This is a genomic window from Arthrobacter sp. MDT2-16, assembly GCF_054510925.1.
The window spans coordinates 1-56,476 of record NZ_JBTNDP010000008.1; the positions used below are offsets into that span (position 1 = coordinate 1).

Annotated in this window: 53 protein-coding genes and 2 tRNA genes (1 of these 55 cut by a window edge); 32 read left to right on the forward strand and 23 right to left on the reverse strand. The window is 70.3% G+C overall.

The annotated features are described in order from the left end of the window. Positions 1 to 70: 70 nt before the first annotated feature. From ACX80N_RS13780 to ACX80N_RS13795, 4 genes are all read right to left on the reverse strand, one after another. A complete protein-coding gene (locus ACX80N_RS13780; RefSeq protein ID WP_105032283.1) occupies positions 71 to 436 on the reverse strand; it encodes a hypothetical protein in 366 nt (121 codons plus the stop codon). A gap of 87 nt (positions 437 to 523) precedes the next feature. After that, on the reverse strand, positions 524 to 1,498 hold the full coding sequence (locus ACX80N_RS13785) for a DNA topoisomerase IB (RefSeq protein WP_105032282.1): 975 nt from the start codon (positions 1,496 to 1,498) through the stop codon (positions 524 to 526). A gap of 41 nt (positions 1,499 to 1,539) precedes the next feature. Next, positions 1,540 to 2,544 (reverse strand): prephenate dehydratase, encoded by a 1,005-nt coding sequence (gene pheA, locus ACX80N_RS13790; protein WP_459339864.1) that lies wholly within the window; start codon positions 2,542 to 2,544, stop codon positions 1,540 to 1,542. Next, complete coding sequence (locus ACX80N_RS13795) at positions 2,541 to 2,867, reverse strand: rhodanese-like domain-containing protein (protein WP_105032280.1); 327 nt, start codon at positions 2,865 to 2,867, stop codon at positions 2,541 to 2,543. The genes pheA and ACX80N_RS13795 overlap by 4 nt, the downstream gene beginning before the upstream one ends. A gap of 145 nt (positions 2,868 to 3,012) precedes the next feature. Between ACX80N_RS13795 and ACX80N_RS13800 the strand changes: the two genes are divergently transcribed. The 3 genes from ACX80N_RS13800 (at position 3,013) to ACX80N_RS13810 (ending at position 7,587) form a co-directional block, all read left to right on the forward strand. Next, positions 3,013 to 4,452: an amidase gene (locus tag ACX80N_RS13800; protein ID WP_459339865.1), complete on the forward strand. Its 1,440-nt coding sequence runs from the start codon at positions 3,013 to 3,015 to the stop codon at positions 4,450 to 4,452. Further along, positions 4,453 to 5,916: a peptide MFS transporter gene (locus ACX80N_RS13805; RefSeq protein WP_459339866.1), complete on the forward strand. Its 1,464-nt coding sequence runs from the start codon at positions 4,453 to 4,455 to the stop codon at positions 5,914 to 5,916. Between the two features lie 147 nt (positions 5,917 to 6,063). Next, on the forward strand, positions 6,064 to 7,587 hold the full coding sequence (locus ACX80N_RS13810; protein WP_105032278.1) for a long-chain-fatty-acid--CoA ligase: 1,524 nt from the start codon (positions 6,064 to 6,066) through the stop codon (positions 7,585 to 7,587). On the opposite strand, the gene ACX80N_RS13815 is transcribed toward ACX80N_RS13810, so the two are convergent. Beyond that, on the reverse strand, positions 7,584 to 8,780 hold the full coding sequence (locus tag ACX80N_RS13815; RefSeq protein ID WP_459339867.1) for a glycerate kinase: 1,197 nt from the start codon (positions 8,778 to 8,780) through the stop codon (positions 7,584 to 7,586). The genes ACX80N_RS13810 and ACX80N_RS13815 overlap by 4 nt on opposite strands. A gap of 54 nt (positions 8,781 to 8,834) precedes the next feature. Continuing rightward, positions 8,835 to 9,002, reverse strand: coding sequence for a hypothetical protein (locus tag ACX80N_RS13820; protein WP_459339868.1), 168 nt, complete (start codon positions 9,000 to 9,002; stop codon positions 8,835 to 8,837). A 168-nt stretch (positions 9,003 to 9,170) separates the two neighbouring features. On the opposite strand from ACX80N_RS13820, the gene pgm reads away from it, so the two are divergent. Next, positions 9,171 to 10,802, forward strand: a complete 1,632-nt coding sequence (gene pgm, locus ACX80N_RS13825) for a phosphoglucomutase (alpha-D-glucose-1,6-bisphosphate-dependent) (RefSeq protein WP_105032277.1) — start codon at positions 9,171 to 9,173, stop codon at positions 10,800 to 10,802. Between the two features lie 7 nt (positions 10,803 to 10,809). On the opposite strand, the gene ACX80N_RS13830 is transcribed toward pgm, so the two are convergent. Then, on the reverse strand, positions 10,810 to 12,177 hold the full coding sequence (locus ACX80N_RS13830) for an aldehyde dehydrogenase family protein (protein WP_459339869.1): 1,368 nt from the start codon (positions 12,175 to 12,177) through the stop codon (positions 10,810 to 10,812). Further along, entirely contained in the window at positions 12,177 to 13,037 is an 861-nt protein-coding gene (locus tag ACX80N_RS13835) for an SDR family NAD(P)-dependent oxidoreductase (RefSeq protein WP_105032275.1), read from the reverse strand. The genes ACX80N_RS13830 and ACX80N_RS13835 overlap by 1 nt, the downstream gene beginning before the upstream one ends. Positions 13,038 to 13,138: 101 nt before the next feature. Here ACX80N_RS13835 and ACX80N_RS13840 point away from each other — a divergent pair, with 101 nt between their 5' ends. From ACX80N_RS13840 to ACX80N_RS13850, 3 genes are all read left to right on the forward strand, one after another. After that, positions 13,139 to 14,467, forward strand: a complete 1,329-nt coding sequence (locus ACX80N_RS13840; RefSeq protein WP_459339870.1) for a uracil-xanthine permease family protein — start codon at positions 13,139 to 13,141, stop codon at positions 14,465 to 14,467. 22 nt (positions 14,468 to 14,489) lie between these two features. Further along, a complete protein-coding gene (locus ACX80N_RS13845) occupies positions 14,490 to 15,518 on the forward strand; it encodes a hypothetical protein (RefSeq protein WP_459339871.1) in 1,029 nt (342 codons plus the stop codon). 202 nt (positions 15,519 to 15,720) lie between these two features. Further along, positions 15,721 to 17,184 (forward strand): glycoside hydrolase family 43 protein, encoded by a 1,464-nt coding sequence (locus tag ACX80N_RS13850; RefSeq protein ID WP_459339872.1) that lies wholly within the window; start codon positions 15,721 to 15,723, stop codon positions 17,182 to 17,184. 232 nt (positions 17,185 to 17,416) lie between these two features. Here ACX80N_RS13850 and ACX80N_RS13855 read toward each other — a convergent pair whose 3' ends face one another. From ACX80N_RS13855 to ACX80N_RS13875, 5 genes are all read right to left on the reverse strand, one after another. Next, positions 17,417 to 18,253: a glycerophosphodiester phosphodiesterase family protein gene (locus tag ACX80N_RS13855; protein ID WP_459339873.1), complete on the reverse strand. Its 837-nt coding sequence runs from the start codon at positions 18,251 to 18,253 to the stop codon at positions 17,417 to 17,419. Further along, the gene (locus tag ACX80N_RS13860) at positions 18,231 to 19,040 is read right to left on the reverse strand and encodes an HAD family hydrolase (protein WP_105032271.1); all 810 of its coding nucleotides are present in this window, start codon (positions 19,038 to 19,040) and stop codon (positions 18,231 to 18,233) included. The genes ACX80N_RS13855 and ACX80N_RS13860 overlap by 23 nt, the downstream gene beginning before the upstream one ends. A gap of 62 nt (positions 19,041 to 19,102) precedes the next feature. Continuing rightward, the gene (locus tag ACX80N_RS13865; RefSeq protein ID WP_459339874.1) at positions 19,103 to 19,630 is read right to left on the reverse strand and encodes a YbhB/YbcL family Raf kinase inhibitor-like protein; all 528 of its coding nucleotides are present in this window, start codon (positions 19,628 to 19,630) and stop codon (positions 19,103 to 19,105) included. A 35-nt stretch (positions 19,631 to 19,665) separates the two neighbouring features. After that, positions 19,666 to 20,589, reverse strand: coding sequence for a carbohydrate kinase family protein (locus ACX80N_RS13870; protein ID WP_459339875.1), 924 nt, complete (start codon positions 20,587 to 20,589; stop codon positions 19,666 to 19,668). Between the two features lie 86 nt (positions 20,590 to 20,675). Next, positions 20,676 to 21,158: a PGPGW domain-containing protein gene (locus ACX80N_RS13875; protein ID WP_459339876.1), complete on the reverse strand. Its 483-nt coding sequence runs from the start codon at positions 21,156 to 21,158 to the stop codon at positions 20,676 to 20,678. A 156-nt stretch (positions 21,159 to 21,314) separates the two neighbouring features. Between ACX80N_RS13875 and ACX80N_RS13880 the strand changes: the two genes are divergently transcribed. The 3 genes from ACX80N_RS13880 to ACX80N_RS13890 are packed head-to-tail and all read left to right on the forward strand — an operon-like array spanning position 21,315 to position 23,719. Next, the gene (locus ACX80N_RS13880) at positions 21,315 to 22,295 is read left to right on the forward strand and encodes a ring-cleaving dioxygenase (RefSeq protein ID WP_459339877.1); all 981 of its coding nucleotides are present in this window, start codon (positions 21,315 to 21,317) and stop codon (positions 22,293 to 22,295) included. Position 22,296: 1 nt separating this feature from the next. Further along, complete coding sequence (locus tag ACX80N_RS13885; protein ID WP_459339878.1) at positions 22,297 to 22,938, forward strand: alpha/beta hydrolase; 642 nt, start codon at positions 22,297 to 22,299, stop codon at positions 22,936 to 22,938. Continuing rightward, a complete protein-coding gene (locus ACX80N_RS13890) occupies positions 22,931 to 23,719 on the forward strand; it encodes an isocitrate lyase/PEP mutase family protein (protein ID WP_459339879.1) in 789 nt (262 codons plus the stop codon). The genes ACX80N_RS13885 and ACX80N_RS13890 overlap by 8 nt, the downstream gene beginning before the upstream one ends. Positions 23,720 to 23,741: 22 nt before the next feature. Here the strand turns inward: ACX80N_RS13890 and ACX80N_RS13895 are convergent, their stop codons facing one another. Then, positions 23,742 to 24,590 (reverse strand): prolyl oligopeptidase family serine peptidase, encoded by an 849-nt coding sequence (locus ACX80N_RS13895; protein WP_459340006.1) that lies wholly within the window; start codon positions 24,588 to 24,590, stop codon positions 23,742 to 23,744. 130 nt (positions 24,591 to 24,720) lie between these two features. Between ACX80N_RS13895 and ACX80N_RS13900 the strand changes: the two genes are divergently transcribed. Continuing rightward, positions 24,721 to 25,827 (forward strand): GTP pyrophosphokinase, encoded by a 1,107-nt coding sequence (locus tag ACX80N_RS13900; protein WP_459339880.1) that lies wholly within the window; start codon positions 24,721 to 24,723, stop codon positions 25,825 to 25,827. 153 nt (positions 25,828 to 25,980) lie between these two features. Here ACX80N_RS13900 and ACX80N_RS13905 read toward each other — a convergent pair whose 3' ends face one another. From ACX80N_RS13905 to ACX80N_RS13920, 4 genes are all read right to left on the reverse strand, one after another. Then, entirely contained in the window at positions 25,981 to 26,445 is a 465-nt protein-coding gene (locus tag ACX80N_RS13905) for an SRPBCC family protein (RefSeq protein ID WP_459339881.1), read from the reverse strand. Between the two features lie 34 nt (positions 26,446 to 26,479). Beyond that, entirely contained in the window at positions 26,480 to 28,864 is a 2,385-nt protein-coding gene (locus ACX80N_RS13910; RefSeq protein ID WP_459339882.1) for a phosphoketolase family protein, read from the reverse strand. Positions 28,865 to 28,902: 38 nt separating this feature from the next. Beyond that, the gene (locus tag ACX80N_RS13915; protein ID WP_459339883.1) at positions 28,903 to 31,437 is read right to left on the reverse strand and encodes an ATP-dependent DNA ligase; all 2,535 of its coding nucleotides are present in this window, start codon (positions 31,435 to 31,437) and stop codon (positions 28,903 to 28,905) included. A gap of 69 nt (positions 31,438 to 31,506) precedes the next feature. Then, on the reverse strand, positions 31,507 to 32,001 hold the full coding sequence (locus ACX80N_RS13920) for an SRPBCC domain-containing protein (RefSeq protein ID WP_105032259.1): 495 nt from the start codon (positions 31,999 to 32,001) through the stop codon (positions 31,507 to 31,509). A gap of 69 nt (positions 32,002 to 32,070) precedes the next feature. Between ACX80N_RS13920 and ku the strand changes: the two genes are divergently transcribed. Both ku and ACX80N_RS13930 read left to right on the forward strand, forming a co-directional pair. Beyond that, the gene (ku, locus tag ACX80N_RS13925) at positions 32,071 to 32,907 is read left to right on the forward strand and encodes a non-homologous end joining protein Ku (RefSeq protein WP_105032258.1); all 837 of its coding nucleotides are present in this window, start codon (positions 32,071 to 32,073) and stop codon (positions 32,905 to 32,907) included. After that, complete coding sequence (locus ACX80N_RS13930; protein WP_157940246.1) at positions 32,904 to 33,158, forward strand: hypothetical protein; 255 nt, start codon at positions 32,904 to 32,906, stop codon at positions 33,156 to 33,158. The genes ku and ACX80N_RS13930 overlap by 4 nt, the downstream gene beginning before the upstream one ends. A gap of 76 nt (positions 33,159 to 33,234) precedes the next feature. On the opposite strand, the gene ACX80N_RS13935 is transcribed toward ACX80N_RS13930, so the two are convergent. Further along, positions 33,235 to 33,486: a DUF2630 family protein gene (locus ACX80N_RS13935; protein WP_105032256.1), complete on the reverse strand. Its 252-nt coding sequence runs from the start codon at positions 33,484 to 33,486 to the stop codon at positions 33,235 to 33,237. 179 nt (positions 33,487 to 33,665) lie between these two features. On the opposite strand from ACX80N_RS13935, the gene ACX80N_RS13940 reads away from it, so the two are divergent. From ACX80N_RS13940 to pstS, 5 genes are all read left to right on the forward strand, one after another. Next, positions 33,666 to 33,739: transfer RNA gene (locus ACX80N_RS13940), tRNA-Val, on the forward strand. A gap of 213 nt (positions 33,740 to 33,952) precedes the next feature. Next, a complete protein-coding gene (locus tag ACX80N_RS13945; protein ID WP_105032255.1) occupies positions 33,953 to 34,414 on the forward strand; it encodes an Hsp20/alpha crystallin family protein in 462 nt (153 codons plus the stop codon). 94 nt (positions 34,415 to 34,508) lie between these two features. Next, positions 34,509 to 35,306: an SDR family oxidoreductase gene (locus ACX80N_RS13950; RefSeq protein ID WP_105032254.1), complete on the forward strand. Its 798-nt coding sequence runs from the start codon at positions 34,509 to 34,511 to the stop codon at positions 35,304 to 35,306. 104 nt (positions 35,307 to 35,410) lie between these two features. Next, entirely contained in the window at positions 35,411 to 35,632 is a 222-nt protein-coding gene (locus ACX80N_RS13955) for a hypothetical protein (RefSeq protein ID WP_105032253.1), read from the forward strand. A gap of 80 nt (positions 35,633 to 35,712) precedes the next feature. Next, positions 35,713 to 36,825, forward strand: a complete 1,113-nt coding sequence (gene pstS, locus ACX80N_RS13960) for a phosphate ABC transporter substrate-binding protein PstS (protein ID WP_459339884.1) — start codon at positions 35,713 to 35,715, stop codon at positions 36,823 to 36,825. Positions 36,826 to 36,881: 56 nt separating this feature from the next. Here the strand turns inward: pstS and ACX80N_RS13965 are convergent, their stop codons facing one another. Continuing rightward, positions 36,882 to 37,418, reverse strand: a complete 537-nt coding sequence (locus ACX80N_RS13965; protein WP_459339885.1) for an SRPBCC family protein — start codon at positions 37,416 to 37,418, stop codon at positions 36,882 to 36,884. 209 nt (positions 37,419 to 37,627) lie between these two features. Between ACX80N_RS13965 and ACX80N_RS13970 the strand changes: the two genes are divergently transcribed. The 3 genes from ACX80N_RS13970 (at position 37,628) to budC (ending at position 39,309) form a co-directional block, all read left to right on the forward strand. Then, on the forward strand, positions 37,628 to 38,122 hold the full coding sequence (locus ACX80N_RS13970; protein WP_459339886.1) for a Dps family protein: 495 nt from the start codon (positions 37,628 to 37,630) through the stop codon (positions 38,120 to 38,122). A 216-nt stretch (positions 38,123 to 38,338) separates the two neighbouring features. Then, a complete protein-coding gene (locus tag ACX80N_RS13975) occupies positions 38,339 to 38,530 on the forward strand; it encodes a hypothetical protein (protein ID WP_105032249.1) in 192 nt (63 codons plus the stop codon). 11 nt (positions 38,531 to 38,541) lie between these two features. Next, complete coding sequence (gene budC / locus ACX80N_RS13980) at positions 38,542 to 39,309, forward strand: meso-2,3-butanediol dehydrogenase (RefSeq protein WP_459340007.1); 768 nt, start codon at positions 38,542 to 38,544, stop codon at positions 39,307 to 39,309. A gap of 49 nt (positions 39,310 to 39,358) precedes the next feature. Here budC and ACX80N_RS13985 read toward each other — a convergent pair whose 3' ends face one another. Together ACX80N_RS13985 and ACX80N_RS13990 are read right to left on the reverse strand one after the other, a co-directional pair. Beyond that, a complete protein-coding gene (locus ACX80N_RS13985; protein ID WP_105032248.1) occupies positions 39,359 to 41,035 on the reverse strand; it encodes an FAD-binding dehydrogenase in 1,677 nt (558 codons plus the stop codon). A 90-nt stretch (positions 41,036 to 41,125) separates the two neighbouring features. Next, complete coding sequence (locus tag ACX80N_RS13990) at positions 41,126 to 41,836, reverse strand: LysR family substrate-binding domain-containing protein (RefSeq protein ID WP_459339887.1); 711 nt, start codon at positions 41,834 to 41,836, stop codon at positions 41,126 to 41,128. A 55-nt stretch (positions 41,837 to 41,891) separates the two neighbouring features. Here ACX80N_RS13990 and ACX80N_RS13995 point away from each other — a divergent pair, with 55 nt between their 5' ends. The 4 genes from ACX80N_RS13995 (at position 41,892) to ACX80N_RS14010 (ending at position 48,368) form a co-directional block, all read left to right on the forward strand. Next, a complete protein-coding gene (locus tag ACX80N_RS13995; protein WP_105032246.1) occupies positions 41,892 to 42,284 on the forward strand; it encodes a DUF5997 family protein in 393 nt (130 codons plus the stop codon). A gap of 118 nt (positions 42,285 to 42,402) precedes the next feature. Continuing rightward, positions 42,403 to 43,233, forward strand: coding sequence for a hypothetical protein (locus ACX80N_RS14000; protein WP_459339888.1), 831 nt, complete (start codon positions 42,403 to 42,405; stop codon positions 43,231 to 43,233). After that, positions 43,230 to 44,882 carry a DNA polymerase Y family protein gene (locus ACX80N_RS14005; protein ID WP_459339889.1) on the forward strand — a complete coding sequence of 551 codons (1,653 nt, stop codon included), beginning with the start codon at positions 43,230 to 43,232 and terminating at the stop codon, positions 44,880 to 44,882. The genes ACX80N_RS14000 and ACX80N_RS14005 overlap by 4 nt, the downstream gene beginning before the upstream one ends. A gap of 66 nt (positions 44,883 to 44,948) precedes the next feature. Next, on the forward strand, positions 44,949 to 48,368 hold the full coding sequence (locus ACX80N_RS14010) for an error-prone DNA polymerase (RefSeq protein WP_459339890.1): 3,420 nt from the start codon (positions 44,949 to 44,951) through the stop codon (positions 48,366 to 48,368). A 63-nt stretch (positions 48,369 to 48,431) separates the two neighbouring features. On the opposite strand, the gene ACX80N_RS14015 is transcribed toward ACX80N_RS14010, so the two are convergent. Then, positions 48,432 to 48,514: transfer RNA gene (locus tag ACX80N_RS14015), tRNA-Leu, on the reverse strand. 319 nt (positions 48,515 to 48,833) lie between these two features. Here ACX80N_RS14015 and ACX80N_RS14020 point away from each other — a divergent pair. The 7 genes in view from ACX80N_RS14020 to pknB are tightly spaced (at most 44 nt apart) and all read left to right on the forward strand, a layout consistent with a single transcriptional unit that may run on beyond the window. Beyond that, a complete protein-coding gene (locus ACX80N_RS14020; RefSeq protein WP_105032242.1) occupies positions 48,834 to 49,574 on the forward strand; it encodes an FhaA domain-containing protein in 741 nt (246 codons plus the stop codon). Next, positions 49,571 to 50,059, forward strand: coding sequence for an FHA domain-containing protein FhaB/FipA (locus tag ACX80N_RS14025; protein WP_105032241.1), 489 nt, complete (start codon positions 49,571 to 49,573; stop codon positions 50,057 to 50,059). Before ACX80N_RS14020 ends, ACX80N_RS14025 begins: the two co-directional genes overlap by 4 nt. Positions 50,060 to 50,103: 44 nt before the next feature. Next, entirely contained in the window at positions 50,104 to 51,702 is a 1,599-nt protein-coding gene (locus ACX80N_RS14030; RefSeq protein ID WP_459340008.1) for a protein phosphatase 2C domain-containing protein, read from the forward strand. Then, positions 51,695 to 53,116 (forward strand): FtsW/RodA/SpoVE family cell cycle protein, encoded by a 1,422-nt coding sequence (locus ACX80N_RS14035; RefSeq protein WP_459339891.1) that lies wholly within the window; start codon positions 51,695 to 51,697, stop codon positions 53,114 to 53,116. The genes ACX80N_RS14030 and ACX80N_RS14035 overlap by 8 nt, the downstream gene beginning before the upstream one ends. Further along, entirely contained in the window at positions 53,113 to 54,561 is a 1,449-nt protein-coding gene (locus ACX80N_RS14040) for a peptidoglycan D,D-transpeptidase FtsI family protein (protein WP_459339892.1), read from the forward strand. Before ACX80N_RS14035 ends, ACX80N_RS14040 begins: the two co-directional genes overlap by 4 nt. Beyond that, positions 54,558 to 56,375, forward strand: coding sequence for a protein kinase domain-containing protein (locus ACX80N_RS14045; protein WP_459339893.1), 1,818 nt, complete (start codon positions 54,558 to 54,560; stop codon positions 56,373 to 56,375). The genes ACX80N_RS14040 and ACX80N_RS14045 overlap by 4 nt, the downstream gene beginning before the upstream one ends. A gap of 34 nt (positions 56,376 to 56,409) precedes the next feature. Further along, positions 56,410 to 56,476, forward strand: partial view of a Stk1 family PASTA domain-containing Ser/Thr kinase gene (gene pknB, locus ACX80N_RS14050; RefSeq protein WP_459339894.1) — the 5' portion only. The gene runs 1,865 nt beyond the window's last position; 67 of the gene's 1,932 nt are visible here — the first part of the coding sequence; the start codon lies at positions 56,410 to 56,412; its stop codon lies beyond the right edge, outside the window.

The window sequence follows — 56,476 nt, forward strand, 5'->3', positions numbered from 1 at the left end:
CCTCACCCACGCCCGCGCGAACCGGGCATCAGGCCCTCCCTCCCCTCCCTCACCCCCCCCTCCGCCGCTCCTAGCGGTCGGTGTCGGTGTACCCGCCCTGGCCCTCCGGCTCGTCCACGACGGGCTTGTCCATGTCGGTGTACTCGCCCTCCTCCGCAGGATCCTGCGCGGAGGTGTAGCCGCCGGAGCCGCCGACGGGCTCGGCGCTCGTGTAGGTGCCGTCCTCCTCGGCCGCGTCGATGTCGTCCTGCGTGCGGTCGGCGCGGCCGGCCTGCTGGTTGATGAGGGCCTGCTCCTCGGCGAAGCGCACGTCGTTGCCCTGGTCGCCGAGGTCGCCCCGCCAGTTCGGGTCCGACGTCGAGCCGTCGCCCTCGTTGCGGTTGACGTCGCCCTCGTCGGGGTTGACGATGTGTCCTCCATGAGCCTTCTCGGTCATGATTCTGCCTTTCGTCGAAGGATGCGCTCCTTGATGGGCGCCCGCTGCCAGCGTACTGACGAACGGGGTGGTTGGAAATGTGCGGGTTCAGTCGCGCAGGAGCTCCTGCACGGCCTTCTCGGAGGCCGAGTAGGTGGTGATCGGGATGACCTCACCGCTCATGAACCTGTCGACGAGCCGGGGGTCCACGTAGGAGCTCCGGGCCACGGTGGGGGTGTTGCCGAGGTGGTCGGCGACGGCCTTCATGGTGGCGCTGACGGCTTTCTGGCGGGCCGTCCGGCTCGTCGCCTTGATGTCCTCCTTGGCGAGGGCCATCGCGGCGACGACGGTGGCCTGCCAGGTCCTAAAGTCCTTGGCCGTGAACGGCCCGCCGGTGACCTGCCGGAGGAACTCGTTGAGGAGCGAGCCGTCCACGTGGTGCCACTTGCCGTCGTCGCTCTGGTAGGCGAGCACGGTGTCGGCGTCCTCGCGTTCCAGCATGGGACGCAGCGCATCAGCGAGGTCCTCGTCCTCCAGCACGGTGTCCCAGTGCTGCCCGCTCTTGCCGGGGAAGTCGAACGCGACCGTGTGCCCGTCGATGCTGCAGTGCTCCACGAGGAGCGTCGTGACGCCGAAGGACCCGTTGGCCTCCGCGTACTGGGCGGAGCCGATCCTCAATGCGCCGGAGTCCACGATCCGCAGTGCCGCGGCGAAGGCGCGCTCCCTCGAGAGGCCGTCGCTGCGCAGGTGCTGGGTGATGGCACGGCGGGCGCTCGGGAGCTTGGCACCGAAGTCCAGCGCGCGGTCGAACTTCTCGCGGTCCTTCTGCTCGCGCCAGGCCGGGTGGTACATGTACTGGCGCCGCCCGGCGTCGTCCGTCCCGATGGCCTGCACGTGCCCGTTGGGATACGGCGCGATCCACACGTCCTTCCACGCCGGCGGGATCACGAGGTCGCGGATGCGCCCGATCTCGTCGCGGTCCTGCAGCAGTTCGCCGTTCGGCGCCCGGTAGCTGAAACCCTTGCCGTGGCGGCGTCGGGTGATGCCGGGCCTGCGCGTGTTGCTGCGGCGCAATCGAGCCATCGTGGAACCAGCCTTCAGTAGGAGGACCTTCGATAGTAAGCCTACTGTGCTTTACGTCCTGCCGGTGGGGCATCCGCCGCAGGACCGAGGATGCTTGCGAGCCACGCGTCGGCAGCCCCGAAGGCGTCGTCGGAGGTGTGGCGTTCGACGGCCGGTGAGCGGCGGTCGGCCCGGGCATAGGACCCGAGGAACCGCAGCCCGGGACTGATGCGGTGCAGTCCCTTCAGTGCGTCGGCGACACGGGCGTCCTCGACATGGCCGTCGGCATCGACGCTGAAGAAGTAGTCGCCGAGGAACTGGCCCGTGGGGCGTGACTCGATGCGGCTGAGGTTCACCCCCCGCGCGGCGAACTGGTCCAGGATCTGCATCAGGGCTCCGGGGTGGTCCTCGGGCAGCGGGATCACGAGCGTGGTCTTGTCCGCCCCCGTGCGCGGCGGCACGGCATCAGGCCTGCCCACGAGGATGAACCGCGTAACGGCGTCCGTGACGTCCCCAATGTCCAGGGCCAGGACGGCCAGCCCGAGGCGCTCGGCCACGAGCGGGGAACAGATCGCGGCGTCGTACCCGGCAGCCCGAAGGGCGTCATGGCCATCGTCGTGGGCCTGCCCGTCGGCCAGCCCGTAGGCGGCGGCCGCGGTGGAGGACGCGGGGAGGTATTCCGCGTCCGGCACATGGGCATCGACCCAGGTCCGGCACTGCGCCCAGGCGTGGCCGTGCGTGGCGATGCGTCGGACGCCGTCGAGCGACGCCCCCGGCCGCGCCGCGAGCACGAAGGTGATGGGCACGAGTTCCTCGCGCAGGATGCGCAGCGGCTCTCCGACGGCGATGGCGTCGAGCGTGGCGCTCACACCGCCCTCCACGGAGTTCTCGATGGGCACCATCGCGGCGTCCACCTCTCCGGCACGGACGGCCTCGAGCGCTGCGCCGACGGTCGACGACGGGACGCGGCGGGCAGCTGCGGCGCCGGGCACCTGCAGGAGGGCGGCCTCGGTGAAGGTGCCCTCCGGTCCCAGGTAGGCGAAGGAGGAACGGGACGGACCGGTCACAGGACGGTGGGCTCGGCGCCCGTCTCGGACACCATCGGCTTGCCGGCCTCGAGCCAGGCTCCCATGCCCCCGCTCACGTTGATGGCCGTGTAGCCGTTGCCCTCGAGCCACTCGGCAGCACGCTGGGACCGTCCGCCGGACCGGCAGATGACGTGCAGGTCCTCGTCCGGGTCCAGCTCCTCGAGCCGTGCGGGGAGTTGGTCGAGCGGGATGTGCACGGCGCCGTCGGCGTGGCCGGCCTCCCACTCGTAGTCCTCGCGGACATCGAGGATCCGCGCATCGCTGGGCACGGCCGTCACCGGGACGTTCTGGGGTTCACTCATGCGCCTACCTTTTCACGGTCCGGCGTGGCACCGCCATCACCACCTCGTCGGGCAGCGCGCACTGGGCTCCTATAGTTGTCCTTGTCGTCCCGTCAGGGCCTGAGGCGCGATGAGCCGGCGACAGCCCGCTGCCGACTGGAGCCCCATGAGCGAACTGCACGAACTCTCAGCACTCACCCTCCGGGACGCGCTGGCGCGCGGGGCCGTCGGTGCGCGCGAGGTCACGGAGCACTTCCTCCGGCGGATCGACGCGATGAACCCGGAACTCGGCTCGTTCATCACCGTCACGCACGACGACGCCCTGCGGGCCGCCGACCATGCCGACCGCCTGCGCGCCTCCGGGGTGGCCCTCGGTCCGCTGCACGGCGTGCCGCTGGCGCACAAGGACCTCACCGACGTGGCGGGCGTGAGGACCACGCTCGGCACGGCCGCGCTGGATCACGCCGTCGCCGCGAAGGATGCACCCCTGGCCGCGGTGCTGCGGCGCTCCGGTGCCATCAGCCTCGGCAAGACCCAGGTCCCGGAGTTCGGGCTGAGCTGCTACAGCGAGAACCGCATAGCGCCCCCGGCCCGCAACCCCCTCGACCCGCGCCTCAGCCCTGCCGGCTCCTCGGGCGGCAGCGCGGCCGCGGTGGCCGCCCGGATGATCCCGTTCGCGCCCGGGACCGACGGCGGCGGATCCATCCGCATCCCCGCCGCCGCCACCGGGCTGGTGGGGCTGAAGCCGAACCGGGGACGCGTGCCCTCCGGCTCCGGGCAGGCTGACCTCGGGCAGTTCGTGGTCGCCGGCCCCCTGGCCCACTCGGCCGTGGACGCCGGGCTGCTCCTCGACGCCCTGGTGCGCGAGCCCAACTACCGGCCCACGAGCGCCGCCTCCCGATATCCCGGGTCCTTCACCGAGGCGGCCCTGCGCGGCGAGGGCCGCTTCCGCATCGGTGTCAGCACGGCCTCCCCGTTCGCCGCCGCGATGGACATCAGCCTGGACAGTGCCGCGACCGACGCGTTCTCGGCCGGGATCGAGGTGCTGCAGCGGGCCGGCCACGACGTCGTGGACGCGGACCTGCGCTACGACGCCCGCTACCACGACGCCTTCCAGCTCGTCTGGACCGCAGGACTCGCCGCGGCGCCCATCCCCGAGGACCGCGAGGACCGGCTGACGGACATCACGCGCGTGCTGCGTCGCCGCGCCATGGGCCGGACCGCCGCACAGCTCGCCGGTGCCGTCGAGGTGCTGCGGCAGTTCGAGCAGGACACGATCGAGCAGTACTCCCGCTACGACATGGTCCTGACCCCCGCGGTGGCCATGACGCCCCGCCCGATCGGCTGGTACACCGACGCCGACGGCGACACCGACTACCTCCGGCAGTGCCTGTACTCGCCGTACACCTCCATGGTGAACGTGTGCGGCCTGCCCGCCGTGACCGTGCCCACACTGCTCCTCCCGGACGGCCTGTCCATGAGCGTGCAGCTCATCGGCCGTCCCGGCGAGGAGGACCAGCTACTCGCGGCGACCGCGCAGATCGAGGCCCTCCTGCAGCGGCCCGATGTTTTGCGCTTCTCCCACCCGAGCGGCACCATGGAGTAAGTGAGCACCACGAAGCAGACCCCCGCCGCCGGCGGGAAGACGTTCCTCGGTCACCCGCGAATGCTGGCGAACCTCTTCAGCGTGGAACTGTGGGAGCGGTTCTCGTTCTACGGCATGCAGGCGCTGCTGCTGTACTACATGACCTACTCCGTGGCCGAGGGCGGCCTCGCGTTCGACGAGACCACGGCGGCCGGGCTCGTCGGAGCCTACGGCGGGGGCGTGTACCTCTCGACCATCCTCGGCGCCTGGCTCGCCGACCGCGTCCTCGGGTCCGAGCGCGTGCTGTTCTACTCCGCGATCATCATCATGTGCGGCCACATCGCCCTGGCACTGCTGCCGGGCGTGGTGGGCCTCACGATCGGCCTCGTGCTGGTCGGGATCGGTTCGGGCGGCCTGAAGGCCAACGCCTCGTCCCTCGTCGGCACGCTCTACGCTCCCGGCGACGAGCGCCGCGATGCGGGCTTCTCCATCTTCTACATGGGCATCAACATCGGCGCCCTCGTGGGTCCGCTGCTCACCAACCTCGCGTGGGACACCTACGGCTTCCACGTGGGCTTCGGCCTGGCCGCCATCGGGATGGCCGCGGGACTCGTGCAGTACGGCCTCACCCGCAAGAACCTCCCCGACGCCGCCCACGAGGTCGAGAACCCCCTGCCCCGCACCGCCTATCCGCGCTGGATCGGCATCGCAGCGGCCTTCGTGGTGATCGTCGGCGTGGTCCTCGCCACGGGCCTGCTCGACGCCGGGAACCTGGCCAACGTCATGGCCTACACCGCGATCGTGGCGACCATCGCCTACTTCGCCGTCATCCTGACCAGCAGCAAGGTCACGCCCGTGGAACGGCGCCGCGTCTACTCCTTCATGCCGCTGTTCATCGCCAGCGCCGCCTTCTGGTCGCTGTTCCAGCAGCAGTTCACGGTCGTCGCGCTGTACTCGGAGAGCCGGCTCGACCGGAACCTCTTCGGCTGGGAGATGCCCCCGGGCATGGTGCAGTCGATCAACCCGATCTTCATCATCGTCTTCGCGGGCGTCTTCGCCACCGTCTGGACGCGCCTGGGCAGCCGCCAGCCGTCGTCGCCCCTGAAGTTCTCCTTCGGCCTGATCGTGATGGGCCTCGCCTTCCTCGCGTTCATCCCCTTCGCCGGGGGCGGGCCGAACAGCACGCCGCTGATCGGCCTGGCCGCGATCCTGCTGCTGTTCACCTGGGCCGAGCTGTTCATCTCCCCCATCGGCCTGTCCGTGACCACCAAGCTGGCACCGGAGGCCTTCCGCACCCAGATGCTGGCCCTGTTCTTCCTCTCCATCTCGCTCGGCACCACCGTCTCCGGGCTCCTCGCCGGCTTCTACTCCGAGGCGAACGAGGTGCCGTACTTCGCGTTCAGCGGTATCACCGCGATCGTCCTCGGCGGTGCCCTCATCGCGGGCGCCCCGGCCATCCGGAAGGCCATGAGCGGGGTCCGGTAGCAACACCCCCGTACCGCACACGGCAGGGCCCGCCCGGCACCCCGGGGCGGGCCCTGTTGCGTGCGCGCCGCCGATCCCACAGACTTCTACCCACCGGTAACTTCCGTGCCGGCAGCAGCAGATGCACCCCGGATCGAAGGAGATCGCGTGCCGAACCTCGCCAACAATCTCGTGGCCACCGCGACGAGGAGCCCCTCGGCCGTGGCCATCAAGCTCGACGACGTCGAGGTCACCTTCGGCGCCCTCGAGGCGCTCAGCCAGAAGGTGGCGACGATCCTCGCGGAGCAGGGCGTGGGGCGGGGTGACCGGGTCGCACTCGTGATGCCCAATATCCCGCAGATGGCATTCGTCTACTACGGTGTGCTGCGGGCCGGCGCCGTCGTGGTCCCCCTGAACCCGCTCCTCAAGGGACGCGAGGTGGCCTACCACCTGACCGACTCCGGGGCCCGCCTCGTCTTCGCCTGGGAAGGCGTCCTCGCGGAGGCACAGGCAGGTGCCGAGGAGTCGGGCGCCGGAACCGGCAAGGACGTCGTCGTCATCCCGGTGGACAGCGGCGCCTTCATGCAGCGCGTCGCCGGCGCCGAGCCCACACCCGGGGTGGTGGAGCTCGACGGCGAGGACACCGCCGTCGTCCTGTACACCTCCGGTACCACCGGGCGCCCCAAGGGGGCCACCCTCTCCCACACGAACCTCTCGCGGAACACGGAGATCTCACGCGACCTCATGGGCACCAGCGAGGGCGAGGTGCTCTTCGGCGGCCTGCCGTTCTTCCACATCTTCGGGCAGACCTGCGCGCTCAACGCCGCCGTCCTCACCGGTGCCACGGTGACGCTCCTGCCGCGGTTCGAGCCGGGTAAGGCGCTCGAGATCATCGCCCGGGACCGCGTCACGATCTTCGAGGGCGTCCCCACGATGTACATCGCGATGCTGCGCCACCCGGGCGTCACGGACACCGACCTCTCCTCCGTCCGGGTGGCCGTCTCGGGCGGGTCGGCGCTGCCGGTCGAGGTGCTGCACGAGTTCGAGCGCGTTTTCGGGGCGGACCTGCTGGAAGGGTACGGCCTGTCCGAGACCTCGCCGATCGTGAGCTTCAACCGGGTGGGCCACCTCCGCAAGCCCGGCTCCATCGGCACGCCCGTGGACGGCGTCGAGGTGCGCATGCTCGACCCCGAGGGCAACGAGGTGCCGCAGGGCGAGGTCGGCGAACTGGCCGTGCGCGGGCACTGCGTCATGAAGGGCTACTGGGAGAACCCGGACGCCACGGAGGCGGCCATCCCCGACGGCTGGTTCCGCACCGGGGACCTCGCGCGGGTGGACGAGGACGGGCTGCTGTTCATCGTGGACCGCAAGAAGGACGTGATCCTGCGCGGCGGCTACAACGTGTACCCGCGCGAGGTCGAGGAGGTGCTGTACGAGCACCCCGCCGTCGCGGAGGCCGCCGTGATCGGCGTGCCGGACGACCTGCACGGTGAGGAGATCGTGGCCGTCATCGGCATCAAGGCCGAGCACGTACCGGCCGACGACGACGCCCGCGAGGCGCTCGGTGCCGAGATCGTGGGGTTCGCCAGGGAGCGCGTGGCCGCCTACAAGTACCCTCGGCGCGTGGTGCTCGTGGACGCCCTGCCCAAGGGCCCCACCGGCAAGATCCTCAAGCGCGAGATCAAGGTCTAGCCCGGGCGGTTCGCACCGAAGACGCCGTACACCTGCGCGGCGGCCTCCTCCATCAGCGCCCCGGCCCCCTGGATCAGCTCGTCGAGCGCCATGGGGCCGGTGGCGATGGAGAACGCCGCCGCCAGACCGGCGTCCTGCACCTCCGCCGCCGTGAGCTGCACGCGTCCGGCGATGGCCACCACCGCGCATCCCGCTGGGGCGTTCCCGACCACGGCCTGCACCACCTTCCCGCCGAGGGACTGCGCGTCCAGGGACCCCTCCCCCGTGAGGACGAGGTCCGCGTCGGCGAGCGCCGCGGACAGCCCGACGGCATCCGCCACCAGGGCCGAGCCGGGCACGATCTCCGCGCCGAGGAACGGCACGAGCACGGCCGGCAGCCCGCCGGCGGCGCCCGCACCGGGCACCTCGAGCACCGCCACGCCGGTTACCTCCTCCACGATGCGCGCGAGGTGCGCCAGGCCCGCGTCGAGCACGACGACGTCGTCGGGCGTCGCGCCCTTCTGCGGGCCGAAGACGGCGGCGGCGCCGCGCGGTCCGCACAGGGGGTTGTCGACGTCCACGGCGATGCGCCAGCGGACGGACCGCGCACGGGGGTGGAGGTCGGTGGTGTCGATCGAGGCCAGCGCCGCCAGTGCCCCTCCGCCGGGCGGCAGCGGGTCGCCGTCGCGGTCGAGGAACCGTGCACCGAGGGCGGACAGGAGCCCGGCGCCGCCGTCGGTGGTCGCGGATCCGCCGATGCACAGGAGGATCTCCTCCGCGCCGTCGTCGAGCAGCCGGGCGGCGATCTCGCCGACGCCGTAGCTCGTGGCGGTGAGGGCGTCGAGGGGGAGATCGGCCACGAGGGGCAGGCCGTTGGCCTCCGCCGCCTCGAGGACGCCCATCGTCCGGGGGATGCCGGAGGTCCCGGACGACGAGATGCCGTAGCGGGCGCTGCGCGCCCGGCCCGCGGCATCATGGCAGGCCGTGGTCCGCGGTTCGACGGACCAGGCGGTCAGGAGCGCGTCCAGCGTCCCCTCGCCGCCGTCGGCCAGCGGGGCCAGCACGACGCGCGGCGCCGGGTGGCCCAGGCGTGCAGCCGCGGCCCTGACACCTCCGGACATGGCGAGGGCAGCCTCCGCTGCGGGGAGGCTGCCCTTGAGGGAGTCCGGCGCGAGGACGATCCGGAGCGGACGCTGGGGTGCTGGTGCGATCACCCCTTCACCCTAGCCGCGGTGGCCGGGGTCGCGGTCGATCCCCGTCATGGGCCGTCAGGCGCCCGACCCGCCGCCGTTGTCGGCTTCGAAGCCCGGGGCTATCTCGTCCTCGGTGCCGGGGCCGCCGTAGCCGCCGGCGTCCTGCTCCTCGAGCTTGCCGGCCTTCTCCGCGCCCTGCTCCTCGGGGTCTCCGGTGGGGGTGTCGCTGGGATTCTCGCTCATGGTGGTACCTTCCGTCATCCGTCCGCCCCCGGCTGGGTGCTGATACTCAGCTTACTGATGATCCAGGGGCGGGCAACGGCCGGCCCGATAGCCGTCGTCACCACCCGATCACTACCGGTTCCGGCCGTGGCGGGTGTAATCGCGCGCGTTCTTTGGCATGCTGGGCCCATGGCTAACCGAGCGGGCACCGTAGCCCTTCCCAGCGACCTCGTAGACGTGACCCAGCTGCTCGACGCGTATTTCGACGTCGAACCCGACCTCGGGGACCCCGCGCAGCGCGTGGCCTTCGGGACCTCCGGGCACCGCGGCTCGTCCCTCAAGTCCTCCTTCAACGAGGGGCACATCGCAGCGATCACGCAGGCGATCGTCGAGTACCGCGCCGGGCAGGGCATCACCGGGCCGCTCTTCATGGGCAAGGACACGCACGCCCTGTCCGAACCCGCGCAGGACACCGCCCTCGAGGTGCTGGCCGCCAACCGGGTGAACGTGCTGATCGACGCGCGCGGCGCCTACACCCCCACCCCCGCGGTCTCGCACGCCATCCTCACCTACAACGCGACGCGCACGGAGCAGGCCGACGGCATCGTCATCACGCCCTCGCACAACCCTCCGGGGGACGGCGGCTTCAAGTACAACCCGCCGCACGGCGGCCCCGCCGACTCGGACGCCACGAACTGGATCGCGAACCGCGCCAACGACCTCCTCGAGGGCGGCCTGCGCGACGTGAAGCGCCTGCCGATCGCCCAGGCCCGTACCGCCGACGGCATCAGCAGCTACGATTTCCTGCAGCACTACGTCGACGACCTCCCGTCCGTGCTGAACCTGGACGCCATCCGGGCGGCCGGCGTGCACATCGGCGCCGACCCCATGGGCGGTGCCTCCGTGGACTACTGGGGTGCGATCGGCGAGCGCCACGACCTGAACCTGACGGTGGTCAATCCTCGGGTCGACCCGCAGTGGGCGTTCATGACCCTGGACTGGGACGAGAAGATCCGCATGGACTGCTCGTCGCCGTCGGCCATGGCCTCGCTGATCGGGCGGGCCACGGAGTTCGACATCGCCACCGGGAACGACGCCGACGCCGACCGCCACGGCATCGTCACCCCCGACGCCGGGCTGATGAACCCGAACCACTACCTCGCCGTCGCCATCCAGTACCTCTACGCGAACCGCCCGAACTGGCGCGCGGATGCGGTGATCGGGAAGACCCTCGTCTCGTCGTCGATCATCGACCGCGTGGCCGCGGACCTCGGCCGGGTGCTGCAGGAGGTCCCGGTGGGCTTCAAGTGGTTCGTGCCGGGCCTGCTCAGCGGCGAACTCGCCTTCGGGGGCGAGGAGTCCGCCGGTGCGTCCTTCCTGCGCCTGGACGGCACGCCGTGGAGCACCGACAAGGACGGCCTCCTCCTGGCCCTGCTGGCCTCGGAGATCACCGCGGTGACGGGCAGGACGCCGTCGCAGCACTACGCCGGGCTGACGGACCGCTTCGGCGCGCCCGTGTACGCGCGGATCGACGCCGCGGCCACGCGCGAGCAGAAGGCCGCCCTGGGCAAGCTCGCGCCGTCGGACGTCACCGCCACGACCCTCGCCGGCGAGGAGATCACGGCCCGGCTGACGGAAGCCCCCGGCAACGGCGCCCCCGTGGGCGGCCTGAAGGTCACCACCGAGAACGCCTGGTTCGCCGCCCGCCCCTCGGGCACCGAGGACGTCTACAAGATCTACGCGGAATCGTTCCGCGGCGAGGAGCACCTGAAGCAGGTGCAGGCCGAGGCGAAGGCCCTCGTCGACGCCGTCATCAGCTGACCCGGGCCTAGAGGAGCCTGCGCAGCAGCTTCCTCTTGAGCGGACCGAAGGGCGGATAGGCGAGGCGCAGCGTGTCCAGCTGGGTCGGCTTGGAGAACACGGGTTGCTGATGGCTGAACGTCTCGAAGGAACGCCGCCCGTGGTAGCTGCCCGTGCCGCTCGCGCCCACTCCGCCGAACGGCAGTCCCGGGACCGCGAGCTGGATGGTGCAGACGTTGTGCGCCAGCCCGCCGGCCTGCACCCGCCCGGCGAACTCCCGCAGGTGTTCCTCGTGATCGCTGAACAGGTATGCGGCCAGCGGGTGGGGCCGCGCGCCGATGAAGCCGATCGCCTCGTCGAGGTCCTCCACCTCGACGATGGGCAGCAGCGGACCGAAGATCTCCTCCTGCATGAGCGCGGACCCGGGGTCCACATCGCGCAGGACGGTGGGTTCGAGGTACCGCTCGGCGCGCTCGTACCGTCCGCCGGAGGCCACCGTCCCGTCGGTCAGGAGCCCCACGAGGCGGTCGAAGTGCTGCTCGTTGATGATGCGCCCGTAGTCGTGCGAGGCCCTCGGGTCGCTCCCGTAGAAGTGCCGGACGGCGTCCGCCAGCGCGTCCGCGAGGACGGGGGCGGCATCCGGCGTGGTCAGGACGTAGTCCGGAGCCACGCACGTCTGGCCGGCGTTCATGAACTTGCCGTAGGCGATCCGCCGCGCCGCCGCACGGACGTCACCACCCACCACGACCGCGGGCGACTTGCCGCCCAACTCCAGCGTCACGGGGGTGAGGTGCTCCGCCGCGGCCTTCATCACGATCTTTCCCACGCGTTCACCGCCGGTGTAGAAGACGTGGTCGAACGGCTGGGCCAGGAGATCCGTGCTCGCCTCCACGCCTCCCTCGACGACGGCCACGGCCTGCGGATCGAGGTACAGCGGGACGAGCCGGGCGAGCAGGCGCGACGTCGAGCCGGCCAGCTCGCTGGGCTTCAGCACGGCCGTGTTGCCTGCGGCGAGAGCTCCGACGAGCGGTGCCAGCACGAGCTGCAGCGGGTAGTTCCAGGGTCCGATGATCAGCACGGTGCCGAGGGGCCGGGCCTGCGTCCAGGCACGGGCCGGGCGCAGCCCGAGGGGCACGGCGATCCTCTCCGGGGCCATCCACCGGTCGAGGTGCCGCAGCGCGTGGTCGGCCTCCGCCCGGACGACGGCGATCTCGGAGAGGAACGCCTCCGTGCCGCTCTTGCCGAGATCCTGCTCCAGGGCGCCGGTCACCTCCTCCTCCCGCTCGCCGAGCAGCCGCAGGAGCGCGTGCAGCTGGTCCCGGCGCCAGGCGGCGCTCCTGGTGGCTCCGGAGGCGAAGTACCGGCGCTGTCCGGCGAGGAGCCGTGCAGCACCCATCAGGCGTTCCCCTTCCGTGCCGCGCCGGCCGTGGAGCCGGTCGGGCGGCCGGTGAAGTGCTCCATGGAGCTGTACACCTTGAAGACCCGCCCCGCGACGACGTCCCAGACGGGTTGGGGCAGGAGGTTCCGGAGTGTCCCCCCGAGCTGCACGGTCCAGGGCAGCTGGACGCGCGCCCGGCCGGCGAGCATGCCGCGCCACGCCCTCTCCACCACGTGCCCCGGTTCCATGAGTGGCGTCAGGAGGGGCCCGCGGGCGCCCTCAAACATCCCGGTCCTGATGTAGCTCGGGATGAGGGTCGTGACGGCGATCGGGTGACCGGCCGCCACGAGCTCGAGGCGGAGGGAGTCGCTCCAGCCGATCACGGCCCACTTCGACGCCGCGTACACGCTCATCCTGGGCACGGCCAGCGTCCCGGACGCGGAGGCCACGTTGAGGATCCTGGCCGGTGTGCCGCGCTCCATCATGGCCGGGAGGAACGCGCGCGTGACGTGCATCGGGCCGGCGGTGTTGACGGCGAGCGTGAGGTCGATGTCCGCGCGGTGGTCGTGCTCCCAGAAGTACTTGCCGCGCACGATGCCCGCGTTGTTCACCAGCACGTCCGGCACGCCGACGTCGCCGAGGACGGCGCCGGCCGCCGCCTGGATGGATTCCACCGAGGCGACGTCCACCACGTAGCTGTGCAGCGTGGTCGCTTCGGCCGCAAGGCTCGCGACCACCTCCTCGAGGGCGCGCCCGTCGACGTCCCAGAGCACGACGGCGGCCGCTCCCTCGCGGACGGCGCGCTCGGCGTACAGCCTGCCCATGCCCATACCCGCACCGGTGACCAGGACGGTGCGTCCTCGGACCGTGAATACCATTGCCTGCCCTCTCCCTCGATCACCTGCAACGTAGCATCGAAGATCGCGCGCGGCCGATAGGCTTTCGGGAAACCCCTCGAACCCCTTCGGAAGGCAGACCCATGAGCGCACGAGGCATCGGCTGGACCCTCCACGGGGATGGCAGGAACGTGCTTCCGGGCCGTTTCGTCGCCCCCGAGGAACGCCTGAGCTGGCCGCGGACCATCGGCATCGGCGCCCAGCACGTCGTGGCGATGTTCGGCGCGACCTTCCTGGTCCCGCTCATCACGGGCTTCCCGCCCTCGACCACCCTGCTCTTCTCCGGTGTCGGGACCATCCTGTTCCTCGTCATCACGGCGGGGAAGGTCCCGAGCTACCTCGGTTCGAGCTTCGCCTTCATCGCGCCCATCGCCGCGGCGCAGTCGCAGTACGGGGCTGCGGGCGCACTCGGCGGCATCATCATGGCCGGTGCGGCCCTCGCGATCATCGGCGGAATCGTGCACACCGGCGGAGCCCGCTGGATCCAGCTGGCCATGCCGCCGATCGTCACCGGGTCGATCGTCGCGCTGATCGGCCTGAACCTGGCTCCCACGGCGAAGGCGAGCTTCGAACAGGCGCCCCTCACCGCGCTGGTGACCGTCATCGCGATCCTGCTCGTCACGGTGCTGTTCAAGGGGATCCTGGGGCGGCTGTCCATCCTCGTCGGCGTCCTCGCCGGCTACGTCGTCGCGATGATCCGCGGGGAGGTGGATTTCGCCGCCATCGGCAACGCCGCGTGGATCGGCCTGCCGGACTTCTCCGCCCCGGAGTTCCACCTCTCCGTCGTCGGGCTCTTCGTCCCCGTGGTCCTCGTGCTCGTCGCGGAGAACATCGGTCACGTGAAATCCGTGGCGGCGATGACCGACCGCGACCTGGATCCCCTGACCGGGCGCGCACTCATGGCGGACGGCCTCGCCACCATGATCGCCGGTGCGGGAGGCGGATCCGGCACCACCACGTACGCCGAGAACATCGGTGTCATGGCGGCCTCCCGCGTCTACTCGACGGCCGCCTACTGGGTGGCCGGGATCGTCGCCATCCTGCTGAGCCTCTTCCCGAAGTTCGGGGCGCTCATCGCCACCGTCCCCGCCGGCGTGCTCGGTGGTGCAGGCGTGGTGCTCTACGGCATGATCGGCATCCTCGGTGTCCGCATCTGGGTGCAGAACCAGGTGAACTTCTCGAACCCCATCAACCTGTCGACGGCGGGGGTCGCGCTGGTCATCGGGATCGCGGACTTCACCTGGGTCATCGGCGACCTCACCTTCGCGGGGATCGCCCTCGGCACCGCCGCGGCCCTGATCATCTTCCACGGCATGACGGCGATCGCCCGGGCGCGTGGCAGCGAACACGTTCCCGGCCCCGAGGAGCTCGAGTCCAGCGACCACGGCAGCAGGCCCTCGAAGCTGGGCTGACCCGGTGTGACAATGGGCGCATGTGTCACTTCCACTGCCCTGCCGGCGCCCGATGAACTCCCGCGAGGTCTGGTCGACGTCCGAGTGGCGGCAGCAGGCGGAACAGTGGATCGACGCCGTGCTGGAGGCCCTCGGCGTCGTGCGGCTGGGGCCGGCCGAGCAGCCGCGCATCCGCTTCTGGTCGACGCAGCTGACCGTCCCCACCGACCACGGCACGCTGTGGTTCAAGGAGAACAACCTGGGGCAGTTCGCGGAGGCCTCGATCATGTCCCTGCTCGGGGAACTGGCACCGGATCACGTCGCGGCCCCCCTGGCCATCGAGCCGTCCCGCGGCTGGATGCTCACGGCGGACCACGGGGCCACCCTGGACAGCCTAGGCTCGGACGACCCCTCCGTCTGGGCGCGCATCACGAGCGACTTCGCGGACCTGCAGCAGCGCGTCGCGCCGCACGGGGAGCGGCTGTCGGAGGCGGGCCTGGTGCTCATGAACCCGGAGGTGGCCGCCAATTTCGTGGAGAACCAGCTGCTGCTCCACACCGGGCTGCCGTCCGAGCATCCGCTGTATCTGTCCGCGGACGAGGCCGACGACGTCGTCCGCCGCCTGCCGGCCATCGGCGACGCCGTCGAGGTGCTGCGCGGCGTCGCGGTGCCGCTCTCCCTCGACCACAACGACCTGCACGCCCGGAACTGCTTCCTGCCCGGCGCGAGCGCGGATCCCCTGCGGTTCTTCGACTTCGCGGACGCCTACTGGGCGCATCCGTTCAGCACCCTGCTCGTGCCCATCACGCGGATGCGCGAACAGTGGAACACGACGGCGGACGACCCGCGGATCCAGCGGGTCATCGCCGCCTACCTCGAGCGGTGGACGGATTTCGCCCCGTTGCCGGAGCTGCGCGCCGCCGTCGAACCCGCCCTGGCGCTGGCCGGCGTGCACCGGTACGGTTCCTGGCTCCGCCTGCTGGTGTACGCCGACGACGCGTCGATGCGCGCCTATGCTCCTACGGCCCTGCACTACCTGAGGACCCTGACCGACCCGGTTCTCCGACCGTAGGCCCGGCCGGGAGACCCCCGGCACGAGCAGCCCGGACGCCCCGGTGGGGGCGGGGCGGACGTGACGGTATGCCGACTTCTTCTTCCCTGCTTGACCACCGCAGCCGTCCCGTGGCACTCTTCTACAACGATGTAGACAACGATGTAAACGGGTTCCCGCGCACCGCGGCCCTCCTCTCCGCCGTCGAAAGGACCACGTGATAATGACGTCACGTAAGAGATACTGGACGCGTCCCGCGAGCCTCGTCGCCGCGCTCACCCTCGCACTCACCGCTGTGGCCCTGCCCGCGAGCGCCGGGCCCAAGGATCCGGCCCGGCCCATCACCCTCACGCAGCAGTCGGCCGCCGCCGGCCTCGATGATCTCGTGGGCGGCAAGTCGGTGGTCGGCGACACCAGCCCCATCCATGATCCGGCCCTCATCATCGACGACGACGGCACATGGTACGTCTACTCCACCGGGCTGCTGGCCCGCGAGAACGGCGGCACCATCCAGATCTGGTCCTCCCACGACGAGGGCACCACCTGGGAGTACACCGGCACCGTATGGGACGAGATCCCCGCGTGGATCGACGAGCACTTCTCGGGCGGTCCTCTCCCCGAGAATCTCTGGGCTCCCGAGATCTACGAGAACGACGGCACCTACTACCTCTACTACTCGGCGTCGCAGTTCGGCGGCAACAATTCCCTGACCGCGCTGGCCACCAACACGACACTCGATCCGGAGGACCCCGACTACGAGTGGGTGGACCAGGGCGTCGTCGTCGAGTCCCCCGTCACCGGGCTGGATCCCGCCAACCCGAACAAGACCTTCAACGCGATCGATGCGGGGATCGTCGAGGACGCGGACGGCAAGCCCTACATGTCCATCGGTTCGTTCTGGTACGGCATCTTCCTGATTCCGCTCGAATGGCCGAGCGGCAAGCCGGTGGAGGACTGGCAGTCCCGGACCGTCAACCTCGCGGACCGCTTCATCCCGGGCAACCCCATCGAGGCGCCCTACATCATGCAGCGTGACGGCTACTACTATCTCTTCACCTCCTTCGACTTCTGCTGCCGCGGCGCGGACTCCACGTACAAGATCGCGGTGGGACGCTCCACGTCGGTCACCGGTCCGTACCTGGACAAGGAGGGCCGGGACATGTTCGGCGGCGGTGGCTCGATCCTCCTCGAGTCGCACGGCGCGATGAACGGGGTGGGTGGCCAGTCCGTCTTCGGCGACTACCTCGCGTTCCACTACTACGACGCCTCCAACGAGACCACGCCCTACATCCCGACCCTCGGCCTGCAGAAGATGGGCTGGGAGGACGGGTGGCCCACCGTGGACCAGGGCGTCGGTGTCCCCGAACTCGGAGTCGCCCCCGAGTCGACAAGGGTCCGGGAGGGCCACAAGGCGCACTTCACGGCGCGTGCCACCGGGACGCCCGAGCCCGTCGCGGTCTGGGAGAGCTCGGACGACAGCGGCGCCACCTGGCAGGTCGCGCAGGTGACCCAGCGGGCCGAGCGGGCCGACGACGGGACGTATACCTCCGTCGCGGAGGTGAAGAAGGCAGCGGCCGCCGACGACGGACGACTGTTCCGTGTCACGTTCTCGAATGCGCACGGTGCGGTGACCACGGATCCCGTGGAGCTGGGCGTCGAGGCGAAGCCCGGCAAGAGCCGCCCATAGATTCCTGCGGTGCCCTCAGCGCGGCCACCGCAGGCACCAGGCTCGGTGGGTCAGCGGCGGGCGCGATACCGACGCTGACGCACCGAAACCGAGGGAGCCCGGTCGCGGGAGTGGCCGCGACCGGGCTCCTGCACGTCCGGGAGCAACACTGCACCCGGCCTCCTCGTCCACGAACGGCCGGTATGCGCGACAGCCGCCGGAGTTGCGCATCGGCGGCTTCGGGACTGCGCGGTCACCCCTCCGGCCGGTCGCCGTTCTGCGGCCACGCCGCGCGGTCGACCAGGCAGGAGGCGAGCACGTCCGCGGCGTCGGACACGAGGCCGTCGACGCCGAGATCGAGCAGCCTGTCCATGTCCTCGCGCGCGTTGACGGTCCAGACATGGACGTGGAGGCCGGCCGCGTGGCACGAGGCGACGAAGCGGCGCGTCACCACGCGGACGCCACGATACGTCTCGGGTACCTGCAGCGCCTGGACCTCGGCTATCCGTGCGAGGGGACCTGCCAGCCCGAGGGGTGCGGCCAGCTTCAGGAGTGCGTTGACCGCCATGCCGGCGGACGACGCCGTCGGCCTGTCGAGCAGGCGCAGCACCCTCCGGCGGCGACGGTCGGAGAACGAGGCGACGAGCACGCGGTCATGGGCGCCGAGCCGGTTGACGAGCTCGGCGAACGGCCTGGCGCAGTCGTCGCTCTTGACGTCGATGTTCAGGCGCAGTTCCGGCCAGCGCAGCAGCACCTCCTCGAGCGTGGGGATGCCGCCGCCGCCGCCCACCGGCAGAGCGCCCAGCTCCGCCGCCGTCCGCCCCGCGATCGGCCCCCGGGCGTCGGTCACGCGATCGAGCAACTCGTCGTGGAAGACCATCACCACGCCGTCGCCCGATGCGCGGACATCGATCTCGAGGTACCGGAAGCCGAGCTCGACGGATCGCTCGAAGGCCGCCATGGTGTTCTCGCCGCCGGCGGGGGCGAACCCCCGGTGCGACAGTGCGAGGGGGGACGCGTCGGACCGCGTGCCGGAGCGGTTGTCGAGGTAGGGGTAGCGGCCCGGGTCAGGCCGTGCGGAGCGCCGCAAGCCGTTCCTCCAGCACCTGGGCCACGCCGTCCTCCTCGAACGGCGGCGCCACGAGGTTCGCGGCCGCGAGCGCGTCCGGGTGGCCGGAGGCCATGGCGTACCCGTGGCCGGCCCAGCCGAGCATCTGGACGTCGTTCGGCATGTCACCGAAGGCGACGACGTCCGCGGCGTCGATCCCGCGGTCCGCCGCGTACCGGGCGAGCGTGACGGACTTGTCGATATCGGGGACAGCCATCTCGAGCAGGGCGATGGTCGGCGCGGAGTGCGTCGTCGAGACGAGGTGGGCGACGGCCGGCCGCACGGCCGCGAGGAACTCGTCGGGTGAGACGGTCTTCTCGCGTGCGAGGAACTTGACGACGTGCTCGCCGGGCAGGGACTCCTCGAACGGCTGCGCCGTGATCCCGCCGAGCAGCTCGGAGGTCGCTCCGTCGGCGAAGCCGGACTCGATCTGGAAGCCCGACACCGTCTCGGCAGCGAAGGTGGCCGCAGGGTAGAGCCCGCGGATGATATCGCGCGCAGCGTAGACGTCCTCGGGTTCGAGGAGCCTCGCGTCGAGGACGCGCTCCTCCTGGAGGTCGTACGTCAGCGCGCCGTTCGAACAGATGACCGTCCCGGTATGACCGAGCTGGTCGCGCAGGGGCTGCAGCCAGCGGGGAGGACGACCCGTGACGAAGACGACGTCGACCCCCGCCTCCACGCATGCCCGGAACGCGCGGATGGTGCGCTCGCTCATCGTGCCGTCGTGGCCCACGACGGTCCCGTCCATGTCGCTCGCCACGAGGCGCATCGCTGACTCCTTCAGGTTCCGGACTTCCACCCTACCGGCGGATGGGCCTCGAGGCCGTCCCGCTACCGCTCGAACGTGCCGATGAGCCGGGCACGGCCGATGGTGCTGGAGAAGAGGTTGAAGCCGAGGTAGGCGGGCGAGGCCTCGGCCGGGAGGTCGAGGGACTCGACGTCCAGCGCGTGGACGACCACGTGGTAGTGGTGGGGGCCGTGGCCCTCGGGAGGTGCGGCACCCACGAACCCGGCGAAGCCGCCGTCGTTGCGCAGTTGCAGGGCGCCCTGGGGCAGCAGGCCGGAGCCGTCGGTGCCCGCACCTGCGGGCAGGGACGTGGTGGTGGCGGGCAGGTTGGCGACCGACCAGTGCCAGAACCCGCTCGCGGTGGGTGCGTCGGGGTCATAGACGGTCACGGCGAAACTCCTCGTGGCTTCGGGGAAGCCGCTCCAGCTGAGCTGCGGTGATTCGTCCCTGCCTCCCGCGCCCATCACCCCGGAGGCCTGTGCGGGATCGAGCGGCTCGTGGTGGGTGATCGTCTCGCTGGTCAGCTCGAACTGGGGTACCTGCGGCAGGTCTGCATAGGGATCGCGGGTCATGGGTGTGCTCCTGGTGTCGTGGTCGATCGCGGCGGTCAGGCCTGGCGTGCCATCTCGTCGCGCGAGGGCGGGTTCGCTCCCGCGCGCGAGACGGTGATGGCTGCCGCCCGGGCTGCGTACTGCAGCATCCCGGTCAGCTGCCCGAGGCTGATTCGGCGCAGCTCCTCGCGCCGATGGGCGCCGTCGAGTTCGTTGTCCACGAGCGCCCCCACCAGGGCCGCCATGAAGGAGTCCCCGGCGCCCACGGTGTCCACCACGCTCGCGGAGGGTGCGGGAACCGACACCTCGCCCGTCCGGCAGATCGCCCACGGCCCCTGGGACCCGCGGGTCACCACGACGACGGCGGCGCCGGCGTCCAGCCAGGCGCGCGCCGACTCCTCCGGGGTGCGATCGGGGTAGAGCCATTGGAGGTCCTCGTCGGAGGCCTTGATCACGTCGGCGAGCGCGACGAACTTCCCGGCCTGGGCACGGGCGTGCTCCACGTCGTCGATGATGGTGGGCCGGCAGTTGGGATCGTAGGTGACCGTGACGAGGGGGTGCGCCGCCGTGACCAGGGCGAGCACGTCGGCTGCCCCGGGGGTGAGCATCGTGGCGATGGAGCCGGTGTGCAGAAGGGTGGCGCCGTCGAGGAGCGTGTCCTTCCGGGCGACCAGCCCCGGCAGGTCCCAGACGAGCTGGAAGTCGTAGGACGCCCCACCCGCGGGGTCGAGGCGCGCGGTCGCGACGCTCGTGGGGGCGCCGTCGGGTTCCACGGGGAAGGGCACGGAGTTGTCGCGGAGGTGCTCCCGGATCATGCGGCCGTACTCGTCGTCGCCGTACCGGCCCACGAACTGGGCCGGATGCCCCAGGCGGGCGAGTCCCACGGCCACGTTCATGGGGCTTCCACCCACGTGCGCGCTCATGGGTGCGGTGTCGCTGACGACTTCGTCGATGAGGGTTTCCCCGATCACGGTGAGCACTCCCTCAACGTACCAGCCGCCGTGTCCCCGCCACCGGGGAAGTTCCGCGTCGCGGGCGGATCCCGCGTACGCGATGGCGGTCCGGCCTACTCCGTCTCCGGCCGCAATCCGCGGGGGCGCGCGGGGAGAGGGCGGCCGCGGAACCGGCGCACGCTGTAGACGATCAGCACGAGGGCGATGATCGAGGACGCGATGAGGCTGATACCCGTGCCCGTCCCCCCGAACAGCCACCACTTGTCCGCGAGGAACCACCAGGACGGCACGGCGGGCTGGAGGATCCAGATCACGCCGAGGGTCATGATCACGAGGGCACTCGCACAGCTCACGGCGATGCGGGGGATGGTCGCCACTCCGAGCGCTGCTGCGTGATAGGCGTTGGACTTCAGCGGCTTCAGGTAGCGGCGCGCCCAGTGGTACTGCTGCGACAGGACCGCGAGGCCGGCGGCGAGCATCAGGAGTCCCGGTCCGGGCAGCACCAGGGCGGCGATCCCGAGTACCACGAGGGTCCACCCGACCACCTCGATACCGGTGCGGCGGACCCACCCGGAGACCCGCCCTCTCGCTGCCATGCGAACAGGATGACACAGGAAGCTGGGGGCCCACGACGGTCAGCAGGCTGCCTATCGCTCGGAGGGCACCGGCAGGCCGGGGAACAAATGCCGGTTTGCATGCGTTTGCATGGACATGCCGGCGCTCGCCCGGCCGGCCCCATCAAGGAGGACAGCGTGACTGCACAAACCGAAGGTCTCCACCACGTCACCGCGATCGCCGGTGATCCCCAGAAGAACATCGACTTCTACATCAGGGGGCTGGGGCTGCGGCTCGTCAAGAAGACCGTGAACTTCGACGACCCGGGTACCTACCACCTGTACTACGGCGACGAGTCCGGGCGTCCCGGATCCCTCCTGACCTTCTTCCCGTGGCAGGGCATCCGCAGCGGACGCATCGGCAGCGGACAATCGACCACCACCGCCTTCTCCGTGCCGCAGGGCACGCTGGGCTGGTGGCAGGAGCACTTCAAGGCACTCGGCGTCGAGTCCACCATCTCCCGCGCCTCGTCCGAGGAGGAGCGCCTCTCGCTGCGCGACCCCGACGGACTGCAGATCGACCTCGTGGCCTCCTCCATCTCCGATCCGCGCAATCCGTGGGACTCCGCCTCGGTGCCCGCCGAGTACGCCGTGCGCGGCCAGCACTCGTCCGTCCTGACGGTCCAGGATCCCACCCGCACCCTCGAGACGTTCACGCGCGACCTCGGTATGACGGTCCTCGGCGAGAAGGACGGCCGATACCGTCTGAGCACGCACGCCGGCGAGCCCGGCACGGTCGTCGACGTCGTCACCGACGCCCGCGGTGAGCGCGGCCTCGTGGCCGGCGGCACGGTGCACCACATCGCGTTCCGTGTCCCCGACCAGCAGACCCAGGAGCTCTGGCGCCAGGAGCTCGCCGAGCGCGGCTACGGCGTGACGGCGATCCTCGACCGCCAGTACTTCACCTCCATCTACTTCCGCGAGCCGGGAGGCACGCTCCTCGAGATCGCCACCGACACCCCGGGCTTCGACATCGACGAGCCCCTGCTGGAACTCGGCCGTTCACTGAAGCTGCCGCCGTGGCTCGAGCCGAACCGCGAGGCGATCGCCCATTCTGTGGCGAAGATCGAGCTGCCCGCGGAGAACAACCCGGCCGTCCAGGCCTTCTTCAGGAGCTGACATGAGCGCAATCCACCAGTGGCCGCACCTGTTCGAGGAAGGAGCACCCGGCACCCCCGTGCTGCTGCTCCTGCACGGCACGGGCGGCACCGAGCACGACCTCCTGCCGCTCGCCGGGCGTCTCGCCCCCGGCGCGGGTCATCTCGCTCCCCGTGGACCCGTGCAGGAGCACGGCATGAACCGCTGGTTCCGCCGCTTCGGCGAGGGCGTGTTCGACGTCGACGACGTCGTACGCCGCGCCGGTGAACTCGCGGCGTTCGTCGGCTGGGCACGGGACCACTACGGGATCGGCGGTCGGCCGCTCGTGGCCGTCGGTTTCTCCAACGGGGCGAACATCGGCCTCGCGACCACGCTGCTCCACCCCGATGCCGTCAGGAACACCGTCGCGTTCTCCGGCATGTACCCGCTGGAGGGGCGGACGATCGAGGCGGACCTGTCCGGATCGTCGGTCGCCCTGTTCAACGGGGAGTCCGACGCCATGGCCCCGATCGAGAGCGTGGTCCGCCTGGGATCGATCCTCGAGAGCCGTGGCGCCGAAGTAAGCCGGAACGTCCGCCAGGGCGGTCACGGGATCCACCCCACGGAGGTGGACGGTGCAGCCGCCTGGATCACCTCGCACACCCGGAAGGTACTCAATGACTGACACACGCAACGACCTCGCCGCGAAGGCCGCCAACCTCGCCCAGCTGCACGCCGCCCCCGAGATCCTGCAGGTGGTGAACGTCTGGGACGCCATCAGCGCGAAGACCATCGCCGCCGTCCCCGGCACGACGGCCCTTGCCACGGCAAGCCACTCGATCGCGGCGTCGCTGGGCTACGACGACGGTGAGAACATCCCCGTGGAGGAGATGATCAACGCCGTAGGACGGATCGCCGCGGCGACGGACCTGCCGGTGTCCGCGGACCTGGAGTCGGGCTACGGCGACCCGGAGGACACCGTCCGCCGGGCGATCGGCGTCGGGATCGTCGGCGCGAACATCGAGGACCAGATGCGTCCGCTGGCCGACGCCGTGGAGCAGATGGAGGCGGTCCTGCGGGCAGGCACGTCGGAGGGGATCGATTTCGTCCTCAACGCCCGTACGGACGCCTTCGTGAGAGCCGGGGACCGCGATCCCGCGGACGTCCTGGCCGACGCCGTGGAGCGCGGCAGGGCGTACCTGGCCGTGGGTGCCACGAACGTGTTCGTGCCCGGGCTGCTGGACGAGCACGCGGTGACCACCCTCGTGGAGGCCTTCGGTCCCCGGCGCCTGAGCGTCATCAACGTGCCGGGCAGCCTCGCGCCGGCGCGCCTGCAGGAACTGGGCGTGGCCCGCATCTCCTACGGCCCCTGGACGCAGCGCGTCGCGCTCACCGCGCTCGCGACCACGGCACGCGACCTGCTCGCCGGCGGTGCCCTGCCCGAGGGCACGCTTCCCCTCAACTAGGGATGCCCCCACCGGACCCCGGTCAGCCCCCGACGGGCGGGCCGGGGTCCCCTACGGCGGCGTCGGCGGCGTCGTCGAGCAGTCCGACGATCCGTTCCCAGGCCTCGGAGCCGGGGGTGATGACGGCGAAATGGTCCCCCGGGACGAGGACCAGCTCCGCCGTCGCACCTGCCGCCGTGGCCTCCCTCACGTAGCCCTCCGACTGGCTGAGCGGCACGGTGGCATCGTGCATGCCGTGCACTGCATACACGGGGACGTCCAAGGGTATGGCGGTCATCGGGTCCGCGAACCGGTACCGCTCCGGGTCCCCGGGGTCGCCGAGCAGGTTCTCCACGGCGCCGTCGCTCAGTCCGAGCCTGCGGGCCTCCCCGAGGTCCAGCACCCCGGCCTGGCTGACGACGGCGGTGAGCGGCACGGTGGGGACCCCTGCACCGGGCGCGCCGGACGGCAGTCCTGCCCTCCCCGCAGCCCATACGGCCAGGTGTCCGCCGGCGGAGTGGCCCAGCGCCGTCGTCGAGCGGAGGTCGAGGCCGTGCTCCCCCGCGGCGGCGGCGAGCGCATCGATGCCGGCGGCGACGTCGTCGAACGTGGCGGGCCAGCCGCCCCCGTTGCCCGCCCTCCGGTACTCGAGGTTCCAGCAGGCGTAGCCCCGGCCCGCGAGATCCTGCGCGAGCGGCTCCCCCAGCTCGGCTCCGTAGGTGGACCGCCAGTAGCCGCCGTGGATGATGACCACGACGCCGCGGACCGCGAGGCCCGCGGCGGGCAGGTGGAGATCGGCGAACTGGCTCGGATCCTCGCCGTAGCCGTACCGCTGCGGTGCGGCAGTCGACGCGGTGCCGCTGCCGGTCCGGAGGCGGCAGGCCGTGAGCACGGCGGCCCCGGCCGCGACGAGGAGGGCCAGGAGGGAGCGTCGACCCACGGGGTGTACCGGATTCACAGGGGAAGCTTAACGGTCACCCGCGTTGGCTACGATGAAGGTTCTCCTTCGAAAGGCACGGTGCATGGGCGCATGGGATGATCTCGACGAGCGGCTGAGGCCTACCGTCGAGGCGCATACGCGTGAGTACGAGCGCGTTCGGCCGGCCCTGGACCGCGTCACCGCCGCCATGCGGGACAGCATCGAGGGCATCTTCGACGGCACGGGCCTCCAGCCGCTGTTCGTCACGGCGCGCACCAAGACCGTGGAATCCTTCCGCGACAAGGCGTCCCGCACCCTGTCGTCCCCTGATACCGGTGCGACGCCCGTCCTCGTGTTCCCCGACCCGCTGCGCAACCTGACGGACCTGGTGGGCGTCCGCATCATCACCACGCTGCCGCACGAGGTGGACCTCGCGGCGAACCTGCTCAAGCGCCAGCGCCACGAGTTCGACTGCCGCGGTGACCGGGAGAAGGACATCGGGTCCATCGAGTCCGGCACGTACGGCTATTCGAGCCGGCACCTCATCATGCGTACCATCCACAACGAGGTGGTCCGGGCCTTCCAGCAGACCGTGGATCCCGAGACGAAGGCCGCCGGCAGCTACCTCTTCGAGGTTCAGGTGCGGACGGTGCTGGCGCACGCGTGGTCCGAGATAGAGCACGACATCCGCTTCAAGGCCTCAAATCCGAAGGCCTGGAGCCCCTACTTCGACCGACAGTTCACCGGTACGGCGGCCATGCTGGAGACGGTGGAAGCCGCCTTCGCCGAACTGCACGAGCGGTACGAGACGGTCACGGGATTCTGGGACGAGGAGGGCGAGGGCAGCGCCCCGCTCACGCCCAACCGCGTCCGTGACGTCTGGCAGACGCTGCTGCCGCACGTGGACCGGAAGTCGGACGACAACTGGGGCTGGGCGGCCGAACTGCTCGCCGCCCATGGACTGAGGACCACGCTGCAGCTCGTGTCCCTGCTGCAGGCCGACACCATCACGACGGTCCGCAAGGCGCTCGACCACCGCTACTCGCCCGGACCGGACCGGCTCCTCGACGACATGCTGCTCTGGCACTACGGCGAACGGCACATCGACCTCACGGCCGAGCCCACGGACGCGGACGCGACACCGCGACGGGACAGCCTCCAGCGCCGGTACCGGCAGATGCAGGCCTACCGGGCGCTGCATCCCGCCTGATCGGTCGGGTGCGGCGGGGCTCAGCCGCGGTCCTTCCGCGCGCCGGTCGAGGCGTCAGGCGGCCGGCAGGGTCCTGAGCCGCACCGTCCGGCGACGGCCGACCCCGAGGGAGCGGCCGTCGCCGTACGATCGATGCCGCGGGGCACCCGGGAATCAGGCCTCCGAGACCTGCGCCGCGAGATTGGCGAGCGTGGAGTCCAGGGCGTCCTGCGACACCTCGGGGAAGCTCAGCTTCTTCAGGATCGCCTTGTCCGTGACGGCGGACCAGTCGTAGCTCACGGAGACCTCGGTGGAGGCGGGGCCCGAGGGCTGCAGTTCCCACACCCATTCCCAGCCCGGCGGCACCTCGCCGGCCGGCGCCGTCTTCCAGGCGAGCAGCTTGTTCGGGTCGTAGCCCACCACGTGGTTGTCCGTCTGGTAGTCACCACCCATCTTGTCCCACTGCTGGTTCATGGTGAACACCTGGCCCACGGCGGTGATGCGGTCCGACTTGCTGTCCGACTGCACCATGCCCGAGCCGTCGAGTGCGGCATGGCGGGCGGGATCGGACAGGATGTCGAAGATGGCACCGGCGGGTGCATCGATGGTGCGGGTCGAGGAAATGCGGGACTCGGTCATAGGGTGTTCTCCTTCTGGTCGGGGACCACGGGTTTTACTTCGCCTCGTCCGGCGAAGATTCGTCGAGCATCCAGCCGGTGATGGACTCGAGGTCCTTCCCGGCGTCGCGCGTGTACTGCCAGGCGCGCTGCCGCTGGTCCTGCAGGTCCTGCCGGAAACGGGCCTGGGTGGCGCCGAGGGCCGGTACGCGGTCGATCACGTCCATGGCCAGCTGGAACCGGTCGATCTGGTTCAGCATCGCCATGTCGAACGGCGTCGTGGTGGTGCCTTTCTCTTTATACCCGCGCACGTGGAGGTTCGCGTGGTTGGTGCGCCGGTAGGTCAGCCGGTGGATGAGCCACGGGTAGCCGTGGTAGGCGAAGACCACGGGCTTCGACGTCGTGAACAGGGTGTCGAAATCGCGGGCCGAGAGCCCGTGCGGGTGCTCCGAGCTGTCCTGCAGGCGCATGAGGTCGACGACGTTGACCACCCGGATCTTCAGCCCGGGGACGCCCGCGGCCAGCAGGCGCGCGGCGGCCACGGTCTCGAGCGTCGGGACGTCACCGGCACATCCGAGGACGACGTCGGGCTCCACCCCGGGCTCCTCCGACCCCGCGAAGCCGAAGATGCCGATGCCGCGCCTGACGTGCAGGAGCGCCTCCTCGGGGCCCAGCCAGGTGGGCGTGGGCTGCTTGCCGGTCACGATCACGTTGATGGTGTCGCGGGTCTTCATGCAGTGCTCGGTGACCGCGAGCATCGTGTTGGCGTCCGGCGGGAGATAGACCCGGATGACGTCCGCCTTCTTGTTCATCACATGGTCGATGAAGCCGGGGTCCTGGTGGGAGAAGCCGTTGTGGTCCTGCTGCCAGACGTGGCTGGAGAGCATGTAGTTGAACGAGGCGATGGGCTGCCGCCAGGGCAGCGTCCGGTGGACCTTGAGCCACTTGGCGAACTGGTTGAACATCGAGTCGACGATGTGCACGAAGGCCTCGTAGCAGTTGAAGACCCCGTGGCGTCCCGTCAGCAGGTAGCCCTCGAGCCAGCCCTGGCACAGGTGCTCACTGAGGACCTCCATGACCCGCCCGGACCGTGCGAGGTGCTCGTCGACGTCCTCCAGGCGCGGTTGCCAGACCTTGTCCGTCACCTCGAACACGGCGGACAGGCGGTTCGACGCCGTCTCGTCCGGACCGAACAGGCGGAAGGTGTGGGGATTGCGCTCGATGATGTCGCGGAGGTAGCCGCCGACGGTGATCATCGGGCTCGCCTTCTCCGTGCCCGGATGCGGCACCTCCACGGCGTGCTCCAGGTACGAGGGCAGCACGAGGTCGCGGAGGAGCCACCCGCCGTTGGCGTAGGGCGTGGCGCTCATCCGGAGGTCGCCGTCGGGGGCCAGCGCGGCGATCTCCGGCCGGAGTTCCCCCGTCCCGGTGAAGAGCGACGCCGGATCGTAGGACCGCATCCAGTCCTCGAGCTGGCGCAGGTGGTCCTCGTTGCTGTGGATCTCCGAGAGCGGCACCTGGTGGGAACGCCACGTGCCCTCCACGGCCTTGCCGTCCACCACCGCCGGTCCCGTCCAGCCCTTCGGGGAACGCAGCACGATCATGGGCCACCGGGCCTCCGCGACGTCCGCACCCGCCAGGGGCGTCCGCGCCGCCTCCTGGAGGGTGTGGATACTGTCCATGCAGGCGTCCAGCACGTCCGCGAAGTCGCGGTGGGCGGCCTCCGTGGCCGTGGGGTCGGACACCGTGACGAAATGCGGCTCGTACCCGTAGCCGTACATCAGCTGCCGCAGCTGCTCCTCGGGCATGCGGGCGAGCACGGTGGGATTGGCGATCTTGTAGCCGTTGAGGTGCAGGATCGGTAGCACCGCGCCGTCGACCGTCGGATCCAGGAAGCTGTTCGAGTGCCAGCTCGTGGCCAGCGGCCCGGTCTCCGCCTCGCCGTCGCCCACCACCGCGACGGCGACGAGCCCGGGGTTGTCGAAGACGGCCCCGTAGGCGTGCATGAGCGTGTAGCCCAGCTCGCCGCCCTCGTGGATGGATCCGGGTGACTCGGGCGCGGCGTGGGAGGGGATGCCGCCGGGGTAGCTGAACTGCTTGAACAACGCGTCGAGCCCCGCACCGTCCTTGCCGATGCTGCTGTAGATCTCGGAGTACGTCCCCTCGAGCCAGGCGTTGGCCACCACCGCCGGTCCGCCGTGGCCGGGCCCTGTCACGAACAGCATCTCCTGCCCGCGCTCGGCGATCACGCGGTTCAGGTGCGTGTAGATGAAGTTGAGCCCGGGCGTGGTGCCCCAGTGACCCAGCAGCCGCGCCTTCACGTCCTCCCCCGTGAGCGGCCGTGTCAGCAGGGCGTTGTCGCGGAGGTAGATCTGGCCCACCGAGACGTAGTTGGCAGCCCGCCACCAGGCGTCCAGTGCCTGGATATCGAGAGTGCTCATGTATGCCTCCTGGGTGATATTCGGTGGATGGGCGTGGATCAGAGTTCGACGACGACGTCGGACGGCGTCTTGTCGGGCCTCCAGCCGCGCCAGACGGGATGACGGAGACGACCGCTGCCGGTGTGCTCGCTGTACTGGACCTCCCCCACGAGGGCGGGCCGGACCCAGTGCGCGTCGGACGCGTCGATGCCCGGCACGTCGTCGAGCGGTGCGGTCTTCCGCCCCAGCTTCTTCAGGCGGGCACCGGCCTCCGCGAGGTCCCGCTCGGTCAGCCCGGATCCCACACGCCCCACATAGCGCAGGTCGACACCGTCGGGCACCGCGACGAGCAGTGACCCGATCTTCGAGGCGCGGGTGCCCTTGCCGGGCCGCCAGCCCACCACCACGACCTCCTGCGTGCGCAGGTGCTTGATCTTCACCCACGACGATGACCGCGCCCCGGGCTGGTAGTCGCCGGTGAGGCGCTTGGCCATGATCCCCTCGAGGCCGAGCTGCCTGCTCGCCTCGACAGCTTCCGCGAGCGTCGCATCGAGGATCGGAGGGACCTGCACATGACCGTCGTCCGCCTCGTCGACGGCCTTCTCGAGCAGTTCGCGCCGCTGCCGGTACTCGAGGCGGGTGAGGTCGTTGCCCTCGAGGTCGAGCAGGTCGAAGAGCATCAGGCGGACGGGCGTCACCTGGCGGGCCGCCTCGATCTCGGCGCGGCGGGTCAGCTTCATGCGTGTCTGGAGCAGACCGAAATCGGGCCGGCCCCGTGCGTCGAGGGCCACGATCTCACCGTCGAGGACGGCGCTGTCGGCGCTGAGGTAGTGCCCCAGGTCCCCGAGCTCCGGGTAGACGAGCGTGGTGTCGATCCCGTTGCGGCTGACCAGGGTCACCGCCCCGTCCCGGACCTGCACGATGCAGCGCACCCCGTCCCACTTCATCTCATAGGCCCAGGCCTCGGGATCGGGGATGGTCTGCTCGGAGCCGAGCGTGGCCAGCATGGGCCGGACGGCCTCCCTCCGGGGGCCGGCGAGCACCGGCTCCTCCAGCGCATCCGGTGCGGAGGACGCCGAAGGAGCGGAGGACGGGGAGGGTGCGGACAGGGACACCGAAGGGTCGGAGGTGGCGCCCTCAGGATCGTCCTGCGCCTGCGCGGGCTGGTCCTTCATGAGGTGGATCAGCCAGTTGCTCCTGCCGCCCGCTCCACCCCCGGTGTTGATGAGGGCGTAGCGGCGGATGGCCGTACCGGCCTGCGCGAGGCCGCCGTGCGGCCTGCCGTGCAGCGTGCAGATGACTTCCTTGCCGTCCCTCCACTTCTCCAGCTCGTAGGTGCCCGCGTCCCAGATGGACACCTCCCCCGCGCCGTATTCCCCTTTCGGGATACTTCCCGCGAACGAGCCGTACTCGAGGGGGTGGTCCTCGGTCTGCACGGCCAGGTGGTTCCTGCTCGGAGTCAGCGGTGGACCCTTCGGGATGGCCCATGACACCAGGACGCCCTCGTGTTCGAGCCGGAAGTCGTAGTGGAGACGGCGGGCATGGTGCTCCTGGATCACGAAGCTGTTGCCCCCCGAGGGCCCCACCGCCTCCGGGACCGGCTCGGGCGTCTTCGCTGCGTCGCGCATCGCCCGATAGGTGGACAGGCGGTCCGTCGGCGCAGCACCGCTCCCGGCGTCGTTCCCGGCCGTGCGCGTCGTCGCCGGGGCGAGGAGGTCCCCGAGGTCCAGGACGCGCTGCATGACGTCCCGGTAGTCCAGGTGCCGGAGGTCCTCACCGCCGTCGAGCTCCTCCCAGGTGCGCGGGGCGGCGACGGTCGGCTCGGTACGCCCGCGGAGCGAATACGGGCTCACGGTCGTCTTGTTCGCGTTGTTCTGGCTCCAGTCGACGAGCACCCTGCCCGAGCGCAGCGCCTTCTTCATATCGCTGACCGCGAGGTCGGGGTGGTCGGCCTCGAGGGCCCGGGCGAGTTCGCGGGCGACGGCGGACACCTGCTCGGAGGTCTGGCGGCCGTCGAGGGCGCAGTAGAGGTGGATCCCCTCGGAGCCGCTGGTCACGGGGAGCGGCTCGAGTCCCATGCCCTGCAGGATGGGCCGTGCGAGCAGTGCCACTGCGGCGCAGTCGGCCACCCCGGCACCGGGACCGGGGTCGAGGTCCAGCACGAGGCGGTCAGGATTGCCCCGGGCGCCGTCCGCCGTGAAACGCCACTGCGGCACATGGATCTCGAGTGCCGCGATCTGCCCGAGCCACGTGAGGGTCGCGAGGTCGTTCACCATCGGGTACACGTTCGTGTGGTCCTTGTGCTGGATCGCGTTGCGCGGCACCCACGCCGGAGCGTTCTCGTCGATGTTCTTCTGGAAGAACATCTCGCCCGGTTCCCCGGGCGTCCCCACGCCGTGGACCCAGCGTTTCCGGGTGGCCGGGCGCCCGCCGGCATGATGGATGAGATGCGGGGCGACGGCCGCGTAGTAGGCGAGGACGTCCGCCTTGGTGGTCCCGCTCGCCGGGTAGAGCACCTTGTCCAGGTTGGAGAGACGCAGTGTGCGCCCGTCCACGGTGACGGTCTGCTGCCGCGCCGTGCGGGGAGGAACCATGCCCCCAGTCTCGACCGGATGCCGGTGGCGGTCCAGCGAAGATTCCGCGGGCGGGTCCGCCCGGCCCCGTCAGTCCCCGAACTGCTCGCGGTACCGGTTCACGTAGACGTCCCAGAGCGAGGGGTCCTGGCCGAGGTTGCGCTTGTTGAGGAAGTCGTCGAGCCCGGCGATGGTCAGGTGCCAGCCGGCGGCCATGGTGGCCGAGTGCCGGGGGCTGCCCGGGGTCAGGAGCAGCACGAGCTGCGTGCCGTTGTCGCCCGTGCGCGTGAGGTCCCAGCGCAGGCTGTCCCGCTCCCAGGTGTAGGCGAGCACGCCCGGCCGCTCGGCCTCGAGGACGGTCCCGCGCAGGGGCTTCTGGTCCGCGTACCGGAACAGGATCTCCGTGTCCTTGCGCGGCTCGAACTCCATCTCGCAGGGGAACCAGTACTTCAGCTTGTCGGCGTCCGTCAGGTGCTTCCACAGCACGGTCGGAGGGAACGCGAACTGGAATTCCAGGCGCAGCACGGTGCCGCCGTCGTCGCTCGTGGTCTTGCTGACGATGGGCTCTACGGTCTCGGAAGTCACCCCTCAAGTCTAGGGGCGGGCGGCCCGGACCCTCTGGCATGCTAAGCCTGCTTGGTGTTCACTTGACCCATGAGAGCCATCTGGAAGGGTGCGGTCGCGTTCGGGCTGGTCAACGTACCGGTCAAGGTCTACAGCGCCACCGAGGACCACGACATCCCCCTCCACCAGGTGCACGACGAGGACGGCGGCCGGATCCGCTACCAGCGGCGGTGCGAGATCTGCGGCGAGGTGGTCGACTTCAAACACATCGACAAGGCGTACGACGACGGCGAGCACACCGTGGTCCTGACCGAGGAGGACCTCTCGTCCCTGCCGGTGGAGAGGAGCAGGGAGATCGAGGTGGTGGAGTTCGTGCCGAGCGACCAGATCGATCCGGTCATGTTCGACCGCTCGTACTACCTCGAACCGGACAGCACCTCGACCAAGGCGTACGTGCTGCTGCGGCGCACGCTCGAGGAGACGGACCGCACCGCGATCGTGCAGTTCTCCCTGCGGCAGAAGAGCCGGCTGGCCGCGCTGCGTGTCCGCGGGGACGTCCTCATGCTCCAGACGCTGCTGTGGGACGACGAGGTGCGCGAGGCCTCCTTCCCCGCCCTCGAGGAGAAGGTGCGCATCTCCGCGAAGGAGAAGCAGATGTCCGCGGCCCTCGTCGACTCCTTCTCCACCGATTTCGACCCGGAGAGCTTCAGTGACGACTACCAGGTGCAGCTGCGCACCCTGATCGACGCGAAGATCGAGAAGGGGGACACGATCGACACCGAGGAGACCTTCGGTGTGAGCAAGGACGACGACGACGACAACGTGCTCGACCTCATGGAGGCCCTGCGCCGCAGCGTCGAGAAGAACCGCGAGAAGAAGGCCGGCGGCACGAAGGCCGCCGGCACCTCCAAGAAGAAGGGCGCATGATGGGATTCCTCACCGACAGCCTCGGCCGCCAGACCGTCGTGCTGAAACCGAACGCGCCGATCCTCGGGTGGGCGCTGCTCGGCGCCGCCTCCTTCATGGCGCTCGAGGAACGCAACCGCGAGCGGCTCCGCCTCGCGAGTTCCGCCTGCCTCGCGGTCTGGGCGGCGCTGGAGGTGATCTCCGGGCAGAGCGGCTTCCGGCGCAGCGCCGGGTCCCTGACGCTCTCCTGGCTGCTGCGGAAGGCCCGCTGACGCGGGTGCGGGCCCTGACGCGGGCGACCTGCCGGGGCTGACCGGAGGGCACCGCGGTAGCGCCGCCCTGACGTCGCTACTGGCGGTATCCCTCGACCTGGCTGACGGGGCGTACGTCCGCGTCGGCGGGGTTCTCCCCGGCGTCGGCCTTCGCACGGCGCTGGCGGAGCAGGTCCCAGCACTGGTCGAGGTCCTCCTCCACCTTCCTCAGGCGCGCCGTATGCTCCTGGTGCGCCTCGCCGGCGCCGGCGTCCTGCGGCTGCTCGCGGAGCTCGTGCTCCTCCTGAACGAGTGCCTGGATGCGCTGCAGCAGGTCCTGGTTGTCCATGGTGCGGTCCCTTCGTCGTCGCCGTACCGGCGGTAGCGGATGATCAGCAGGCTTTCCTTCAGGCTACTGAGGTGACGGAGCCATGACCAGCGCGTACCCGGACATCCCGGGATCGGCCAGGAGCATCCCGGGGAATTTGGCGCGGCGCCCCGATGCCCTAAGCTGTTGGAGAACCAGTTGCCTGTGTAGCTCAGTCTGGTAGAGCATCCGCTTCACACGCGGAAGGCCCGGGGATCGAGGCCCCGCGCAGGCACGAGGATCAGCTGGAGACAGCGCTACAGGAAGGCCCGTACCGATGCATCGGTACGGGCCTTCCTGCATGAGGGTGTGTTCGTTGGAAGCGAACAGGAGAATTCTTAGCACTCTCCAAGGGTGAGTGCTAACATTTTTCGTAGTTGAGCGAAGGATGCTCAACCTTCAGGAATCCTCCACCTCCCCGGTGGCATATGCGAAGGAGTTGTTTCCCGTGGCCAAATTCGATCCGTTCCGTGAGCTGGACCGCGTTGCCGGCGCCCTCCTGGAGAGCCGTCCCGGGCTCCGCCTCATGCCGATGGACCTCTACCGCGAGAAGGACCACTACATCCTCTCCGCGGACCTTCCGGGCATCGACCCCGGATCGGTCGACATCGACGTGGACGGCCAGCTCCTGACCATCCGCGCCGAGCGCACGCTGCGCAGCGCCGAGGGCGTCAAGTGGCTGACCCGCGAGCGCGAGAGCGGCTCGTTCCTCCGCCAGCTCAGTCTGGGCCAGGGCGTCGACACCGAGGGCATCTCCGCCCGCTACGAGAACGGCGTCCTGAGCGTCGCGATCCCGGTCAGCGAGCGCGCGAAGCCGCGCAAGATCGAGATCGTCAGCGGCGACGCCTCCACGCCGGTCCAGTCCAGCGCCGTCAAGGGCTCCGGCACGCAGGGCGCCGTCGAGTCCTGATCCCCCTACCAGCACCCCCGGGCTCCTGGCCCGGGGGTGCTCCGGGTCCACGGCCCCCTTGCGGCGGCGCACATCGGGCACGAAGGATGGGGGCATGGACTTCACCCCCACCAAAGCAATCGTCACCGGCTCCGATTCCGGCATCGGCCGGGCCACCGCCATCGCCCTCGCAGCGGCGGGCTGCGATGTCGGCGTCACCTGGCACTCCGACCAGGAGGGCGCCGAGGAGACCGCGCGCCTCGTCCGCGAGAAGGGCGTCCGGGCCGCCGTCGCGCAGCTCGACACCACCGACGCGCCCGCCTGCGGCGACGTCGTCGACCAGCTCGCGAAGGAGCTGGGTGGCCTCGACGTCTTCGTCAACAACGCGGGCGTCAACGGCGGCACCATGTTCATGGAGACCGACTGGGACACCTGGCGCGGCACCATGGGTGCGAACCTCGACGGCGCCTTCGTCTGCATCCAGCGCGCCGCCCGGCACATGATCGACGGCGGCAGGGGCGGGCGCATCATCGCGGTCACCAGCGTCCACCAGGAGCAGCCGCGCGTGGGTTCAGCGGCCTACGACGCCTCCAAGCACGGGCTCGGCGGGCTGATCCGCACCATCGCGCTCGAGCTCGCGGACCGGGGCATCACCGCGAACGCCGTCCTTCCCGGGGAGATCAACACCCCGATGAACGCCTCCGCCGACGAGGACCCCCGCACCATGGACCGCCCCGGGATCCCCGTGGGTCGGCCGGGCGCACCGGAGGAGATCGCCGACGTCGTCGCCTTCCTGGCCTCCGGGGCCTCCAGCTATGTCAACGGCGCCTCGTTCGTGGTGGACGGCGGGATGCTGCTCATGGGACCGCAGGCGGGGTCGCACCTCACCAGCGGGGACTGGCGCACGCTCTGATCGGGAGGGTGTGAGGGACACCACAACCTTCAGCGCGCGTTCATGCGACGTTCAGGAGCGCCCGTTAGCGTGGGAGGTCCCGGACTGCTTCCGAAAGGCCCGCCATGAATGCCCCCCTCACCCCGGTCAGCACTGACGACGTCCAGGACTGGTCGGGCTTCAAGCGCGGCGAGCAGATCACCTTCCAGCACCCGGCAGGGACGCAACTGTGCGGCGTGCTGGACATGAGGACCGATGACGCCTCCGTGGTGTGGATCCAGCTCGACGACGGTGGTGGCCGCCGGCTCGTGCACCGGGGCGACGGCTACCGCCTGCGGCGCGGGTGAGCTGACCCCGGGACCGGATCAGCGGGTTCACCTGCTGTCCACCTGAGGTTCACCCCTCCGCCACCTGTAACGTGGCTGGGGTGAGAAGCCGTGCCGTACCGTCCCTGTCCCTCGCCGTCGTCCTCGGTCTCACGGCCTGTGGCTCGGACTACCCTCTGGGTGCCGAGCAGGAAGCAGCGGCGCAGCGCGGGGACACGAGCCTGCAGGGAGCGGTGACCGCCTCCGGGTCCTCCGCGCAGGGACCGGCCATGGACGCATGGCGCTCGGGATTCGCCACCCTCTACCCGCGGGCGCAGGTGCAGTACTCGCCTGACGGCTCGGGAGCCGGCCGCGGTGCGCTGCTGGCCGGCGCCGTGGGCTTCGCCGGATCGGACGCCTACCTCGACGACGAGGAGCGTGCCGAGTCCACGGAGGTGTGCGGTCCGGGTGGCGCCTTCAACATCCCGGCCTACGTCTCCCCCATCAGCGTGGCGTTCAACCTGCCCGGTATCGAAGCCCTGGACCTCGATGCCGCGACCGTGGCCCGGATGTTCCGCGGGGAGATCGCGATGTGGAACGATCCCGCGATCGCGGCCCAGAACCCCGGCGTGGAACTCCCCGCCCGGCCCATCTCGGCCGTGAGCCGGTCCGACGACTCCGGCACCACCGAGAATTTCACGGACTACCTGCACGCGGTGGCACCCGAGGCCTGGCCGGAGGAGCCCGACGGGATGTGGCCGGCGGACCTGGAGAACGAGAACGCCAAGGGCAACGCCGGCGTAGTCACCACGGTCGCCGGCACGGTGGGGGCCGTCACCTATGCCGACGATTCCGCCGTGGGGGACCCGCTCGGGCGCGTGGCCCTCCGGGTCGGGGACACGTACGTCCCGGTGAGCTCCGAGGCGGCCGCCGCCGCCGTCGATCTCGCGGCCCGCGTCCCCGGCCGCCAGGAGTACGATCTCGCGCTCGACCTCGACCGCACCACCACCGCGCCGGGCGTCTACCCTCTGGTCCTGGTGTCCTACCACGTCTACTGTGCGCGGTACGAGAACGAGGCGACCGCCGTCGTCGTCCGGGCCTTCGGCACGTACGCCGTCAGTGCCGAGGGGCAGGCCGAGGCTGCCGCGGCGGCGAAGAGTTCACCCATCTCGGCGGGCCTGTCCCGACAGGCCACCGAGGCGATCGCCTCGATCGAGGTGGGCCGCATCCCCTAGGACGACCCGAGGCGGACCCCCTGGGGGATCCGCCTCGAGTGCCGTTCGGGTGCGCGTCAGCCGACGCGCGGTCCGCCCGAGTCGGGGTCGTTGGTGGACGTGTCCGGCAGCGCATCGTTCGCCGGCATGGCGTCCCCGCCACCCGTCGGCGGGGCGTCGACGTTCCCGCGCCAGGCGCCGGTCTCCCCGCCGCTCTTCTCGATGAACTGCTTGAACCTCTTGAGGTCGCCCTTCACCTGGGCGGAGTCGGCGTTCACCACGGCGCCGATCTTCTCCGTGAAGGTCTCGGGGTGCCAGTCGATCTGCACCATGAGCCGCGTGGTGGTCGCGTCGAGGCGGTGGAAGGTCACCACGCCGGCATGGGACTCGCCGTCGGTGCTCTTCCAGGCCACACGCTCGTCCGGGTGCTGCTCGGTGATCTCGGCGTCGAACTCACGCCGGACGCCGCCGATGCTCGTCACCCAGTGCGTCCGGGTGTCCGAGGTCTGCGTAATGGACTCCACGCCCCCCATGAACTGCGGGAAGCTCTCGAACTGGGTCCACTGGTTGTAGGCCGTGCTCACCGGTACTGCTACGTCGATAGATTCCTGCACTGAAGCCAAAAGGTTCCTCCTCGTAGAGACTCCGGCGCCGTTGCCACCCCCTGATCGGGAATGCGGCACGGCTAACCATAAGTCCCCTTAGCGTATGCAGATCCGGTGGAATTGACCAACGCGCGGGTCTAGGGTGAAAGGAGTCCATCCGGCGGGAATCGGTGTGTCCGAACCCCGCCCGGAGCAGGAAATCGAGCACTGGAGGATTCATGAAGGCTTCACCCACCCTGACGGACAACATGCAGGCCGTGCTGGTCGACCTCATCGAACTGCACCTGCAGGGCAAGCAGGCCCACTGGAACGTGGTCGGCAAGAACTTCCGTGACCTCCACCTGCAGCTGGACGAGATCATCGACGACGCCCGCACCTTCGCCGACGAGATGGCGGAGCGCATGCGCGCCCTGCACGCCGTCCCCGACGGCCGCAGTGTCGCCGTCGCCGACGGCACCAAGATCCAGCCGTTCCCCGCCGGGCTCGTCTCGACCAAGGACACCGTGGGTCTCGTGGTCAATATGCTGAACGCCGCCGTGAACACCATGCGCGAGGTCCACGACCAGATCGACGAGGAGGATCCCACCACCGCCGACCTGCTGCACGGCTTCATCGCCCGGCTCGAGCAGTACGCGTGGATGGTCGACGCCGAGAACATGGAGCCGACAGCCGAGGTCGTCACGCCCGTCGGCACGGATCACGCCACGGTCTGACGCCCTGTACCCCCGCCCGACCGGGGATCTGACGGGGGTCTGACGGGAAGGGAGGCACCGGCCGGTGCCTCCCTTGCCGTGTCCGGTTCGTGCTCCTGCGCGGCGGCCGGCCCTGCACACCCGCTAGCAGGTACTGCCTCCTCCGTGGAGCGCATGCACCTGTTGCGGCATGGACGGGCACGATGCCACGGTGGAGGAAACGAGAGGAGCGAGGCAATGGACCCCGTAGAGCAGTGGTGGACACGCGTGGACATCGACGCGAAGCAGTGGCTCCGGGAGCACAACGGTGCCGAGGACCTGCCCGAGTCCGTGAGGACGGCGGTCACCGAGGCGGGCGGACCGGGCAACGGCGGGCTCGACGACGACGCCTGGCAGTTCATCGACCTCCAGTCGGAAGCAACGGACTAGGGGGCGTGGACATGCAGCAGCGGTTCGAGGACAAGGTCGTCATCGTGACGGGCGCCGGTTCGGGTATCGGGGAGGCGACGGCGCGGCGCTTCGTCGCCGAGGGGGCGCGGGTGGTCCTGACGGATTCCGTCGCGGACAAGATCGACGCCGTCGTCGCGTCCCTGCCCGAGGACCGGGCGACGGCGGTGACCACGGACTCCTCGGACTACGGTCAGGTGGCCGTCATGGTGCAGGAGACCGTGCAGCGGTACGGGCGGCTCGACGTCCTCGTGAACAACGCGGGCACCATCACGCAGGGCACCGTGCAGGACACGAGCGTCGAGGAGTGGCATCGCGTCATCGAGACCGACCTCTCCGGCGTGTTCTACGGGACGAAGGCCGCCCTGGAGTACCTGCTGGAGAGCAGGGGGTGCATCGTCAACGTCTCCTCGGTGTCCGGCGTGGCCGCCGACTGGCGCATGAGCGCGTACAACGCCGCCAAGGGCGGGGTCAGCAACTTCACGCGCGCCGTCGCCCTGGACCACGGCAAGGACGGGGTGCGCGTCAACGCCGTGGCCCCGGGCTTCATCTGGACGGACCTCACGACCGAGGACGGCGACCCGCACGAGCTGTCCGACGAGTTCGCCGGCCGCATAGCGCTCGGCCGCGGCGGCCTGCCGGAGGAGGTCGCCGCCGCCATCACCTTCCTCGCGAGCGACGATGCCCGCTTCATCACCGGCGTCGTGCTCCCGGTGGACGGGGGCACGATGGCCAGCAACGGCCAGCCGGCGCAGGCCTAGGCGCGCCCCCCTGCGCCTGGGGTGCGCAGCTGCTGCAGGGCCGCGGCGCCTACAGCAGCGCCGCGAGGGAACGCCCCACGGTGCGGCCGGAGAAGATGCACCCGCCCAGGAACGTCCCCTCGAGGGCGTTGTACCCGTGCGCGCCGCCGCCGCCGAACCCGGCGGCCTCCCCCGCGGCGTACAGCCCGTGGATCGGGTTGCCGGCGGCGTCGAAGGCCCTGCCGGTCAGGTCTGTCTGGATGCCACCCAGGGTCTTCCGCGTGATGACGTGCAGCTTCACGGCAATCAGCGGGCCGGCAGCGGGATCGAGGATCTTGTGGGGAGGCGCGGTCCGGGTCAGCCGGTCCCCGAGGAAACGGCGCGAATTGTGGATGCTCATGACCTGCGCGTCCTTGGAGTAGGCGTTGTCCATCTCCGCGTCACGCTGCCGGATCTGCCGTTCGATGAGCCCGGCGTCCAGCAGCGGGGTGTCGGTCAGTGCGTTCATCGCGTCCACGAGGTCCGGCAGGGTGCCGGCGACCACGAAGTCCTCGCCGTTCTCCTTGAACGCCTCCACCGGTGGCGGCGCCCCCTTGCCCAGCCGGCTCCGGAGCAGCAGCTTCCAGTCCCGGTCCGTGAGATCGGGGTTCTGCTCCGAGCCCGACAGGGCGAACTCCTTCTCGATCATCTTCTGCGTCAGGATGAACCACGAGTGGTCGTGCTGCGCGAGGTCCGGGGTGGTGCGGAGGATCTTCAACGTCCCGATGGTGTCGTGTCCGGGCAGGCCGGGAGCGGGCAGGCGCCGCCCGAGCGCGTCGAACCACATCGAGGACGGACCGGGCAGGATCCGGATGCCGTGCTGCGGCCACACCGGGTTCCAGTTCCGCACGCCCTCGGTGTAGTGCCACATGCGGTCCCGGTTGACCAGGCGCACGCCGGCGTCGGCTGCGATGTCGAGCATCCTGCCGTCCACGTGCTCCGGCACGCCGGTGATCATCCTCGACGGCGGCGTGCCGAGGCGTGGGGGCCACCACGCACGCACCTGTTCGTGGTTGCCGCCGATCCCGCCGCTGGCGATCACCACGGCCTGCGCCCGCAGTTCGAACCCACCGACGGCCTCCCGGTTCGAGGAGACGCCGCGGGCGGCGTCGTCGGCCGCCAGGACCGTCCCGTGCACGCCGGTCACGGTGTCCCCGTCCAGGATGAGCCCGTCCACGCGGTGGCGGAAGTGGAAGGTCAGCGATCCCTCCTCCGCGGCCGCCCGCGCCTTGTCGGCGAAGGGCTCGGAGATCCCGGTCCCCGTGCCCCACGGCACGTGGAACCGCGGCACGGAGTTGCCGTGGCCTGCCGCCGTCCCGCTTCCCCGTTCGGCCCAGCCGACGAGCGGCGTGAACCTCACGCCCTGCTCCTGGAGCCAGGGCCGTTTGTCACCCGCGGCGAACTCGACGTACGCGCGGCCCCACCGGGCGGCCCACTCGTCCTCCGGCAGGTCGCCGTCGAACCGGTCCCAGCCGGCGGAGCCCTGCCAGTCCTGCCAGGCGAGGTCGAACGAGTCCTTCACGCCCAGGCGCCGCTGCATGGGTGTGTCGACTAGGAAGATCCCGCCGAAGGACCAGAACGCCTGGCCGCCGAGGTTGTGGGCGTTCTCCTGCTCCACGATGGCGACCGTCCTGCCCGCCCTCACCAGCTCGTTACTGGCGACGAGGCCGGCGAGTCCTGCACCGATGACGAGGACGTCTGCGTCCATGGGCTGCTCCAGGGGATGGCGGGCGGTTCCGGCGCGTCGACGCGACCGGAGGGCAGGTCCATTCTGCACCGCCGCCCGGCGCGGAGGCCGTCAGCGCCGCTTGCCCCGCGTGCCCGAGGGGCGGGCCGGTTTCCCCTGCTGCGGTCTCCCGGCGCCCTTGGGGGCCCTGCCCCCGCCGCTCCCCTGTGCCGCGGCCTTCTTGGCCGCCGCCTTCTGCGCTGCGCTCTTCTTCGGTGCCTCGCGCTGGGATGGCTGCCTCGAGCTCTGGGCCGTCCGCCCCCGGACGATCCCGATGAACTCCTCGACGTCGTCGGACTCGTCCTCCGTCCGCCAGGCGATGCCGATCGTCGTGGCGGGCAGGCCGGGGACGGGGCGGTGCACGGCGTCCTTCCGCGCGTACAGGCGGGCGAGGGACATCGGCAGGACGACGACGCCGGCGCCCGAGGCCGCCACCTCCACGGCCGTCTTCGGGCCGCCGCACGCGGCGACGTCGAGCAGGTCCTCCCCCTCGAGTTCCCCGAGCGGCACGTCCTCGTAGAGCGAGAGTTCGTTCTCCCGGGACATGACGGCCACAGGCTGCTCCTCGTAGAGGGGGATCAGGTGCAGTCCGGTACGGTCCACGGGAAGGCGTACGAAGACGACGTCGTCGGAGGCGTCCCGGAGCGCCGCCACGGCGTCGTCGTGCTGGTGGAGCTCGAGGGGTACCTCCGGATGCCGCTCGCGCCAGCGGGCCACCCACTTGCCCGGCGTCACGCCCGGCACGAAGCCCACGGACAGGGTTCGGGGCTGATCGGCGGACACCCCATCACAGTAGCGCCTCCCCGTGCCGGAAGGACGTGACCGTTAAGCTGGGACCATGAACCCCCCGAGGACCCCTCAGACCCTGAAGCCCGCCACTGCGGCCAAGAAACTGGGCATCTACCTGCCCGCCGCTCCCCAGGACTTCCAGGAGACCGAGCTGACCCGCGCGGAGTTCAACGAACTGCAGCAGTCCCCGCCGGAGTGGCTCGCCGAACTGCGCCGCACCGGCCCGCACCCGCGTCCCGTGGTCGCGCAGAAGCTCGGCATCTCCATCAGCGGGCTTGCCCGGGGCGGGGTCACCGATCCCCTGACGAGCGAGCAGATCACCGCACTCCTGCAGGATCCGCCGGCCTGGCTGGTCAGCGAGCGGTCCACCCAGGCCGCGGTCCGCGCGGAGGCCGCACGGGTCAAGGAGCGCGATGCCGCCCGCGGGTCCACCGACGCCTGAGGCCTCGGAAAAGCCGTTCGAGGGCGGGCGACCGGTGCATCTCCCTACACCGTGAACAGGAATTCCCGGCCCATCGACACTGATTGACTTAATAGAACACCTATTCGAATATTAGGGAGTGACGCCTCCAGCTGCCGGCCGTTCCCTCGAATGGGATGAGCCCTCTCCCGACTCCGGGGACGCACACCACCCGGGCTCCACCGCCCGCCGCGGGGCTTCAGCAGCCGAGATCACCCTGGATCTCCAGGCCCGCATCAACGGCATGCAGGCCAGCAGGCTCGATTCCCGCCGGCTGCCCACGGTTCCGGCCCTCGCGCGGATCCTGCCCGGCGGCGGCCTCCAGTCCGGCGGCTCGTACGCCGTCCGGAACTCCACCTTCCTCGCCATGGCCATGCTCGCGGGCCCTTCCGCGACGGGCGCGTGGTGCAGCGTCGTCGGCATGCCGGACTTCAGCGTGGAGGCGGCGCAGGCCTTCGGCATCAACCTCGAACGCCTCGTCCTGGTCCCCGATCCCGGGGCCCAGTGGCTACCCGTCACGGCAGCCCTCGTGGACGTCGTCTCGATCGTCCTGACCCGCTCCCCGGACCATCTCACCCCCACGGAGGAAGCCCGCCTGAAGGCGAGGCTGCGCCAGCGCGGCGCGGCCCTGATCACCCTCGGTGCCTGGAAGCCGAGCGATTCGACCATCGGCGTGGCCGAGAGCGCCTGGGAGGGCCTCGGCTCGGGAACCGGCCACCTGAGGGCACGCTCCATGAAGATCACCGCTACCCAGCCCTCGGGGCGGCTCCGCCACGCCTATGTGCAACTCACGGACCTGCACGGCGCCCCGGCGGGAACGGCGTCCCAGGGCGCGGTCCTGCCACAGGGATCACAGGACGACGGCAGACCGGATGCGTCCGGTCCGGCAGCCGGGACCCTGTTCGAGCCCCGGCTCCTGAAGTCCTCATGACGTCCGGTCTTCCCGCCCGACCCACCGATCCCGCCCGGTCCATGGGGTCCACCCAGCCTTCGGGCGCTGCTCCGGCCACCCGGACCATGGTGCTCTGGTGCCCCGACTGGCCCATCACGGCGGCGCTGCGCGAGCACGCGCTGCCCGCCGACGCAGCCCTCGTCCTCGTGGACCGCGGGGAGGTCTTCGCCTGTTCCCCGGCGGCGCGGCAGGACGGCGTGAAGCGGGGCCTGCGCATCCGCGAGGCCCAGGCGCGCAGCACGGGGCTCGTGTCCCTCCCCTACGACCCGTCGCTCGACGAACGCACCTTCGAACCCGTGATCGTGGCCGTGGAGGCCATCCTGCCCGGGGTCCAGGCCCTCCGTCCGGGACTGTGCGCTATCAGGATCAAGGGGCCGTCACGCTACTACGGCAGCGAGCGCAACGCCGCGGACGTGGTCTTCCAGGCCCTCGCCGCCATCGGCCTCACCGACGTGCGGATCGGCATCGCGGACGGGCCGTTCGCCGCCGAACAGGCGGCCAGGGCCACCGACGAGCTGGACGACGACGTCGAGCAGCTGGTGATCATCCCGCCGGGCGGCTCGGCGTGGTTCCTTGCGAGCTATCCCCTGGAAGTCCTCGGACAACCCCGGCTCACCGTGCTGCTCAAGCGCCTCGGCATCCGTTCCCTCGGCGACTTCGCGGCGCTGAAAGCCTCCGACGTCCGCAACCGCTTCGGCATCGAGGGGGCCATCGCCCACCGCCAGGCGAGCGGGGTGGACCACCGGAGGGTCGTCGCCCGCACGCCACCACCCCACCTCGACACCCTCGCCGATTTCGAGCCGCCCCTCGCCCGCATCGACCAGCTCGCCTTCGCGTTCCGGACCAGGGCCGGCGAATTCGTCGACACACTCCGCGAGGCGGGGCTCGTGTGTACCGCACTGCACGTCACGCTGCACACGGAGTCCGGTGAGACGTCCGAGCGCCGGTGGCAGCACCCGCGCTGGTTCGACGCCGACGACGTCGTGGACCGCGTGCGCTGGCAGCTCCAGGGCACCAACGCGACCGATCACGGACTGACCTCGGGCATCACCCGGGTCCACGTCGTCCCCGCAATCGTCGAGGACCTCGGCGACCACGCGGACGGCCTGTGGGGGACGGGACCGGACGAAGGGATCCACCACGGACTGGCCCGCGTGCAGAGCATGCTGGGTCACGGCGCCGTGCTCACCGCCGTGATCGCCGGAGGGCGGCTCCTGGCGGACCGCCGCGTGTACATCCCGTGGGGTGATGCCCCGGCCGGTCGGCAGCCGTCCGCCAAGGTGCCGGCGAGGGACCGCCACCAGCCCTGGCCCGGCCGGCTTCCCGGACCGGCCCCGGCCACCGTGTACGCCGCTCCCGTGCCCGCCGCCGTCGTCGATTCCCGCGGCAACCCGGTGGACGTGGATTCCCGCGGACTCCTGAGCGCCGATCCTGCCTTCTTCAGCGCCGGGCCGGACGACGGCCGGCGGCCCGTGCACTCGTGGGCCGGGCCCTGGCCGATCAACGAGCGCTGGTGGGACCCGAAGGGGCGCGTACTCAACCGCTTCCAGCTCGTGGACCGGTCAGGATCCGCCTGGTTGCTGCTGCTCGAGGACCATGCGTGGTGGGTCGAAGCCGGCTACGACTGACGGCGGCCGCCACCGCGACGACATCCGGGCAGCCGGACAGAAGACATCCAGACAGGGAGGGACGCCATGGGCTGGAACAACCCGCCGATCCCGTGGTCGGACTTCGAACGGAACCTCTCGGCCACCCGCCCTGGAGCACCTCCCCCGGGGGCCGACGGCGGGGACAGCCCCGCCTGGTCGCGGAAGCGCCAGCCCTACACTGCTCCCGCGGAGGCCCCCGCTCCCGAGGGTCCCGTGGTGCCGTACGCGGAGCTGCACGTCCACTCCAATTTCAGTTTCCTCGACGGCGCGTCGAGCCCCGAACACCTCGCCGAGGAGGCCCAGCGGCTCGGGCTCAGCGGTATGGCCCTCACCGACCACGACGGACTGTACGGTGCGGTGCACTTCGCGGAGGCCGCCGAGAAGTACCCGGGCTTCTCGACCCTGTACGGCGCGGAGCTGTCCCTCGACCTGTCCGGACCGCAGAACGGGGAAGCCGACCCCGAAGGGCGGCACCTGCTGGTCCTCGCCCGCGGATCCGCCGGCTACCACCGGCTGTCCACGGCCATCACCGAGGCCCAGCTGGCTGCCGGAGCCGAGAAGGGGAAACCCCGCTACAGCCTGGAGAGTCTTGCCGGGCACGCCGACGGCCAGTGGATGGTCCTCACCGGATGCCGGAAGGGGGCCGTGCGCTCGGCTCTCGTCGCGGAGGGTGAGGCCGCGGCCGAGGCCGAGCTGAGGACGCTCGTCGAGCTGTTCGGCCGCGAGGCGGTCGCCGTCGAGCTCATCAACCAGGGCAACCCGCTCGACACCGCCCACAACGACGCCCTGGCCGCCGTCGCCGCCCGGCTGGGACTGCCCACCGTGGCCACCAACAACGTGCACTACGCCACCCCGAAGCAGCACCGGCTCGCCTCCGCCCTGGCCGCCGTCCGGGCGCGCCGGAGCCTCGACCAGATGGACGGCTGGCTCCCCGCGGCCGCCGCCGCCCACCTGCGCAGCGGAGCCGAGATGGCGCGGCGGTTCAGGGACTATCCCGGAGCGGTGGAACGCACCGTGGACATCGCCTCCGATCTCTCCTTCACGCTCCGGAGCGTCCGGCCCGGGCTCCCGACCATCGACCTCCCCGAGGGCCACACCCAGATGAGCTACCTGAGCGAACTCGTCTGGCAGGGCGCCGACAGGCTGTACGGGGGGCGGGCCGATGTCCGCGAGCGGATCGAACGCGAACTGGAGGTGATCGAGGAGAAGAAGTTCCCGGGCTACTTCCTGATCGTCCACGACCTCGTGCATTACGCGCGCCGCCACGGCATCCTGTGCCAGGGGCGGGGATCGGCGGCCAATTCGGCGGTCTGCTACCTGCTCGAGATCACGGCCGTGGACTCCATCAAGTACCAGCTGCCCTTCGAGCGGTTCCTCTCGAGCATGCGGGACGAGGAGCCGGACATCGACGTGGACTTCGACTCGGACCGCCGCGAGGAGGTCATCCAGTACGTCTACCGGAAGTACGGTCGCTTCAATGCCGCCCAGGTGGCCAACGTCATCACGTACCGCCCCAAGTTCGCTGTCCGCGACATGGCGAAGGCCCTGGGTCACAGTCCGGGACAGCAGGATGCCTGGTCCCGGCAGATCGAGCGGTGGGGCGGACTCGTCTCGAGCAGTGACCACGACATACCGGACGCGGTGGTGGACCTCGCGCAGGAGGTCCTGAAGTTCCCGCGCCACCTGGGCATCCATTCGGGCGGGATGGTGCTGACCGACCGGCCCGTGGGAGAAGTATGCCCCATCGAGCATGGCCGGATGGAGGGCAGGACGGTCCTGCAGTGGGACAAGGACGACTGCGCGTGGATGGGGCTGGTGAAGTTCGACCTGCTGGGCCTCGGCATCCTCGCGGCCATCCAGTACAACTTCGACCTCGTGGAGCGGCACTTCGGCGAGGTGTGGGAGCTGCACACCATCCCCAAGGAGGAGCAGGGCGTCTACGACATGCTGTGCTTCGCCGACTCGGTAGGGGTCTTCCAGGTGGAGAGCCGCGCGCAGATGGGCATGCTCCCGCGCCTGCAGCCCCGCCAGTTCTACGACCTCGTGATCGAGGTGGCCCTCGTGCGGCCCGGCCCCATCCAGGGCGGCGCGGTCCACCCCTACATCAAGCGGAAGATGGGCGAGGAGGAGGTCCGGTACATCCACCCCGACCTCAAGCCCGTCCTGGAACGGACCCTCGGGGTGCCGCTCTTCCAGGAGCAGCTCATGCAGATGGCCATGGTGGTGGGCGGCTGCAGCGGCGCGGACGCCGACCTCCTGCGCCGTGCCATGGGATCCAAGCGGGGCGAGGAGCGGATCGACTCCCTCAAGGCCAAGCTGTACGAGGGCATGGCGTCCAACGGGATCACCGGCGACGTCGCCGACACCATCTACAACAAGATCCACGCCTTCGCGAACTTCGGGTTCGCGGAGAGCCACTCGATCAGCTTCGCACTGCTGGTCTACGTCAGCGCCTGGCTGCGCCTGCACTATCCCGGCGCGTTCCTCGCCTCGCTCCTGCGCGCGCAGCCCATGGGGTTCTACTCCCCGCAGACGCTCGTCGCGGACGCCCGGCGGCACGGCGCCGTCGTCCTGCGCCCCGACATCCTGCACTCCGGGGTGCACGCCGACCTCGAGCCGCTCGAGGGCTACGAGCCACCGGAGGACCCCCGCGGGCGGACCACCGGCATGGACTGCTGCACCGAGGAGGAACAGGCCCCGGTCGGATACTTCGATCAGGACACACCCTTCGATTCGACCCCCCACCGCCGTGACGGCAACTACGCGGTGCGGCTGGGGCTCGCCAGCGTGGAATCGCTCGGGGTGAAGCTCGCGGAGAGGATCGTCGCCGAGCGGGAACGGAACGGACCCTACGAGGACATGCCGGACCTGGCACGGCGCACGGGCGCCAATGCAGGCCAGCTCGAGGCCCTTGCGGCGTCGGGTGCCTTCGACTCGATGGGTCTGAGCCGCCGCGAGGCACTGTGGAACGCCGGCCCGGCCTCCACCGAGCGTGAGGGCCAGATCAAGGGGACCGCCGTGTATATCCAGCCTCCGCTGATGCCCGAGCTCTCCGACATCGACAAGGTGGGGTCCGATCTCTGGTCCACCGGCATCACCCCGGACGACCATCCGGTGCGCCACGCCAGGGGCAGGCTGGAACGCCGGGGCGCCCTGACCGCCGCCCAGCTGAAGACCGCGGATTCCGGGCGCCGCATCGAGGTGGCGGGAGTGGTGACGCACCGGCAGAGGCCCGCGACGGCGAGCGGCATCACCTTCATGAATCTCGAGGACGAGACGGGGCTGGTGAACGTGATCTGCTCCGTGGGCGTCTGGCAGCGCTACCGCCGCGTGGCACGGGAAGCCAGCAGCGTGATCGTCCGCGGAGTCCTCGAGCGGTCCTCCGAGGGGATCGTTAACGTGGTCGCGGACCGCATCGAGGTCCTGCAGCTCAAGGCCACCACCCGCTCGCGCGACTTCCGCTGACATCACCCGCCACCTACGACGAAGGGCCCCCGCACAGCGGGGGCCCTTCGTCGTCGTACAGTGTGCGCGAGGGGGGATTTGAACCCCCACACCCTTTCGGATACTGGCACCTGAAGCCAGCGCGTCTGCCGTTCCGCCACTCGCGCATCTCGAGATCCCAACTCCGTACGCCAGGCGCAGGTGTTGTGAACAGCAGAGTCCAGCATAGCCGAGCACCGGTGGAATCACCTAAACGGCACGGTTCCTCCGCCCTCCGGCGGCTCCCGGCACCCGTGCGCGATCGGCGGATCGTTAGGACAAAGTAATCCTCCGGACCCGCCGATGGAGCCCATTCCCAGAGGCTCCCAGTAGTATCGGTCTGAACATGCCCGGCTGGACATCGCCGTCCCCAGGACCGGGAGAAGCCCCGCAGCCACCGCTGGCGGGGTCCGAAACCACAGTGCAGCACGAGGGAGGAGGCGACGTATGGGCATTCTCGACAATGTCGAGCGCGGACTCGAGAAGCTGGTCCGGGGCGCCTTCACCACGGGCTCGCGATCCCAGGTCCAGCCTCTCGAGATCGCCAGCGCCCTGCGCAAGGAACTGGACAACCGCTCCCTCGTCCTGTCCCAGGGCCGTACCCTCGCCCCCAACGTGTTCTCGGCGCGCCTGTCCGACTCCGACTTCGCCCTCGCCCAGCAGTGGGGCTCGGCCCTCGCCGAAGAGCTCTGCGACGTCGTGATCGCGCACGTCAACAGCCAGCAGTACAGCCTCCAGGGGCCCGTCCGCGTCTCGTTCGAGCATGATCCGGACCTGAAGGCGGGTGTCTTCGAAATCGATTCGTCGATCGAGAAGCAGGCCGCCGCCCACCGCCCGGCCGCCCCGACCGCGCCTGCGGCGCCACGACGCCAGCCCACCCGCTATCAGCCGATCCTCGAGATCGACGGCCGGCGCTACTCGATCAACTCGGGATCGATCGTGCTCGGTCGGTCCTCCGAGGCGGACATCCCCGTCGACGACACCGGCGTCTCCCGACGACACCTCGAGATCCGGGTCCACGAGGGACGCGTATACGCCGTCGACCTCGGCTCCACCAACGGCAGCTACGTCAACGGACAGCACGTGGACGGGCAGACCGAACTCACGGACGGATCCGTGATCACCATGGGGCGGTCCCGCCTCACCTTCCGCCTGGTGCCGGCACAGAACAGTGGTGCCCAGCGATGAGCGAAGCCGGGGAACTGACCGTCACGCTCCTGCGCTTCGGATTCCTGATCCTGCTGTGGGTCCTGGTCCTCAGCACCGTGGGGGCGCTGCGCCGCGACCTCGTGGTGGGCCGGCGCAACAAGGTCGGCACGCCCACGGCACGGGAGATCCGCAGGAATCCCGAGCTCGTGGAGGAGCCGGCGCCCGTGCGCACACCCGCGCGTCGACTCGTCGTCACCGAGGGACCGCTCACCGGGACCACGCTGGACCTCGCAGCGAGTCCGATCCTCCTCGGACGCGCCCAGGAGGCGACCCTCGTGCTCGAGGACGACTACGCGTCAGGCCGCCATGCCCGCCTGTTCCCGCAGGGCAGCCGCTGGTTCATCGAGGACCTGGGATCCACCAACGGGACCTACCTGGCAGGCACGCAGCTCACCCGCGCCCTGCCCGTCGAGCCCGGCGTCCCCATCCGGATCGGTAAGACGGTCATCGAATTGAGGCAGTAGGCGTGCGGCTTGCCCTGAGGTTCGCCGCCCGCTCCGACGTGGGCATGGTCCGGGCGAAGAACGACGACTCCGCCTACGTGGGCCGCTATCTGGCCGTCGTCGCCGACGGCATGGGCGGACATGCGGGCGGCAACGTGGCCTCCGCCTCGACCGTCCTGGACCTGGTGCACCTCGACCACAACGCCCACGGCGGCAAGGCCGGCACGCATCTTGCCGACGAGATCCAGACCGCCAACTCGCTGCTCTCCGAACTCGTGGCCACCAACCCCCAGCTCGCGGGCATGGGCACCACCGTGACGGCGATCCTGCTCGAGGACGCGACGCTGCAACTCGCCCATATCGGCGATTCCCGCGCCTACCGCCTCAAGGACGGGGTGTTCACGCAGATCACCACCGACCACACCTTCGTGCAGCGCCTCATCGACGAAGGACGCCTCCGGCCGGAGGAGGCGGAGATCCATCCGCACAAGAACGTGCTGATGCGCGTCCTCGGCGACGTCGACGCGAGCCCCGAACTGGACCTCGAGCAGTTCGACGCCGTGCCCGGTGAACGCTGGCTGCTCTGCTCCGACGGCCTGAACGCGGTGCTCAGCGACCGCATCGTGGAGCAGGTCATGCGCGAGACCAGGGATATCCGCGACTGCGTGAACACCCTCGTCGAGCTGACCCTGGCGGGCGGTTCGCCCGACAACATCACCATCGCCGTCGTCGAGGTCATCGAAGCGGACGACGACGACTCCGCACCTCCTGCCTCGATCCCCCCGGCGCGGCAGGCCGCGGGTGAACGCGACACCCCGGCAGCGCCCGCCGCGGCGTCCTTGCACGAGATCGACCGGAACGGTGACCTTCCCGGTACCGCCATCCGCGCGGACATCATCCGCCAGGATCTGCTGACGCGGCCGCACGTCCTCGTGGGATCCGCGGCCCTCGCCACCGAGACCGGGCAGATCCCGATCGTGACGCAACGCTCGACCGAGCGGCGTGCCGCGATGATGCTGACGCACAAGGCGGAGCCCGAACTCGACGACGGGGACGACACCGGCAACGACACCACGACGCCGCGTCGACGCTGGCTGGTCCCGGCGTTCCTGTCCCTCATGACGCTCATCCTGATCGCCGTCCTCGGCCTCGGCTACACCTGGACCCAGACGCGCTACTACGTGGCGGAGTCGGAGAACCGTGTGGCCATCTTCACCGGCGTGCCGCAGAGGCTCGGGCCCATCAGCCTCAGTGAGGTCTACGAGGTGACCGACATCCCGGTCTCGAACCTGCCCGAGTACCAGCGATCGCGGGTGATGAACACGCTTCCGGCGGCGGGCCTCGAGGAAGCCGAGCGGATCGTGGGTGACCTGCGCAGCGAACTGCGAGCCGTCTCCTGCGATCCCGCCCCCGGAGCGGCGTCCCCGTCCCCGGGGCCCTCCGGAACACCGGCACCCTCCGGAACACCGGCGCCCTCCCCCTCGGCCCCTTCCGGGACACCCGCTCCGTCGGCGTCGCCGGATCCCTCCGCAACTCCGGCTCCCTCCGCGACGCCGGTTCCCTCCGCAACGCCCGCTTCCACAGCGACACCCGGCGCCTCCGGGTCGCCGTCGCCGAACCCCTCGTCCCCCGCCGCCGACTGCGGAGATACAGCCAATGAGTGATGTCCTGACCGTGCCGCGGTCGCGGCGCAATGTCGAGCTCGCGCTCCTGCTGCTCGCCCTCGCCGTCGCCGTAGGAGCCAACTACCTCGCCGGCACCGGACGGGAGGAGCCCTTCAGCGACTACTTCTGGTCCCAGGCCCTCACGCTGGGTCTGATGGGCCTGTTCGTCCACGGGATCCTGCGCTTCCGCGCCAAATATGCCGATCCTGTGATTCTTCCGGTCGTCATCGCCCTCAACGGGATCGGCCTGGCGATGATCCATCGCCTGGACCTGGCCGCGGCCGTGGACCCGGACTTCGCCCCCGTGGCCCCGCAGCAGGTCCTCTGGACAGCCGTGGCCATTGGCGCAGCGGCCATCCTGCTCCTCCTGCTGCGCGACCACAGGATCCTGCGCCGCTTCACCTACATCTCCCTGATCGTCAGTGCCGTCCTGCTGCTGCTGCCCCTGACGCCGCTCGGGCTGGAGATCAACGGAGCACGCATCTGGATCTCCGTCGGCTTCGGTACCTTCCAGCCCGGCGAGGTCGCCAAGATCACCCTCGCAATATTCTTTGCTGGGTATCTATCGACCAACCGGGACCTGATCCTGCTGGCGGGCAAGAAGATCGGGCCGCTGCAGTTCCCGCGCTTCCGGGACCTGGCCCCGATGGGCGCGGCCTGGCTGGTGAGCATCGGCGTGCTGATCTTCCAGCGCGACCTCGGCTCGTCGATCCTCTTCTTCGGTCTCTTCATGGTCATGATCTACGTCGCCACGAGCCGGGTCAGCTGGGTGCTGATCGGCCTGGCAGCGATCGGCGCCGGGGTCTTCGTGGCCCTCGAATTGTTCTCCCACGTGGCGCTCCGCTTCGATTCCTGGATCAACGCGTTCTCGCCCGAGGTGTACGAGCGCGTCCCGGGGGGAAGCCATCAGGTGGTCCAGGGTCTTTTCGGCCTGGCTAACGGCGGGCTGCTCGGAACCGGCCTCGGTGGGGGCAGGCCGGACCTCGTGACGTATGCCAACAGCGACATGATCATCGCGGCGCTGGGCGAGGAACTCGGACTCATCGGTGTCGTCGCGATCGTGATGCTGTACATGATCCTCGTCTCCCGCGGCATCCGGGCGGCGCTCGGCACGAAGGACGGTTTCGGGAAGCTGCTCGCGTGCGGTCTCTCCTTCACCATCGCCCTGCAGTGCTTCGTGGTGATCGGCGGCATCACGCGCCTGATCCCCCTGACCGGCCTCACCACTCCGTTCATGTCCGCGGGTGGGTCCTCGTTGCTGGCAAACTGGCTCATTGTGGCGTTGATCCTCCTGATCTCCGAGACCGCGCGGCGACCGGCACCGACGGGACCGATGAAGGACTCGTTCCCCGAGGCGCTCGGTGTGAACGGCAAGCCCGTCAAGAAGAGGGCCGAGAGGGAGGCGACGCGATGAACCAGGCCATCCGCAGTGCGTGGGTCGTGGCGATCGGCATGTTCGCGCTCGTGCTCGGTTCCCTCACCTTCGTGCAGTTCTTCCAGGCGGAGAGCCTGAACACCGATCGGCCGGAGTGGAACAGCCGCCAGCTGTACCAGGATTTCGGCCGGCAGCGCGGGGCCATCCTGGTGGACGGCCGGGCCATCGCCCAGTCCGTACCCTCCGACGACGAGTTCAACTTCCAGCGCGTCTACGAGGAGCCCGAGCTGTACGCGCACCTGACGGGCTACTACTCCCTGTCGCTCGGATCGACGCAGCTCGAGCAGTCGCAATCCGACATCCTCTCCGGTACCAGCAGCTCCCTGTTCTACGACCGGATGGTCCGGCTGTTCTCCGGAGCGGGATCCGAGGGCGCATCCGTGGAGCTGACCATCGACCCCCAGATCCAGAGACTCGCATCAGACCTCATCCCGGACGGACAGCGGGGTTCGATCGTGGTCATGGAACCCTCCACGGGCAACATCCTGGCGATGGTCTCCAAGCCGACCTATGACCCGAATCTCGTCTCGGGCCACGACACCGCCGTGATCGAGCAGAACGCCGCGCTGCTCAACGAGCAGCCGGGCCTCTCCATCTACTCCAATCCGGCCACGCAGTCCCTCGTGGCCCCGGGATCCGTGTTCAAGCTCATCGACGCCGCGGCGGCCCTCGAGTCCGGGCGGTACGACGCCCGGTCGGAGATCCCAAACCCGCCCGCCCTCGAGTTCCCCGGCATCGAGTACGCGCTGCCCAACTTCGTCACCGGCGGCTGCGCGAGCAGGACGACGGCGGATCTCCGGTTCGCCCTCGAGCAGTCCTGCAACACGCCCTTCGCGCAGATCGCGCTGGATCTCGGTGAGGACGCCATCCAGGAGCAGGCCGCGAAGTTCGGTTTCGGCGAGGAACTGTCCATCCCCACGCAGGTCATCGCGAGCACCTTCCCCTCGGACCTGACGGAGCCCGAACTGGCACAGTCCGCCATCGGGCAGTTCGACACGCGCGTGACGCCGCTCCAGATGGCCATGGTGGCCTCGGCCATCGCCAACGACGGGCAGCAGATGCAGCCGCAGCTCATCAAGTCGATCCGCGCCGCGGACCTCGAGCTGATCGAGTCGCCCCAGCCCGAGGTGCTCCGCCAGTCGGTCAGCCAGGCGACGGCGGACCAGCTCACCGACTGGATGGTGAACGTCGTGGACAACGGCACGGCGGCCGGAGCCCGGGTTCCCGGAGTCCGGGTGGCCGGCAAGACGGGCACCGCCGAGGTCTCCGAGACCGGCGACAACGCCTGGTTCACGGGATTCGCCCCGGCGGACGACCCCCAGGTAGCCATATCGATCGTGATGGAGAACGTGGACATCCCTACTGGTCAGCAGCTGACCTCACCCAGTGCCAAGAGACTCATAGAGGCGGTGTTGAACAGATGAGGCCCACATCGGGAATCACCCTGGGCGGCAGATTCGAACTGACTGAGCGCATCGCCATCGGCGGTATGGGCGAGGTCTGGAAGGCCCGCGACCAGATCCTCGGGCGTGTCGTCGCGATCAAGATCCTCAAGGAGGAGTACTCGGGCGACCCGGCCTTCCTCAACCGCTTCCGGGCCGAGGCACGCCACACCGCGCTGCTGAACCACGAGGGCATCGCGAACGTGTTCGACTACGGTGAGGAGGCGGGGTCGGCGTACCTCGTCATGGAACTCGTGCCCGGACAGCCGCTGTCCGCCGTGATCGAGAAGGAACAGGTCCTCTCGCCCGACCGCACCCTCTCGATCATGGGACAGACGGCCACCGCCCTCGGCGTCGCGCACCGGCAGGGCCTCGTGCACCGCGACGTGAAGCCCGGCAACATCCTCGTGATGCCCGACGGCAGGGTCAAGATCACCGACTTCGGTATCGCCCGGCTCGCCGACCAGGTCCCCCTGACGGCCACGGGCCAGGTCATGGGGACGGCGCAGTACCTCGCGCCGGAGCAGGCCACGGGCCAGCCCGCCACGGGCTCCTCCGACATCTACGCCCTCGGTGTCATCGGGTACGAGCTGCTGGCCGGTCGCCGGCCCTTCTCCGGGGAGTCGCAGATCGCCATCGCCCTGGCCCAGGTCAACGACGCGCCACCGCCGCTGCCGGAGTCGATCCCGCAGCCGGTCCGGGCGTTGGTCGGTTCGATGCTCGCCAAGGATCCCGCGGACCGCCCGGCCGACGCCGAGGCCCTCGCCCGCGCCGTCGACGCCATCCGGTCCGGCAACGTCCGCGCCGCCGAGGCTGCCGTCCCGGGCATGCTCGCCTTCGGCACCGCGGCCGACGTCGCCACGACCGCCGTCCCGCGCCAGAACACGCAGGCGACGACGGCGGTTCCCGCACCCACCACCTCCGCACTGCCGACGGTGGCGGCCCCTGCAGCGGCCGGTGCCGCGGCGGGCATCGCCGCGTCCCGCGACTGGTCGCAGGAGGACGTCGACTCGGCAGAACCCCGACCGCCGGGTCAGCCGTACCGGCGCGAGGAGGAGAACCGCCGGAGCCCCTGGCTGATCCCCCTCATCGTCCTGCTCCTCCTGGCCCTGGCCGCCATCGCCTTCTTGATCCTCCAGCCCCTGCTGGCGGGTGACGATCCTGTCGACGTGCCGGCCGCATCGAGCACCTCCGCGAGCACCACTCCGTCGCGGACGCCCGCACCGACGCCCTTGACGCCGTCCACCTCGCCCACGCCGTCGCCGAGCACCACGGAAGCGGACGACCGCGTCGTCATCACGCCGAGCCAGTACCGGGGACGGCCCGAGGCCGAGGTCGCCGCGGAACTCGGCGCGCTGGGGTTCCGCGTCGAGATCCAGCGCCAGTTCTCGGCGGACGTCGCGGCGGGACTCGTCACGGACGTCGCCCCCGTGGGAAGCCTCAGCCCCGGGGAAACCATCACCGTGACGTCGTCGAGGGGCCCTGAGCCGGTGGAGCAGGTCACCGTGCCCGCCAACCTGCAGGGACGGACCGCGGCAGAGGTGGAGCAGATCCTCGTGGACCTCGGCCTGAGGCCGCTCAACGTGGGATCCGAGCCGTCACAGCAGCCGGAGGGCACCGTCATCCGGGTCGATCCCGGGGCGGGTGCAGTGCTCTCCCCCGGGACACAGGTGACCTACGTCGTCTCGGCAGGGCCGCCCGCGACCCAGGCTCCCACCCCGACGCCCACCCCGACACCCACCCCCACACCCACGTCGGCACCGGCACCGACGGCGACGGCGACCCCCACGTCATGATCGGTGCGGTCCGGGGCCGGAAGGGCACGAAGTGATGACCACCGAGCGCATCCTGAACGGGCGGTACGAGGTCCTCGAGCTGATCGGGCGCGGGGGCATGG

Bases quoted from the DNA above. Each gene is read 5' to 3' on its own strand.
- ACX80N_RS14030 (WP_459340008.1), top strand. From the start codon at position 50,104: ATGGTCCGGGCGAAGAACGACGACTCCGCCTACGTGGGCCGCTATCTG.
- ACX80N_RS13995 (WP_105032246.1), top strand. From the start codon at position 41,892: ATGAACCCCCCGAGGACCCCTCAGACCCTGAAGCCCGCCACTGCGGCC.
- ACX80N_RS14020 (WP_105032242.1), top strand. From the start codon at position 48,834: ATGGGCATTCTCGACAATGTCGAGCGCGGACTCGAGAAGCTGGTCCGG.
- ku (WP_105032258.1), top strand. From the start codon at position 32,071: ATGAGAGCCATCTGGAAGGGTGCGGTCGCGTTCGGGCTGGTCAACGTA.
- pgm (WP_105032277.1), top strand. From the start codon at position 9,171: ATGGCTAACCGAGCGGGCACCGTAGCCCTTCCCAGCGACCTCGTAGAC.
- ACX80N_RS13915 (WP_459339883.1), bottom strand. From the start codon at position 31,437: ATGGTTCCTCCCCGCACGGCGCGGCAGCAGACCGTCACCGTGGACGGG.
- ACX80N_RS13935 (WP_105032256.1), bottom strand. From the start codon at position 33,486: ATGGACAACCAGGACCTGCTGCAGCGCATCCAGGCACTCGTTCAGGAG.
- ACX80N_RS14010 (WP_459339890.1), top strand. From the start codon at position 44,949: ATGGGCTGGAACAACCCGCCGATCCCGTGGTCGGACTTCGAACGGAAC.
- ACX80N_RS13905 (WP_459339881.1), bottom strand. From the start codon at position 26,445: ATGACCGAGTCCCGCATTTCCTCGACCCGCACCATCGATGCACCCGCC.
- ACX80N_RS14035 (WP_459339891.1), top strand. From the start codon at position 51,695: ATGAGTGATGTCCTGACCGTGCCGCGGTCGCGGCGCAATGTCGAGCTC.
- budC (WP_459340007.1), top strand. From the start codon at position 38,542: ATGCAGCAGCGGTTCGAGGACAAGGTCGTCATCGTGACGGGCGCCGGT.
- ACX80N_RS13800 (WP_459339865.1), top strand. From the start codon at position 3,013: ATGAGCGAACTGCACGAACTCTCAGCACTCACCCTCCGGGACGCGCTG.
- ACX80N_RS14025 (WP_105032241.1), top strand. From the start codon at position 49,571: ATGAGCGAAGCCGGGGAACTGACCGTCACGCTCCTGCGCTTCGGATTC.
- ACX80N_RS14005 (WP_459339889.1), top strand. From the start codon at position 43,230: ATGACGTCCGGTCTTCCCGCCCGACCCACCGATCCCGCCCGGTCCATG.
- ACX80N_RS13985 (WP_105032248.1), bottom strand. From the start codon at position 41,035: ATGGACGCAGACGTCCTCGTCATCGGTGCAGGACTCGCCGGCCTCGTC.
- ACX80N_RS13865 (WP_459339874.1), bottom strand. From the start codon at position 19,630: ATGACCCGCGATCCCTATGCAGACCTGCCGCAGGTACCCCAGTTCGAG.
- ACX80N_RS13885 (WP_459339878.1), top strand. From the start codon at position 22,297: ATGAGCGCAATCCACCAGTGGCCGCACCTGTTCGAGGAAGGAGCACCC.
- ACX80N_RS13955 (WP_105032253.1), top strand. From the start codon at position 35,411: ATGAATGCCCCCCTCACCCCGGTCAGCACTGACGACGTCCAGGACTGG.
- ACX80N_RS13950 (WP_105032254.1), top strand. From the start codon at position 34,509: ATGGACTTCACCCCCACCAAAGCAATCGTCACCGGCTCCGATTCCGGC.
- ACX80N_RS13795 (WP_105032280.1), bottom strand. From the start codon at position 2,867: ATGAGTGAACCCCAGAACGTCCCGGTGACGGCCGTGCCCAGCGATGCG.
- ACX80N_RS13850 (WP_459339872.1), top strand. From the start codon at position 15,721: ATGACGTCACGTAAGAGATACTGGACGCGTCCCGCGAGCCTCGTCGCC.
- ACX80N_RS13900 (WP_459339880.1), top strand. From the start codon at position 24,721: ATGGGCGCATGGGATGATCTCGACGAGCGGCTGAGGCCTACCGTCGAG.
- ACX80N_RS14045 (WP_459339893.1), top strand. From the start codon at position 54,558: ATGAGGCCCACATCGGGAATCACCCTGGGCGGCAGATTCGAACTGACT.
- ACX80N_RS13975 (WP_105032249.1), top strand. From the start codon at position 38,339: ATGGACCCCGTAGAGCAGTGGTGGACACGCGTGGACATCGACGCGAAG.
- ACX80N_RS13930 (WP_157940246.1), top strand. From the start codon at position 32,904: ATGATGGGATTCCTCACCGACAGCCTCGGCCGCCAGACCGTCGTGCTG.
- ACX80N_RS13890 (WP_459339879.1), top strand. From the start codon at position 22,931: ATGACTGACACACGCAACGACCTCGCCGCGAAGGCCGCCAACCTCGCC.
- ACX80N_RS13840 (WP_459339870.1), top strand. From the start codon at position 13,139: ATGAGCGCACGAGGCATCGGCTGGACCCTCCACGGGGATGGCAGGAAC.
- ACX80N_RS13835 (WP_105032275.1), bottom strand. From the start codon at position 13,037: ATGGTATTCACGGTCCGAGGACGCACCGTCCTGGTCACCGGTGCGGGT.
- ACX80N_RS13830 (WP_459339869.1), bottom strand. From the start codon at position 12,177: ATGGGTGCTGCACGGCTCCTCGCCGGACAGCGCCGGTACTTCGCCTCC.
- ACX80N_RS13785 (WP_105032282.1), bottom strand. From the start codon at position 1,498: ATGGCTCGATTGCGCCGCAGCAACACGCGCAGGCCCGGCATCACCCGA.
- ACX80N_RS14040 (WP_459339892.1), top strand. From the start codon at position 53,113: ATGAACCAGGCCATCCGCAGTGCGTGGGTCGTGGCGATCGGCATGTTC.
- ACX80N_RS13875 (WP_459339876.1), bottom strand. From the start codon at position 21,158: ATGGCAGCGAGAGGGCGGGTCTCCGGGTGGGTCCGCCGCACCGGTATC.
- ACX80N_RS13910 (WP_459339882.1), bottom strand. From the start codon at position 28,864: ATGAGCACTCTCGATATCCAGGCACTGGACGCCTGGTGGCGGGCTGCC.
- ACX80N_RS13860 (WP_105032271.1), bottom strand. From the start codon at position 19,040: ATGCGCCTCGTGGCGAGCGACATGGACGGGACCGTCGTGGGCCACGAC.
- ACX80N_RS13820 (WP_459339868.1), bottom strand. From the start codon at position 9,002: ATGAGCGAGAATCCCAGCGACACCCCCACCGGAGACCCCGAGGAGCAG.
- ACX80N_RS13970 (WP_459339886.1), top strand. From the start codon at position 37,628: ATGAAGGCTTCACCCACCCTGACGGACAACATGCAGGCCGTGCTGGTC.
- ACX80N_RS13780 (WP_105032283.1), bottom strand. From the start codon at position 436: ATGACCGAGAAGGCTCATGGAGGACACATCGTCAACCCCGACGAGGGC.